This is a genomic window from Pantoea sp. EKM101V (assembly GCF_011800325.1).
GTDB classification, from domain to species: domain Bacteria; phylum Pseudomonadota; class Gammaproteobacteria; order Enterobacterales; family Enterobacteriaceae; genus Pantoea; species Pantoea anthophila.
Window position 1 is genome coordinate 1 of record NZ_JAALFP010000013.1, and the last position, 56541, is coordinate 56541.

General features: G+C 58.0%; 55 protein-coding genes (1 of these 55 only partly in view). 40 read left to right on the plus strand and 15 right to left on the minus strand.

All coding sequences use genetic code 11. From position 1 onward, the window contains the following. Positions 1-423: 423 nt before the first annotated feature. A complete protein-coding gene (gene queG / locus HFD92_RS17860; protein WP_167429412.1) occupies positions 424-1563 on the minus strand; it encodes a tRNA epoxyqueuosine(34) reductase QueG in 1140 nt (379 codons plus the stop codon). On the opposite strand from queG, the gene nnr reads away from it, so the two are divergent. From nnr to HFD92_RS17935, 15 genes are all read left to right on the plus strand, one after another. Further along, on the plus strand, positions 1562-3082 hold the full coding sequence (nnr, locus tag HFD92_RS17865) for a bifunctional ADP-dependent NAD(P)H-hydrate dehydratase/NAD(P)H-hydrate epimerase (RefSeq protein WP_167429413.1): 1521 nt from the start codon (positions 1562-1564) through the stop codon (positions 3080-3082). The two genes, queG and nnr, sit on opposite strands and share 2 nt — an antisense overlap. After that, positions 3079-3555 (plus strand): tRNA (adenosine(37)-N6)-threonylcarbamoyltransferase complex ATPase subunit type 1 TsaE, encoded by a 477-nt coding sequence (tsaE, locus tag HFD92_RS17870; RefSeq protein ID WP_009087471.1) that lies wholly within the window; start codon positions 3079-3081, stop codon positions 3553-3555. The genes nnr and tsaE overlap by 4 nt, the downstream gene beginning before the upstream one ends. After that, complete coding sequence (gene amiB / locus HFD92_RS17875; protein WP_167429414.1) at positions 3552-5213, plus strand: N-acetylmuramoyl-L-alanine amidase AmiB; 1662 nt, start codon at positions 3552-3554, stop codon at positions 5211-5213. Before tsaE ends, amiB begins: the two co-directional genes overlap by 4 nt. Positions 5214-5261: 48 nt before the next feature. After that, the gene (gene mutL, locus HFD92_RS17880; RefSeq protein ID WP_167429415.1) at positions 5262-7118 is read left to right on the plus strand and encodes a DNA mismatch repair endonuclease MutL; all 1857 of its coding nucleotides are present in this window, start codon (positions 5262-5264) and stop codon (positions 7116-7118) included. Further along, positions 7111-8061 carry a tRNA (adenosine(37)-N6)-dimethylallyltransferase MiaA gene (gene miaA, locus HFD92_RS17885; protein ID WP_046102612.1) on the plus strand — a complete coding sequence of 317 codons (951 nt, stop codon included), beginning with the start codon at positions 7111-7113 and terminating at the stop codon, positions 8059-8061. The genes mutL and miaA overlap by 8 nt, the downstream gene beginning before the upstream one ends. A gap of 104 nt (positions 8062-8165) precedes the next feature. Beyond that, positions 8166-8477: an RNA chaperone Hfq gene (gene hfq / locus HFD92_RS17890; protein WP_009087468.1), complete on the plus strand. Its 312-nt coding sequence runs from the start codon at positions 8166-8168 to the stop codon at positions 8475-8477. Positions 8478-8550: 73 nt separating this feature from the next. After that, positions 8551-9831 (plus strand): ribosome rescue GTPase HflX, encoded by a 1281-nt coding sequence (gene hflX / locus HFD92_RS17895; RefSeq protein WP_046102611.1) that lies wholly within the window; start codon positions 8551-8553, stop codon positions 9829-9831. A 92-nt stretch (positions 9832-9923) separates the two neighbouring features. Continuing rightward, entirely contained in the window at positions 9924-11162 is a 1239-nt protein-coding gene (hflK, locus tag HFD92_RS17900; protein WP_009087466.1) for an FtsH protease activity modulator HflK, read from the plus strand. 3 nt (positions 11163-11165) lie between these two features. Next, on the plus strand, positions 11166-12170 hold the full coding sequence (gene hflC / locus HFD92_RS17905; RefSeq protein WP_009087465.1) for a protease modulator HflC: 1005 nt from the start codon (positions 11166-11168) through the stop codon (positions 12168-12170). Between the two features lie 56 nt (positions 12171-12226). Continuing rightward, positions 12227-12427 carry a DUF2065 domain-containing protein gene (locus HFD92_RS17910; RefSeq protein WP_009087464.1) on the plus strand — a complete coding sequence of 67 codons (201 nt, stop codon included), beginning with the start codon at positions 12227-12229 and terminating at the stop codon, positions 12425-12427. A 166-nt stretch (positions 12428-12593) separates the two neighbouring features. Further along, positions 12594-13892 carry an adenylosuccinate synthase gene (locus HFD92_RS17915; RefSeq protein ID WP_009087463.1) on the plus strand — a complete coding sequence of 433 codons (1299 nt, stop codon included), beginning with the start codon at positions 12594-12596 and terminating at the stop codon, positions 13890-13892. Between the two features lie 218 nt (positions 13893-14110). Further along, the gene (gene nsrR / locus HFD92_RS17920) at positions 14111-14554 is read left to right on the plus strand and encodes a nitric oxide-sensing transcriptional repressor NsrR (protein ID WP_046102609.1); all 444 of its coding nucleotides are present in this window, start codon (positions 14111-14113) and stop codon (positions 14552-14554) included. A 16-nt stretch (positions 14555-14570) separates the two neighbouring features. Beyond that, positions 14571-17063 carry a ribonuclease R gene (gene rnr / locus HFD92_RS17925; RefSeq protein ID WP_046102608.1) on the plus strand — a complete coding sequence of 831 codons (2493 nt, stop codon included), beginning with the start codon at positions 14571-14573 and terminating at the stop codon, positions 17061-17063. Between the two features lie 71 nt (positions 17064-17134). Further along, the gene (gene rlmB / locus HFD92_RS17930; RefSeq protein ID WP_009087460.1) at positions 17135-17869 is read left to right on the plus strand and encodes a 23S rRNA (guanosine(2251)-2'-O)-methyltransferase RlmB; all 735 of its coding nucleotides are present in this window, start codon (positions 17135-17137) and stop codon (positions 17867-17869) included. Positions 17870-17964: 95 nt separating this feature from the next. Then, entirely contained in the window at positions 17965-19593 is a 1629-nt protein-coding gene (locus tag HFD92_RS17935; RefSeq protein WP_167429416.1) for an isovaleryl-CoA dehydrogenase, read from the plus strand. Here HFD92_RS17935 and bsmA read toward each other — a convergent pair. Both bsmA and HFD92_RS17945 read right to left on the minus strand, forming a co-directional pair. Continuing rightward, positions 19567-19893 (minus strand): biofilm peroxide resistance protein BsmA, encoded by a 327-nt coding sequence (bsmA, locus tag HFD92_RS17940; protein WP_009087458.1) that lies wholly within the window; start codon positions 19891-19893, stop codon positions 19567-19569. The genes HFD92_RS17935 and bsmA overlap by 27 nt on opposite strands. A gap of 56 nt (positions 19894-19949) precedes the next feature. Beyond that, positions 19950-21881, minus strand: a complete 1932-nt coding sequence (locus tag HFD92_RS17945; protein ID WP_167429417.1) for a methyl-accepting chemotaxis protein — start codon at positions 21879-21881, stop codon at positions 19950-19952. Positions 21882-22039: 158 nt separating this feature from the next. On the opposite strand from HFD92_RS17945, the gene yjfP reads away from it, so the two are divergent. Next, entirely contained in the window at positions 22040-22789 is a 750-nt protein-coding gene (gene yjfP, locus HFD92_RS17950) for an esterase (RefSeq protein WP_167429418.1), read from the plus strand. A gap of 41 nt (positions 22790-22830) precedes the next feature. Here yjfP and HFD92_RS17955 read toward each other — a convergent pair whose 3' ends face one another. Beyond that, positions 22831-23037: a hypothetical protein gene (locus HFD92_RS17955; protein WP_140029567.1), complete on the minus strand. Its 207-nt coding sequence runs from the start codon at positions 23035-23037 to the stop codon at positions 22831-22833. Positions 23038-23441: 404 nt separating this feature from the next. On the opposite strand from HFD92_RS17955, the gene rpsF reads away from it, so the two are divergent. Genes rpsF through rplI form a run of 4 tightly spaced genes read left to right on the plus strand, consistent with a single transcriptional unit; the run spans position 23442 to position 24882 of the window. After that, entirely contained in the window at positions 23442-23837 is a 396-nt protein-coding gene (rpsF, locus tag HFD92_RS17960; RefSeq protein ID WP_009087450.1) for a 30S ribosomal protein S6, read from the plus strand. A gap of 6 nt (positions 23838-23843) precedes the next feature. Next, the gene (gene priB / locus HFD92_RS17965) at positions 23844-24161 is read left to right on the plus strand and encodes a primosomal replication protein N (RefSeq protein WP_009087448.1); all 318 of its coding nucleotides are present in this window, start codon (positions 23844-23846) and stop codon (positions 24159-24161) included. A gap of 4 nt (positions 24162-24165) precedes the next feature. Further along, on the plus strand, positions 24166-24393 hold the full coding sequence (gene rpsR / locus HFD92_RS17970; protein WP_002210155.1) for a 30S ribosomal protein S18: 228 nt from the start codon (positions 24166-24168) through the stop codon (positions 24391-24393). A gap of 39 nt (positions 24394-24432) precedes the next feature. Continuing rightward, a complete protein-coding gene (gene rplI / locus HFD92_RS17975) occupies positions 24433-24882 on the plus strand; it encodes a 50S ribosomal protein L9 (protein ID WP_058956512.1) in 450 nt (149 codons plus the stop codon). A gap of 68 nt (positions 24883-24950) precedes the next feature. Here the strand turns inward: rplI and HFD92_RS17980 are convergent, their stop codons facing one another. Further along, complete coding sequence (locus HFD92_RS17980) at positions 24951-25622, minus strand: LysM-like peptidoglycan-binding domain-containing protein (protein WP_150030241.1); 672 nt, start codon at positions 25620-25622, stop codon at positions 24951-24953. A gap of 220 nt (positions 25623-25842) precedes the next feature. Here HFD92_RS17980 and fklB point away from each other — a divergent pair, with 220 nt between their 5' ends. Then, positions 25843-26463: an FKBP-type peptidyl-prolyl cis-trans isomerase gene (gene fklB / locus HFD92_RS17985; protein ID WP_009087442.1), complete on the plus strand. Its 621-nt coding sequence runs from the start codon at positions 25843-25845 to the stop codon at positions 26461-26463. A 44-nt stretch (positions 26464-26507) separates the two neighbouring features. Here fklB and HFD92_RS17990 read toward each other — a convergent pair whose 3' ends face one another. Beyond that, positions 26508-28451 carry a bifunctional 2',3'-cyclic-nucleotide 2'-phosphodiesterase/3'-nucleotidase gene (locus HFD92_RS17990; RefSeq protein WP_167429419.1) on the minus strand — a complete coding sequence of 648 codons (1944 nt, stop codon included), beginning with the start codon at positions 28449-28451 and terminating at the stop codon, positions 26508-26510. A gap of 292 nt (positions 28452-28743) precedes the next feature. On the opposite strand from HFD92_RS17990, the gene cysQ reads away from it, so the two are divergent. Next, entirely contained in the window at positions 28744-29487 is a 744-nt protein-coding gene (gene cysQ / locus HFD92_RS17995) for a 3'(2'),5'-bisphosphate nucleotidase CysQ (RefSeq protein WP_167429420.1), read from the plus strand. A 60-nt stretch (positions 29488-29547) separates the two neighbouring features. Here cysQ and HFD92_RS18000 read toward each other — a convergent pair whose 3' ends face one another. Next, positions 29548-30108 (minus strand): YtfJ family protein, encoded by a 561-nt coding sequence (locus HFD92_RS18000; RefSeq protein ID WP_009087436.1) that lies wholly within the window; start codon positions 30106-30108, stop codon positions 29548-29550. A gap of 315 nt (positions 30109-30423) precedes the next feature. Between HFD92_RS18000 and HFD92_RS18005 the strand changes: the two genes are divergently transcribed. Then, positions 30424-30630, plus strand: a complete 207-nt coding sequence (locus tag HFD92_RS18005; RefSeq protein WP_003855513.1) for a DUF1107 domain-containing protein — start codon at positions 30424-30426, stop codon at positions 30628-30630. A 50-nt stretch (positions 30631-30680) separates the two neighbouring features. Here the strand turns inward: HFD92_RS18005 and HFD92_RS18010 are convergent, their stop codons facing one another. Next, positions 30681-32009 (minus strand): hemolysin family protein, encoded by a 1329-nt coding sequence (locus HFD92_RS18010; protein ID WP_009087434.1) that lies wholly within the window; start codon positions 32007-32009, stop codon positions 30681-30683. Between the two features lie 516 nt (positions 32010-32525). Here HFD92_RS18010 and HFD92_RS18015 point away from each other — a divergent pair. The 3 genes from HFD92_RS18015 to HFD92_RS18025 are packed head-to-tail and all read left to right on the plus strand — an operon-like array spanning position 32526 to position 38361. Then, on the plus strand, positions 32526-34241 hold the full coding sequence (locus tag HFD92_RS18015) for an autotransporter assembly complex family protein (protein ID WP_181161960.1): 1716 nt from the start codon (positions 32526-32528) through the stop codon (positions 34239-34241). Next, a complete protein-coding gene (locus tag HFD92_RS18020) occupies positions 34238-38005 on the plus strand; it encodes a translocation/assembly module TamB domain-containing protein (RefSeq protein WP_167429421.1) in 3768 nt (1255 codons plus the stop codon). The genes HFD92_RS18015 and HFD92_RS18020 overlap by 4 nt, the downstream gene beginning before the upstream one ends. 2 nt (positions 38006-38007) lie before the next feature. Further along, a complete protein-coding gene (locus HFD92_RS18025) occupies positions 38008-38361 on the plus strand; it encodes a gamma-glutamylcyclotransferase (protein ID WP_009087429.1) in 354 nt (117 codons plus the stop codon). Positions 38362-38420: 59 nt separating this feature from the next. Here the strand turns inward: HFD92_RS18025 and ppa are convergent, their stop codons facing one another. The 3 genes from ppa to HFD92_RS18040 all read right to left on the minus strand — a co-directional run bounded on the left by ppa (position 38421) and on the right by HFD92_RS18040 (position 39971). Beyond that, positions 38421-38951, minus strand: a complete 531-nt coding sequence (ppa, locus tag HFD92_RS18030) for an inorganic diphosphatase (protein ID WP_009087427.1) — start codon at positions 38949-38951, stop codon at positions 38421-38423. Between the two features lie 100 nt (positions 38952-39051). Next, the gene (locus HFD92_RS18035) at positions 39052-39501 is read right to left on the minus strand and encodes a DUF441 domain-containing protein (RefSeq protein WP_046102597.1); all 450 of its coding nucleotides are present in this window, start codon (positions 39499-39501) and stop codon (positions 39052-39054) included. 59 nt (positions 39502-39560) lie between these two features. Continuing rightward, positions 39561-39971, minus strand: coding sequence for a lysozyme inhibitor LprI family protein (locus HFD92_RS18040; RefSeq protein WP_167429422.1), 411 nt, complete (start codon positions 39969-39971; stop codon positions 39561-39563). 171 nt (positions 39972-40142) lie between these two features. On the opposite strand from HFD92_RS18040, the gene HFD92_RS18045 reads away from it, so the two are divergent. Continuing rightward, entirely contained in the window at positions 40143-41702 is a 1560-nt protein-coding gene (locus tag HFD92_RS18045) for a methyl-accepting chemotaxis protein (protein WP_009087420.1), read from the plus strand. 46 nt (positions 41703-41748) lie between these two features. On the opposite strand, the gene fbp is transcribed toward HFD92_RS18045, so the two are convergent. Continuing rightward, complete coding sequence (fbp, locus tag HFD92_RS18050) at positions 41749-42756, minus strand: class 1 fructose-bisphosphatase (RefSeq protein WP_009087416.1); 1008 nt, start codon at positions 42754-42756, stop codon at positions 41749-41751. Between the two features lie 168 nt (positions 42757-42924). Here fbp and mpl point away from each other — a divergent pair, with 168 nt between their 5' ends. Continuing rightward, entirely contained in the window at positions 42925-44277 is a 1353-nt protein-coding gene (gene mpl / locus HFD92_RS18055) for a UDP-N-acetylmuramate:L-alanyl-gamma-D-glutamyl-meso-diaminopimelate ligase (RefSeq protein WP_009087414.1), read from the plus strand. A gap of 91 nt (positions 44278-44368) precedes the next feature. On the opposite strand, the gene yjgA is transcribed toward mpl, so the two are convergent. Beyond that, positions 44369-44911, minus strand: a complete 543-nt coding sequence (gene yjgA / locus HFD92_RS18060) for a ribosome biogenesis factor YjgA (RefSeq protein ID WP_009087413.1) — start codon at positions 44909-44911, stop codon at positions 44369-44371. A 115-nt stretch (positions 44912-45026) separates the two neighbouring features. On the opposite strand from yjgA, the gene pmbA reads away from it, so the two are divergent. From pmbA to HFD92_RS18115, 11 genes are all read left to right on the plus strand, one after another. Next, positions 45027-46367, plus strand: a complete 1341-nt coding sequence (gene pmbA / locus HFD92_RS18065; protein WP_009087411.1) for a metalloprotease PmbA — start codon at positions 45027-45029, stop codon at positions 46365-46367. A gap of 63 nt (positions 46368-46430) precedes the next feature. Further along, positions 46431-46817: a cytochrome b562 gene (cybC, locus tag HFD92_RS18070; protein ID WP_046102594.1), complete on the plus strand. Its 387-nt coding sequence runs from the start codon at positions 46431-46433 to the stop codon at positions 46815-46817. Between the two features lie 294 nt (positions 46818-47111). After that, positions 47112-47447 carry a glycine dehydrogenase gene (locus HFD92_RS18075; RefSeq protein WP_009087405.1) on the plus strand — a complete coding sequence of 112 codons (336 nt, stop codon included), beginning with the start codon at positions 47112-47114 and terminating at the stop codon, positions 47445-47447. 13 nt (positions 47448-47460) lie between these two features. After that, the gene (locus HFD92_RS18080; RefSeq protein WP_009087404.1) at positions 47461-47817 is read left to right on the plus strand and encodes an SFCGS family glycine-rich protein; all 357 of its coding nucleotides are present in this window, start codon (positions 47461-47463) and stop codon (positions 47815-47817) included. A gap of 2 nt (positions 47818-47819) precedes the next feature. Then, complete coding sequence (locus HFD92_RS18085) at positions 47820-48119, plus strand: DUF4312 family protein (protein WP_009087401.1); 300 nt, start codon at positions 47820-47822, stop codon at positions 48117-48119. 134 nt (positions 48120-48253) lie between these two features. Then, positions 48254-49030 (plus strand): DUF4311 domain-containing protein, encoded by a 777-nt coding sequence (locus HFD92_RS18090; RefSeq protein WP_009087399.1) that lies wholly within the window; start codon positions 48254-48256, stop codon positions 49028-49030. A gap of 11 nt (positions 49031-49041) precedes the next feature. Then, on the plus strand, positions 49042-49683 hold the full coding sequence (locus HFD92_RS18095; protein ID WP_009087397.1) for a DUF4310 family protein: 642 nt from the start codon (positions 49042-49044) through the stop codon (positions 49681-49683). Positions 49684-49726: 43 nt separating this feature from the next. Beyond that, positions 49727-50857 (plus strand): amidohydrolase/deacetylase family metallohydrolase, encoded by a 1131-nt coding sequence (locus HFD92_RS18100; RefSeq protein ID WP_046102593.1) that lies wholly within the window; start codon positions 49727-49729, stop codon positions 50855-50857. Continuing rightward, positions 50841-51962: a DgaE family pyridoxal phosphate-dependent ammonia lyase gene (locus HFD92_RS18105; protein WP_167429423.1), complete on the plus strand. Its 1122-nt coding sequence runs from the start codon at positions 50841-50843 to the stop codon at positions 51960-51962. The genes HFD92_RS18100 and HFD92_RS18105 overlap by 17 nt, the downstream gene beginning before the upstream one ends. Further along, positions 51959-52699, plus strand: a complete 741-nt coding sequence (locus HFD92_RS18110; RefSeq protein WP_009087391.1) for a KDGP aldolase family protein — start codon at positions 51959-51961, stop codon at positions 52697-52699. The genes HFD92_RS18105 and HFD92_RS18110 overlap by 4 nt, the downstream gene beginning before the upstream one ends. 122 nt (positions 52700-52821) lie before the next feature. Next, the gene (locus HFD92_RS18115) at positions 52822-54732 is read left to right on the plus strand and encodes a transcription antiterminator (protein WP_009087389.1); all 1911 of its coding nucleotides are present in this window, start codon (positions 52822-52824) and stop codon (positions 54730-54732) included. Positions 54733-54750: 18 nt separating this feature from the next. Here the strand turns inward: HFD92_RS18115 and HFD92_RS18120 are convergent, their stop codons facing one another. Next, a complete protein-coding gene (locus HFD92_RS18120; protein ID WP_009087386.1) occupies positions 54751-55650 on the minus strand; it encodes a LysR family transcriptional regulator in 900 nt (299 codons plus the stop codon). A 129-nt stretch (positions 55651-55779) separates the two neighbouring features. On the opposite strand from HFD92_RS18120, the gene HFD92_RS18125 reads away from it, so the two are divergent. Next, the gene (locus tag HFD92_RS18125) at positions 55780-56484 is read left to right on the plus strand and encodes a pirin family protein (protein ID WP_046102590.1); all 705 of its coding nucleotides are present in this window, start codon (positions 55780-55782) and stop codon (positions 56482-56484) included. A gap of 52 nt (positions 56485-56536) precedes the next feature. Here HFD92_RS18125 and dolP read toward each other — a convergent pair whose 3' ends face one another. After that, positions 56537-56541: the 3' end of a division/outer membrane stress-associated lipid-binding lipoprotein gene (gene dolP, locus HFD92_RS18130; protein ID WP_009087383.1), read on the minus strand. Its footprint extends 568 nt past the window's final position; the window shows 5 of its 573 coding nt (coding positions 569-573); the start codon falls outside the window, past its right edge; it ends in the stop codon at positions 56537-56539.

Sequence of the window (56541 nt, forward strand, 5' to 3'; positions counted from 1 at the left end):
GGAATAGCTCAGTTGGTAGAGCACGACCTTGCCAAGGTCGGGGTCGCGAGTTCGAGTCTCGTTTCCCGCTCCAGATTTAACATCAACCTCATTGTGATCAGTTATCCGACGGTTTAGCGTCGTCTGATTTTGATTGTCAGCCTAAGGTTATCCACAGCACGGCACCCCATCGTCTGCGCCTTTTACGGCGATCTGTAAAATGTTTCTGAACAGAGTTATCCACAGCTTTATCGTTAAAACGAAGCGGTAGACTCATTATTAAATAAACACAACTTTTTCTTAAGTTGTTGATATTTATGATTATGAGGATATTTCAATTTGTTATTCCAGCGTGAAACGCCCGTTATTGCAGTTGAATGACAACAGCTTTTTATTTTTATTCACAGCGTGTGGAAAACGATAAACTGCCGGCTGGCTGGTTAATCACGCATCACGGGGTAAACCTTTTTCAATGGCACGCACCAGACGTTTCTGCTGAGCAGGCTGTACGTCCACGACGAGTTGCTGGCGTTTCTGCTGCTGACAGGCGACCGCCCACAGAATATGTTCATCCAGCAGTTCACTCTCTCCGAGCCGCTGTTCCAGTACTGGCACAATATCCGCTGACCAGGGCGCATTACCCAGCGCCACCGCAATATTACGCAGCCAGCGCAAATGACCAATCCGTCGAATCGCCGAGCCTTCGGTGATACGCAAAAACTTCGCCTCATCCCACTGAAACAGATCGATAAGCTCCGGTGCATGCAGGGCCGCGCGGGGAGAGAAGTCACTTTCATCGCTGAGTTGCCCGTAACGATTCCACGGACAGATCAACTGGCAGTCATCACAGCCATAAATCCGGTTGCCCATCAGCGGGCGAAACGCTTCCGGGATCGCCCCTTCCAGCTCGATAGTAAGATAGGAAATACAGCGCCGGGCATCCACGACGTAAGGCTCAACGATAGCGCTGGTCGGGCAGATGGTCATGCAGGCGACACAGCGGCCACACTGCTCCTGCTGCGGCGTATCAATCGGCAGGGGGATATCGATCAGCAGCTCGCCGAGGAAAAACCACGAGCCAGCTTCACGATTCAGAATCAGCGAATGTTTGCCGGTCCAGCCCAGTCCTGCTTTAGCTGCCAGCGGTCGCTCAAGCAGCGGGGCCGAGTCCACAAAGGGCCGGAAGTTAAGCTTGCTGCAATGCTGCTGGATCATTTCTCCGAGCTTTTTCAGGCGATTGCGCAATACTTTGTGGTAATCGCGGCCTAATGCATAACGGCTGACATAGCCCAGTCGGGGATTTTTCAGCGTGCTGGCAAAGGCGGCTTTGGCCGGAAGGTAGTTCATGCGAACGCTGATGACGCGCAGCGTGCCGGGAAGCAGTTCATGCGGACGCGCCCGCATCATGCCATGTCGCGCCATCCACTCCATCTCGCCATGATACTGCTTCTCCAGCCACGCCTGCAGGCGCGGCTCTTCCGCACTGAGATCGGTATCGGTGATGCCGACCTGCTGAAAGCCGAGATCTAATCCCCACTGTTTAATCTGTTGTGCGAACTGATGAAGATCGAGAGGGTATGACATGAGTGACCAGCATTCGAAGAGAAACGACCGCAGTTTACCATATTCTGTCTGGCCTGCGCAGGCGGTGGCGCAGCTTGAGCAGCAGGGAGCCGATGCCCTTGGCATTACCCTCTATGAACTGATGCTGCGCGCCGGGCAGGCCGCCTATGAGCATCTGAACCGGCACTGGCCTGACGCCCGCCACTGGCTGATTTTGTGCGGCCACGGTAACAATGGCGGGGATGGCTATGTGCTGGCCCGCATGGGGCAGGCGGCGGGTAAAACCATCACGCTGCTGGCGTATGACAGTGAAAAAGCGTTACCGGAAGAGGCGCAGCGCGCCCGGGACGCCTGGCTGGATGCGGGCGGCGAGATCCATGCGGCTGGTGCGGCATGGCCAGAGCAGGTGGATGTGATTGTCGATGCGCTGCTGGGCACCGGCACACAGCGCGCGCCTGCGGAACCCTATGCCACGCTGATTCAGCAGGCAAACGCCCACGCGGCACCGATCCTCGCCATCGACATGCCGTCCGGCTTATCCGCGCGAAACGGCACGACGCCCGGTGAGGTGATTAACGCCACGCATACCCTGAGCGTCGTGGCGCTGAAGCCAGGCCAGCTTACCGGCAAAGCCCGCGACGTTATCGGCGCGCTCTATTATGCCGACCTTGGCCTGGCGACGTTTCTCGCGGGAGAAACCGCGCCGATGGCGCGTTATGATGCCAGCGCACTGACCCGCTGGCTCAAGCCGCGCAAACCCACCTCGCATAAAGGCAACCATGGCCGTCTGCTGGTCGTCGGAGGCGATGCCGGAACGGCCGGGGCAGTGCGCATGACGGCTGAGGCCGCGTTGCGCACCGGCAGTGGATTGGTGCGAGTACTCACTCACAAAGATAACATTATCCCGATCCTGACAGCCCGCCCCGAAGTGATGGTCGATGAACTGACCGATGAACGTCTGAAAGAGGCGCTGGAGTGGGCCGATGTCATCGCGGTCGGGCCTGGTTTAGGACAGCGCGAGTGGGGTAAGCAGGCGCTGAAAGCAGTGGCAGGCAGTGAAAAGCCGATGCTTTGGGACGCAGATGCACTTAACCTGCTGGCAATCAGTGCGGAGAAACGTCAGAATCGCATCATTACGCCGCATCCTGGCGAAGCGGCACGTTTGCTGAATATCGAGACCAGTGAAATTGAGAGTGACCGCTTACATGCAGCGCAGAGACTGGCGCAGCAATATGGTGGCGTAGTGGTACTGAAAGGTGCCGGTACGATTATTGCCAGCGAGCAGGGCGAAATGGCCTTTGCTGATGTGGGCAATGCCGGTATGGCCTCCGGCGGTATGGGCGACCTGTTGAGTGGCATCATCGCCTCGCTGATGGGTCAGCAACTGCCGCTGTTCGGGGCGGCCTGCGCTGGCTGTGTGGCGCATGGTGCCGCAGCCGATGCGGTGGCGGCACAACGCGGCACGCGCGGTATGCTGGCAACAGATTTACTGGATCTACTGTGGCAGTTTGTTAATCCTGAGATGAATAAAGAAGCATGAAGACCTGTGTTATCTCTTTGCCCGATGAGGCGGCTACGCTCAGTTTGGGCGCTCAGCTGGCGCGCGCCTGTGGCAGCGCGGCAGTGATTTATCTCTATGGCGATCTGGGGGCGGGTAAAACCACCTTCAGCCGCGGCTTTCTTCAGGCGCTCGGCCATCAGGGCAACGTTAAAAGCCCCACTTACACGCTGGTGGAGCCTTATGCGCTGGGTGATCGCACCCTTTATCATTTTGACCTCTACCGCCTGGCCGATCCCGAAGAGCTGGAGTTCATGGGGATCCGCGACTATTTCAGCGGCGAGGCAATCTGTCTGGTCGAATGGCCGCAGCAGGGCGCTGGTTTTCTGCCGTCGCCCGATGTCACACTGACGCTGCGCTATGTGGGTGAGGCGCGGGAAGCGGAGCTGACGGCACAATCGGCAGCCGGGCAGCAATGGATTGAACACGTTGATCAGGGCAGGGATCAGGCATGATGTCACGGATGAAAATCGCGCTGGTGACACTGCTGCTGCTGGTCTGTACGCCGCTGTTTGCCGCCACGTTGTCCGATATTAAAGTGGCTAACGGCGACAGCCAGGCCACCATTACCCTGAACTTTGCCGGACAGCCTGTTTACGGCTTCTTCCCGCTGCGCAATCCCGATCGTGTGGTGCTTGATGTGCGCCAGAGCGGCGTGGTTCAGGGACTGCCGCTGAACTTCAGCGGGGAAAATATCGTAAAGCGGATTCGGACCAGTACCCCGAAAGATAAACAGAGCGTGCGGCTGGTGTTTGAGCTGACGCAGGCGGGGAAAACCCGTGCGGTTACCCAGCGCAATGGCAACAGCTACAGCGTGGTCTTCACGATTACCGGTAAAGCGCCGGCGGTGACGCGCAGCGCACCCGCTCCGGTGACGGCCCCGTCGCGAGCGCCTGTCCAGAGTGCCGCTGCCAATCCGTTTAACGCCAATCCGGTTACCTCAGTGAGCAGTTCTGCCAGTACGGTACGCCCTGGCGCGACGGTCAGCCACAATGACACGGTGATTGTGGCGATTGACGCCGGGCATGGCGGTCAGGACCCGGGCGCCATCGGACAGCGCGGGCTGCAGGAGAAGAACGTCACTATCGCGATTGCACGTAAACTGCGGGTGCTGCTGAACAACGATCCGATGTTTAAAGGCGTTCTGACCCGCGATGGCGACTATTTTATCTCAGTGATGGGCCGTTCTGACGTGGCGCGTAAAGCCAATGCGAACGTGCTGGTGTCAATCCATGCGGATGCAGCGCCGAGCCATGCAGCTACCGGTGCATCGGTCTGGGTCTTATCCAACCGCCGTGCCAATAACGAGATGGCTAACTGGCTGGAGCAGAAAGAGAAACAGTCTGAGCTGCTGGGCGGCGCAGGCGACCTGCTGGCTAACAGCCAGGCGGATCCCTACCTCAGCCAGGCGGTGCTGGACCTGCAGTTTGGTCACTCGCAGCGCGTCGGATATGACATCGCGCAGAAAGTGTTGCAGCAGCTGCGCGGCGTCACCTCGCTGCATAAACGGCTGCCTGAACATGCCAGCCTGGGCGTGCTGCGTTCACCTGACATTCCTTCTCTGCTGGTGGAAACCGGCTTCATCAGTAATTCCTCGGAGGAGCGACTGCTTGGCAGTAGCGCACACCAGGATAAGATTGCGCAGTCGATCTACAAAGGTCTGCGCACTTATTTCCTGGCGCACCCGCTGCAATCCATCCCAAAGGAGGAAAACCGGCCGCTGGGCTCGTCGCCGGCGGTTAGCGTCGCCAGCAACCCGGCGACCGGGGTGACGCAATATACGGGGGCAACGCAGCGTCATACGGTGACGCGCGGTGAGACGCTTTCCGGTATTGCCGCGAAGTATGGCGTCAGCATGACGACGCTGCGTGAGCTGAATACGCTGAAGCGGGATGTGGTCTGGGTCGGACAGCGGCTGAAGGTGCCCGCCACTGCCACGGCCAGCCGCACGACCCGCGCCCGGGGTGTTGTGCGGCACAAAGTGGTCGTCGGGGATTCCCTGACCGGTATCGCCGCACACTATGGCGTCAGTCCGAAAGCGATAATGCAGACCAACAATCTGAAGTCGACCAACGTAATGTTGGGGCAGAACCTGAAAATCCCTGCATCCTGATTGTTCGCCCGGCCACGCGCCGGGCTGTCAGCCAAAAGGATATCCACCATGCCGATACAAATTTTACCGCCTCAGCTGGCAAACCAGATTGCGGCGGGGGAAGTGGTTGAGCGTCCTGCATCGGTTGTAAAAGAGCTGGTGGAAAACAGCCTTGATGCTGGCGCAACGCGCATTGACGTTGATATTGAAAAAGGGGGCGCAAAGCTTATCCGCATCCGTGACAACGGTTGCGGCATCGTGAAAAGCGAACTCTCGATGGCGCTCGCCCGGCACGCTACCAGTAAAATTGCCTCGCTGGATGACCTGGAGGCGATCATGAGTCTGGGGTTCCGGGGCGAAGCGCTGGCCAGTATCAGTTCGGTCTCCCGCCTGACCTTAACCTCGCGTACTGCCGATCAGACCGAAGCCTGGCAGGCTTATGCCGAAGGGCGTGAGATGGCGGTGACGGTCAAGCCGGCTGCGCACCCCTGCGGCACCACGCTGGAAGTGCTGGACCTGTTTTATAACACCCCCGCGCGGCGCAGATTCATGCGCACCGAGAAAACCGAATTTGGTCACATTGACGAGGTGATTCGTCGTATTGCGCTGGCGCGGTTTGATGTCGCCTTTTCGCTCAGCCACAACGGCAAAATGATGCGTCAGTATCGGGCCGTCAGCGAGGAGAGTCAGCGCGAACGGCGGCTGGCCGCCATCTGCGGCACCACCTTTATGCAGCATGCGCTGCGCATCGACTGGCAACATGACGATCTTTCGCTGCGCGGCTGGGTCGCCGATCCGGCCGGGTCGCGTCAGGTCAGCGAGCTGCAATATTGCTACGTCAATGGCCGCATGATGCGTGACAGGCTGATCAACCACGCTATCCGCCAGGCTTTTCAGGACCAGCTGCAGGATGAGCAGCAACCCGCTTACGTGCTCTATCTGGAGATCGATCCGCATCAGGTGGATGTCAACGTCCATCCGGCCAAACACGAAGTACGGTTTCATCAGTCACGTCTGGTGCATGACTTTATTTATCAGGGCGTGGTCAGCGCGCTTCAGGCGGTTGCCGCACCAGCGCTGCCCGCGCTGAAAGCAGAAGAACCGGCCCCACGCTGGCAGCCGGAGAATCGTCAGGCCGCCGGGGGCAACCATTTTGCCCAGCCTGCGACCTCCGCCAGTGAGAACCGACCGGCCGCGCCCGCCCGTGAGCCAGCCCCCGCATGGCAAAACAAAGAGAACGTCTATCGTCAGCGTGAAGGCGCGGTTTATCAGCAGCTGCTGAAAACGCCTGCCGCCAGTGCGGCGGCGCCTGAAGCCCGCGAACCGGCTGCGCGGCGTCAGCCGGAGAAAGCCACGCCGCTGGCGGCCCATGCGCAGAGTTTTGGCCGGGTGCTGACCGTCCTGCAGAACCACTATGCGCTGCTGGAACAGGACCAGAAACTGTTCCTGATGGCGCTGCCGGTCGCGGCGCGCTGGCTGAAGCAGGCGCAGCTCGAACCGGGCGAAGAGGGGCTTAAACCGCAGCCCCTTCTGATTCCGGTGCGCCTGAAAATGGCGCGGGAGGAGTGTCAGGCCGCCAAAGAAAACAGCAGTCTGCTCAGTCAGATGGGTATCGAACTGCAGCCTGACGGTGACCACGTGACCCTGCGTGCGGTGCCTTTACCGTTACGAACACAAAATTTACAAATCTTGATTCCTGAACTGTTAGGCTATCTCGCCCGGCAGCAGGAGAACTCTGCGACGCAGCTGGCCCAGTGGCTGGCACGGCGTCAGGATGCAGCGTCCTCCGACTGGAATCACTCACAGGCGATCAACCTGCTGGCAGAGCTCGAACGGCTTTGCCCACAGCTACTGAAATCGCCACCTTCAGGCTTGTTACAGCCCTTAGAGATTGAGAGCGCGATTAACGCGTTGAAGCATGAGTGAACTGAACCAGGCTGGCCGGCCAAAGGCGATTTTTTTGATGGGACCCACTGCATCGGGTAAAACCGCATTAGCCATTGAACTGCGCAGGCAGTTACCGGTGGAACTAATCAGCGTCGATTCTGCCTTAATCTATCGTCAGATGGATATTGGTACGGCAAAACCGTCGGCTGAGGAGTTAGCAGTGGCCCCCCATCGTCTGCTCGACATCCGCGATCCCGCAGAAGCCTATTCGGCTGCGGAGTTCCGGCGCGATGCTTTAGCAGAAATGGCGGATATCGTTCAGGCTGGACGAATTCCGTTGCTTGTTGGTGGAACCATGCTCTACTTCAAGGCGTTACTTGAAGGATTGTCGCCGTTGCCCTCGGCCGATCCCGACGTTCGTCAGCAGATAGAGCAAACGGCGCGTGAAAAAGGCTGGGAAGCTTTGCACCGCCAGCTGTGTGAGATCGACCCGGTTGCTGGTAGTCGTATTCATCCGAATGATCCGCAGAGACTTTCGCGAGCACTGGAAGTTTTTTTTATTTCGGGTAAAACTTTAACGGAACTGACAAAAACCTCCGGTGAAGCGTTACCCTACGACGTGCATCAGTTTGCCATCGCCCCCGCGAGCCGTGAACTGTTGCACCAGCGCATCGCGTTACGTTTTGAGCAGATGTTGGCGTCAGGATTTGAAGCGGAGGCTCGGGCCCTGTTTGCACGAGGTGATTTGCATACGGACATGCCTTCCATTCGTTGTGTTGGCTATCGTCAGATGTGGTCTTATTTATCAGGCGAAATCGATTACAGCGAGATGGTTTATCGGGGAATTTGCGCAACCCGGCAGCTCGCTAAGAGACAGATGACCTGGTTACGTGGCTGGGAAAACGTTCACTGGCTTGACAGTGACGAGCCCCGGCTGGCGCGTGATACGGTGTTACAGGTTCTTAGTGCGAAGCATGGGTGATTGTGTACAATTGATGAGTTATCGTGCGCAAATTTTTACGCAGTTTTTTTCAGAACCATAGGTTCTACGAGCAACAAACAACAAGCATATAAGGAAAAGATAGAATGGCTAAGGGGCAATCATTACAAGACCCGTTTTTGAACGCACTGCGTCGTGAACGTGTTCCGGTTTCGATTTATCTGGTTAACGGTATTAAGCTGCAGGGTCAGATTGAGTCATTTGATCAGTTCGTCATTTTGTTGAAAAACACGGTAAGTCAGATGGTTTATAAACACGCCATTTCTACCGTTGTTCCTTCACGCCCGGTTTCTCACCATAGCAATAATACCGGTGGCGGCAGCAACAATTACCATCATGGTGGCAGCAACACATCTGCGCAGCCACAGCCACAACAAGACGGTGATAACGCAGAGTAACGCGTCGCCGTACAGCCAGGATCGGAGAACAGAGGTTTTCCGTCCTGGTCTTTTATTTTAGCGAGGTTATAGCTTGTTTGACCGTTATGATGCCGGTGAGCAGGCCGTACTGGTACACATCTGGTTCTCCCAAGACAAAGAAGTAGAAGATCTGCAGGAGTTCGAAACCCTGGTCTCTTCTGCTGGCGTTGAGGCGCTGCAAGTGGTAACTGGCAGCCGTAAAGCGCCACACCCCAAGTATTTTGTCGGTGAAGGAAAAGCCGTTGAAATTGCCGATGCGGTAAAAACAACAGGAGCATCGGTCGTCTTATTCGATCATGCCCTTACGCCCGCTCAGGAAAGAAACCTCGAGCGCCTGTGCGAATGCCGGGTCATTGATCGCACCGGTTTAATTCTGGATATCTTTGCCCAACGGGCACGCACCCACGAAGGTAAATTGCAGGTCGAGCTGGCACAGCTTCGCCATCTCGCCACACGTCTGGTGCGCGGCTGGACCCACCTTGAACGCCAGAAGGGCGGGATTGGTTTGCGGGGTCCGGGTGAAACCCAGTTAGAAACAGACCGCCGTCTGTTACGCGGACGCATCAGCCAGATTCTGTCTCGCCTTGAGCGGGTTGAAAAGCAGCGCGAACAGGGGCGTCAGTCACGTGCCAAAGCGGATGTGCCGACCGTTTCGCTGGTGGGGTATACCAACGCCGGCAAATCGACCCTCTTTAATGCCATGACCTCGGCCAACGTCTTTGCCGCAGACCAGCTGTTTGCGACGCTCGACCCTACGCTGCGCCGTCTGAATGTGGCTGATGTCGGGGAAGTCGTGCTGGCGGACACGGTCGGGTTTATTCGCCATCTTCCTCACGACCTGGTTGCCGCGTTTAAAGCCACGCTGCAGGAGACACGCCAGGCGACGCTGCTGCTGCACGTGGTTGATGGCGCCGATCTTCGCGTCACCGATAACATGGCCGCCGTCGATGCCGTCCTCGAAGAGATTGAGGCGGATGAGATCCCGACGTTACTGGTGATGAATAAAATCGATATGCTCGACGGATTTGAGCCGCGTATCGATCGCAACGAAGAGAATCTGCCGATTCGTGTCTGGCTCTCTGCCCAGACCGGTGCAGGCCTTCCGTTGCTCTGGCAGGCGCTCTCTGAGCGGCTGTCCGGGGAGATTGCTCAGCATGCATTACGTCTGCCACCGGAAGCGGGGCGACTTCGCAGTCGCTTCTATCAGTTGCAGGCGATTGAGAAAGAGTGGAATGAAGAAGACGGCAGTGTAGGATTGCAGATACGTATGCCCATTATTGAATGGATGCGTTTATGTAAGCAGGAACCGTCGCTGACCAGTTACATTGTTTGATATTGCCAAAACGCATTTACCTTAACATTAGACGATTGTCGCATCCGAAAAATGAAGGGTAAAAACCGTAATTACAATAAATGGAGTAGAACATGGCGTGGAATCAGCCCGGAAATAACGGACAGGACCGCGACCCGTGGGGAAGCAGCAATAATCAAGGCGGCAACTCTGGGGGGAATAAGGGAGGACGGGAATCCGGGCCTCCTGATCTGGATGATATCTTCCGTAAACTGAGCAAGAAGCTTGGCGGACTGGGCGGTGGCAAACAGAGCGATAACGGTCAGCGCGGCTCCGGCAGCGGTGGCAAACTGGCTGGCATCGTCGCGGTAGCGGCGGTCGTCATCTGGGCTGCAAGCGGTTTCTACACCATCAAAGAAGCGGAACGGGGCGTGGTCACGCGTTTCGGTAAGTTCAGTCACCTGGTCGAACCGGGTCTGAACTGGAAGCCGACCTTCATCGATCAGGTTCGTGCGGTCAACGTCGAGTCGGTGCGTGAACTGGCGGCGTCTGGCGTCATGCTGACCTCCGACGAAAACGTGGTGCGCGTAGAGATGAACGTGCAGTACCGCGTGACCGATCCGGAACGCTATCTTTATGCGGTCACCAGCGCCGACGACAGCCTGCGTCAGGCGACAGACAGCGCGCTGCGTGGCGTAATTGGTCGTTCTACCATGGATCGCATCCTCACCGAAGGCCGTACCGTGGTGCGTAGCGATACCCAGCGTGAAATTGACGAGACGATTCGCCCGTACAACATGGGCATCGCGGTACTGGACGTCAACTTCCAGGCGGCCCGTCCGCCAGAAGAGGTGAAATCTGCGTTTGATGACGCTATCGCCGCGCGTGAAAACCGCGAGCAGTACGTCCGTGAAGCGGAAGCCTACGCTAATGAAGTTCAGCCTCGTGCGAATGGTCAGGCGCAACGTATTCTGGAAGAGGCGCGCGCTTACAAAGAGCGAACCGTTCTGGAAGCGCAGGGTGAAGTGGCGCGTTTCGCCAAGATTCTGCCGGAGTATAAAGCGGCGCCAGAGATTACCAAGGAGCGTCTCTATATTGAGACCATGGAGCGCGTACTGAGCCATACCCGCAAAGTTCTGGTTAACGATCGCGGTAATAATCTGATGATGCTGCCGCTGGACCAGCTGATGCGTGGCGGTCAGGCTGCATCCGGCCAGCACGGTCAGAAGGGCGGAACCAGCTCGTCACTGCCTGCGCTCTCCGATCGCAATGCCAGCCGCAATGACACGTCGTCATACAGTCCGGACAACATCATGGATCAGCGCCGGGCGAATGCTCAGCGCAGCGACAGCCAGCGCGAAGGGAGAGAGTAATCGATGCGTAAGCCAATAATATTTTTAATTATCGTCGTGCTGGTGGCGCTCTATGCGTCGCTGTTTGTGGTGCAGGAAGGCGAGCGCGGCATCGTGCTGCGCTTCGGTAAAGTCCTGCGCGACGGCGAAAACAAGCCGCAGGTGTTTGAGCCGGGTCTGCATTTCAAGATCCCATTCCTGGAAACGGTTAAGACGCTGGATGCACGTATCCAGACCATGGACAATCAGGCCGATCGCTTCGTCACCAAAGAGAAGAAAGATCTGATCGTGGACTCCTACATCAAGTGGCGTATCAGCGACTTCAGTCGTTACTACCTGGCCACCGGTGGCGGGGATGTCTCTCAGGCGGAAGTGCTGCTGAAACGTAAGTTCAGTGACCGCCTGCGTTCTGAAATGGGCCGTCTGGATGTGAAAGATATCGTTACGGATTCCCGCGGTCGCCTGACCACGGACGTACGTGACGCGCTGAACACCGGTTCTGTCGGCAGCGATGATGAAGTGGCGACGCCAGCGGCGGATGACGCGATTGCCAGCGCAGCGGCCCGTGTTGAGCGTGAAACCAACAGCAATGAGCCCGCTCCGAATCCGAACAGTATGGCCGCGTTAGGTATTCAGGTCGTTGATGTGCGCATCAAGCAGATCAACCTGCCGACCGAAGTGTCTGATGCGATCTTCAACCGTATGCGCGCTGAGCGTGAAGCGGTTGCACGCAGCCAGCGTTCACAGGGTCAGGAAGAGGCGGAAAAACTGCGCGCCCAGGCGGACTATCAGGTCACGCGTACGCTGGCCGAAGCGCAGCGTGAAGCGCTGATCACCCGCGGTGATGGTGATGCGGAAACGGCCCGGTTGTTTGCCGATGCGTTCAGCAAAGATCCTGACTTCTACGCCTTTATTCGTAGCCTGCGCGCTTACGAAAACAGCTTCAGCGAAAATCAGGACGTGATGGTGTTAAGCCCGGATAGCGACTTCTTCCGATATATGAAGGCGCCCTCTAACGCGACACGCTAAGAACTGATATAACCTACAGGCCGACAATGTTGTCGGCCTTTTTTTTGGGTATCAGAATGAAAACAAGCATCTGGATGGCACTGGCGCTGGTGTTAGTGCTCGAAGGGTTGGGGCCGATGTTTATGCCACGCCTCTGGCGACGCATGATCCTGTCGATGACCCGCTTACCGGATCGTCTGCTGCACCGTTTCGGTGGCGGACTGGTGGTGGCCGGCATGGTCATTTACTGCATGCTGAGTCTGCACGGCAACGTCTGAAACCGTGGCTGAAACCGGCTAAATTGTGCCTTTTTGCGCCAGAATCCCCAACATGTTGTAGTGATCAAAACTCAGGCAAAAAAGCGCGCAATCGTATGCTAAAAGTGCTGAAAACAGCGGGATCAGATGGTAGAATCCTTTTTTAAGCAATCGGTGATTTTGAGAAATGGGTAAGAACGTCGTCGTACTGGGCACCCAATGGGGTGACGAAGGTAAAGGTAAGATTGTAGACCTTCTGACTGAACGCGCGAATTACGTTGTGCGTTATCAAGGCGGCCACAATGCGGGCCACACGCTTGTCATCAACGGTGAAAAAACCGTCCTCCACCTGATCCCTTCTGGCATTCTGCGCGATAACGTGACCAGCATCATTGGTAACGGTGTTGTGCTCTCTCCTGAAGCCTTAATGAAGGAGATGAAAGGTCTGGAAGCGCGCGGGATTCCGGTACGTGAACGTCTGCTGATTTCTGAAGCCTGTCCGCTGATCCTGCAATATCATGTTGCGATGGACATGGCGCGTGAACGTGCGCGCGGTGCCAAAGCGATTGGTACCACCGGCCGTGGCATCGGACCGGCTTATGAAGATAAAGTGGCGCGTCGCGCACTGCGCGTCAGCGACCTGTTCAACAAAGAAACCTTTGCTGCCAAGCTGAAGGAAGTGGTCGATTTCTACAACTTCCAGCTGGTGGAGTACTACAAAGAGCCAGCCGTCGATTTCGACAAAGTGCTGAGCGATGTGATGGAAGTCGCTGACATCCTGACTGGCATGGTGGTTGACGTCTCTGAACTGCTGGACAGCGCGCGTAAGCGTGGCGATCTGATCATGTTTGAAGGCGCGCAGGGTACCCTGCTGGATATCGACCACGGGACCTATCCTTACGTGACCTCGTCCAACACCACCGCAGGTGGCGTGGCGACCGGTTCAGGTATCGGCCCGCGTTATGTCGACTACGTGCTGGGTATTGTGAAAGCGTACTCCACCCGCGTAGGTGCAGGCCCGTTCCCGACCGAGCTGTTCGATGAAACCGGTGAGTTCCTGTGTGCACAGGGCAACGAGTTTGGTGCGACCACCGGACGTCGTCGTCGTACCGGCTGGCTGGATGCGGTGGCCGTTCGCCGTGCAGTTCAGATCAACTCCCTGTCAGGTTTCTGCATGACCAAGCTGGACGTGCTGGATGGCCTGAAAGAGGTGAAAATCTGTGTCGCTTATCGTATGCCGGATGGCCGCGAAGTGACCTCTACGCCGCTGGCAGCAGAGAACTGGGAAGGCATTGAGCCGATCTACGAAACGCTGCCAGGCTGGAGCGAGACAACGTTTGGCGTTAAGACGCTGGAAGGTTTACCTCAGGCGGCGCGTGATTACATCAAGCGCGTTGAAGAGGTAACGGGTGTGCCGATTGATATTATTTCAACCGGTCCCGATCGCAGTGAAACAATGATTCTGCGCGATCCGTTCGACGCATAATGATTGAGGCCGGACGCTGTCCGGCCCTTGTTTTTCCACTCTCTGATGCCACTTATCTTCCCTTCGCTTGTCAAACCCGGTGCTGACTGAAAAAAACGCACGGCCAATCACACTCTGGTTTATCATCGTAGTTAATCGAATGGCGATCCGATTTAATCCCGACACCCATTGTAAGGCGAACAATGTCATGCCACGCCTGAAGGTTCACTGAGGTTACTGTGCAGCTCACGAGTTTTACTGATTATGGCTTACGGGCCCTGATTTATCTGGCCTCGTTACCCGAAGGCCAGCAGACCAATATTACTGCGGTAACCGACACGTACGGTTTGTCGCGTAACCATATGGTCAAAATCATTAATCAGCTGAGCCGGGCGGGCTATGTCGCTGCAACACGGGGTAAAAATGGCGGTATTCGTCTGGGTATGCCGCCGCGTCAGATTGTGATTGGTGAAGTGGTCCGCAGGATGGAGCCGCTACAATTAGTCGATTGTCCCTCCTGCTCCATTTCGCCCGCCTGCCGTCTTAAACAGGCGCTGCATGATGCAGTACAGCGATTTTTGCAGGAGCTGGATAACTATACGCTGGCCGATTTGGTCGAAGGCAATACGCCACTTTATGAAATCATACTGTCCAAATCGCCGGCGGATATAAATATTAAATGACATCGGAGGAACCGTTATGTCAAAAGATCCTTTTCAGGATAGAGAAGCTGAAAAATACGAAAACCCTATTCCAAGCCGTGAATTTATCCTGGCTTTATTAGAAAAACGTGAAAAACCGGCCAGCCGTGAAGAGCTGGCTGAAGAGATGAATCTGCACGATGAAGAGCAGCTTGAGGCGCTGCGTCGCCGCCTTCGCGCCATGGAGCGTGATGGTCAGCTGGTCTTCACCCGCCGTCAGTGTTATGCCCTGCCAGAACGCCTCGATCTCCTGCGCGGTAAAGTTATCGGCCATCGTGATGGCTACGGCTTCCTGCGGGCGGAAGGTCAGAAAGATGACCTCTATCTTTCCGCTGAACAGATGAAATTCTGCATGCACGGTGACGTGATCCTGGCGCAGCCACTGGGTGCCGATCGCAAAGGCCGTCGCGAAGCGCGCGTGGTCCGGGTGCAGGAACCCCGCAATAATCAGATCGTTGGCCGCTACTTTACCGATGCCGGTGCCGGCTTCGTGGTGCCGGATGACAGTCGCCTGAGTTTCGATATTCTCATCCCGCCAGAAGAGACGATGCAGGCCCGTATGGGTTCCGTGGTGGTGGTGGAGCTGGTGCAGCGCCCGAACCGTCGCAGCAAAGCGATCGGTAAAGTGATTGAAATCCTCGGCGAAGATATGGGCACCAGCCTGGCCGTGGACATGGCGCTGCGCACCCATGAAATTCCGCACACCTGGCCGCCGCAGGTAGAAGCCCAGATCAGCCAGCTGAAAGAAGAGGTGCCGGAAGAGGCGAAAAAAGGTCGCGTCGATCTGCGCAAACTGCCGCTGGTCACCATTGATGGTGAAGATGCCCGTGACTTCGATGATGCCGTCTACTGTGAGAAAAAGCGCGGGGGTGGCTGGCGTCTGTGGGTAGCGATTGCCGATGTGAGCTACTACGTTCGTCCGGGCACGCCACTGGATGATGAGGCGCATCAGCGCGGCACCTCGGTCTACTTCCCGTCACAGGTGGTGCCGATGCTGCCGGAAGTGCTGTCGAATGGCCTCTGTTCGCTTAACCCGCAGGTGGATCGCCTGTGTATGGTGTGCGAGATGACCATTTCGACCAAGGGTAAACTGACCGGCTTCAAACATTATGAAGCGGTGATGAACTCCCATGCGCGTCTGACCTATAACAAGGTCTGGAATATCCTGCAGGGCGACAAAGAGCTGCGTCAGCAGTACGCGCCGCTGGTTAAAGATCTTGAAGAGCTACATAACCTCTATCAGGCGCTGGATGCTGCCCGCGAAGAGCGCGGCGGTATCTCGTTTGAGACGGAAGAGGCGAAGTTTATTTTCAACGCCGAGCGCCGTATTGAGCGGGTGGAACGCGTCTCCCGTAATGACGCCCACAAGCTGATCGAAGAGTGCATGATCCTGGCGAACATCGCCTCGGCACGCTTTGTGGAGAAAAATCAGGAACCGGCGCTGTTCCGCGACCACGATCGTCCGACCGATGAGAGCATCAAGAGCTTCCGTACCGTGCTCAATGAGCTGGGACTGAGCCTGCCAGGCGGCAACAAACCGCAGCCTGTTGACTATGCGGCGCTGCTGAAGCAGGTGGCCGATCGTCCGGATGCGGAAATGCTGCAGACCATGCTGCTGCGTTCCATGAAGCAGGCGGTGTACGATCCGGAGAACCGCGGCCACTTCGGTCTGGCCCTCTCCTCCTATGCTCACTTTACCTCGCCGATCCGTCGCTACCCGGATCTGACGCTGCACCGCGCCATCAAATATCTGCTGGCAAAAGAGCAGGATGAAGGCAAAGGGCTGGTTCAGCGCGCCATTAAGTACCTGATGCCGAAAGATCGCAGCGTCGCCAAAGATCTGACGACCGCGACCGGTGGCTATCACTATGACATGCCGCAGATGCTGCAACTGGGCCTGCATTGCTCCCTGACCGAGCGCCGCGCAGATGAAGCGACGCGCGACGTGGCGGACTGGCTCAAGTGTGACTTTATGCAGGATCAGGTCGGTAACGTGTTCAACGGCGTCATCTCCAGCGTCACCGGATTTGGCTTCTTTGTGCGCTTAAACGATCTCTTTATTGATGGTCTGGTGCATGTCTCCTCACTCGACAATGACTACTACCGTTTTGACCCGGTGGGTCAGCGTCTGATTGGTGAATCGGGCGGGCGCACCTATCGCCTGGGTGACACCGTGGAAGTGCGGGTAGAAGCCGTGCATATGGACGAGCGTAAAATCGACTTTGCCCTGATCTCCAGTCAGCGGCAGGTGCGTGGCGAAGGAAAAACCGCGCGCGACCGCGCAAAACGCGACGATAAAGCGCCAGCGAAGCGCCGTCGCGATGCGAGCCGTAAGTCTAACTTCGAGCCGGACGCCGCCTTCCGGGGAGGCAAAGGCAAATCTGCCGGGGCAAATAGCGAGAAAAAAAGTAAAAACGTCTCGGAAAAAACCCGTAAAATCGCCGCCGCCACAAAGGCGAAGCGCGCCAGAAGAAAGACCGAGTCTGACTGAGGCGCGTCACCGCCTTTTCTCTCCGGAGAAAGGGCGGTCATTCTTTTCATTTCCAACCACTGAGCAGATTGATGAGCGAAATTATTTTTGGTATCCATGCCGTGCAGGCGCTGCTGGAACGTGCTCCACAACGTTTTCAGGAAGTCTTTATCCTCAAAGGCCGCGACGATCGTCGCCTGCAACCCGTGGTCGCCGCGCTGGAAGCTCAGGGGATCGTCATTCAGCTGGCGGAGCGTAAATGGCTCGACAGTCAGGTCGAAGGCGGGGTGCATCAGGGCATTGTGGCACGGGTAAAACCCGGCCGTCAGTATCAGGAGGGCGATCTGCCGGATCTGCTGCAGAGCCTGGACAAACCGTTCCTGCTGGTGCTGGATGGCGTCACCGACCCGCACAATCTGGGCGCCTGTCTGCGCAGCGCGGATGCGGCCGGTGTGCACGCGATTATCGTGCCGAAAGATCGTTCTGCCCCTCTGAACGCCACCGCCAAAAAAGTGGCCAGCGGCGCGGCGGAAAATGTGCCGTTGATCCGCGTCACCAACCTGGCGCGTACGCTGCGTCTGCTGCAGGAGTACAACATCTGGGTTGTCGGCACCGCAGGTGAAGCTGACCATACCGTCTTCCAGAGCAAAATGACTGGCCCGATGGCGCTGGTGATGGGCGCAGAGGGTGAGGGCATGCGTCGCCTGACCCGTGAACATTGCGATGAGCTGATCAGCATTCCGATGGCCGGCAGCGTTTCGTCGCTCAACGTCTCGGTGGCCACCGGCGTCTGCCTGTTTGAAGCGGTGCGCCAGCGCAACGCCTGATCCCCGATGTGATCCTCGCCACAAATTAGTTTCTGTACCAGGCATAACCCCGCGTCCTTCGCATACTTACGGAGTGACATCCGCGAGGAGTGGTTATGACCTGGACAACACACACCGTTTTTAATCAGCCCCATCCTCTCAGCAACAGTAATCTGTTTCTTTCCGATACGCCGCTCAGCGAAGCCCTTTCCCGTGAGGGGGCCGGATGGGATCGGGAATGGCTGACCTCCGTTGGCTCACAGCTCGGCGGGGCCGAGTCGCTGGAGCTTGGCCGGCTTGCCAATACTGAACCCCCTGAGCTGCAGCGCTATGACGCCCGTGGCGTGCGGCTGGATGAGGTCCGTTTTCACCCCGCCTGGCACCTGCTGATGCAGGGCGTCTGCGCCAGCCGCCTGCACAACCTCAGCTGGCAGCCTGCGGTTCGGGAACAGGCGAGCGTGGCGCGCGCCGCGCGCTTTATCCTGCATGCACAGGTTGAAGCGGGCACGCTCTGCCCGATGACCATGACACACGCTGCCATTCCGCTGCTGCAGACCTGGCTGCCCGCCGCATTTGAGGGCTGGCTCGATCCGCTGCTCAGCGACCGCTACGATACCCATGCGCAGCCCGGCGACCAGAAACGCGGCCTGCTGATCGGCATGGGAATGACAGAGAAGCAGGGGGGCAGCGATCTGCTTACCAGCACCACCTTTGCAGAACCGCTTGAGGCGCGCGGCCCCGGCGAAGCCTGGCGGCTGACTGGCCATAAATGGTTTTTCTCCGTGCCGCAGAGTGATGCGCATCTGGTGCTGGCGCAGACGCCCGCCGGATTAAGCTGCTTCTTCCTGCCGCGACTGCTGCCCGACGGCACCCGCAACGCCATTCAGCTTGAACGGCTCAAAGAGAAGCTGGGCAATCGCTCGAACGCCAGTTGCGAAGTGGAGTTTCGCGAGGCGACGGGCTGGCTGCTGGGAGAAGAGGGTGAAGGGGTGCGGCTGATCCTGAAGATGGCCGGGATGACGCGCTTCGACTGCTCACTCGGCAGTCACGGGCAGATGCGGCGGGCCTTCTCGGTGGCACTCTGGCATGCTCACCAGCGTCAGGTGCAGGGGAAAAATCTGGTGGATCTGCCGCTGATGCGTCAGGTGCTGGCTCAGCAGGCGCTGCAGCTGGAGGGACAGACTGCGCTGCTGATGCGCCTGGCGCGCGCCTGGTCCCAGCCGGCGAAATCGCATGAGGTCACCTTTGCCCGCTTATTTACCCCGGCCGCTAAGTATCAGATCTGCAAAGCGGGCGCGCCGTTTGTAGCGGAGTCGATGGAGGTGCTGGGCGGGATTGGCTACTGCGAAGCGAGTGAGCTGCCGCGTCTCTATCGTGACATGCCGGTCAACAGTATCTGGGAGGGGTCGGGCAACGTGATGTGTCTGGACGTCCTGCGCGTGCTCGCCCGCCAGGCGGAGGTGACTGAGATGCTGAATCAGGAGTTTGAGGCGGTAAAAGGAAGTAACCGGCATTTTGATGCGCGCTGGCGTCAGCTGCGGCTGAGACTCAGCCGCATCCCTGAAGAGCAGGCGCGCGAGGTCACCCGCACGCTGCTGCTGCTGGCGACGGGCGCTCAGCTGCTGAAATATGCCGAGCCGCCGCTGGCCGATGCCTGGTGCCAGCAGTGGCTCGACCCGCGCGGTTCACGTCCGCTGGAAGCCGCAATGACCGATCGTTTACTGGCCCGCGCCTGTGGCCGGTGACGCACCATAAAGAATCGCACTGGCGTACCACAAGCCAGGCATCACCGTTTCACTCAGCGCCACGATCTGATAGTAAACCGCTCCGGCCTGATTGGCCCGGGCGGCCACCGCCCGCTGGGCGTCATCCGGCGAGCCATGCACATTCACGGTGATATTACCCAGCTTCGGTAAGCCGCCACTCTGCGACCGTGAAATCTCCTGTGCCTGCTGCGTTGGGGCAGGCGGCGCTTCTGGCGTTGTCTGAAGGGCGGAACAGCCTGCCAGAAGCAGGCTCAGGATCAGTAAGTAAGCGGAACGCATAGCAAAACCCCTTTTCAGGACGAGACAGTAAGTGTATGTCATCGTCCTGAAGGCGGTCAGGCTTTAAGGCTGAATACGCTGACCAGTTGGGTGAGATGATGACCTTTATCACTCAGCGTCTGCGCACTGTTTTCCGCCTGCGCCACCAGCTCGCTGTTCTGATGGGTCGCCTGACTGATCTGATTCATCGCCAGATTAACCTGACCAATGCCCGCCGCCTGCTGCTGCGCCGCCACGTTGATCTCGCCCATCAGCGCCTGCACCTGCTCGATGTGCGTCACAATGTCAGTCATCGCATCGCGCGTCTGTTCAGAGAGCTGATGTCCCTGTGCCACGTTGCCGATGGAGGTGGCAATCAGCCCATCGATCTCTTTGGCCGCCTGCGCCGACCGCTGTGCCAGTGCCCGCACTTCTGCCGCGACCACGGCAAAACCGCGACCCTGTTCACCGGCTCGCGCCGCTTCAACGGCGGCATTCAGCGCCAGGATGTTGGTCTGGAAGGCAATCGACTCAATCACATGGGTAATGTCCGCAATGCTTTGTGACGACACTTTAATCGCTGACATGGTGTTCACCGAGCGCTCCACCGTCTGGCTGCCGTGGCTGACGATTCCGCTGGCTTCCGCCACCAGGGACATCGCCTGACGCAGGCTGTCGGCGGTGTGTTCTACCGTTGCGCCAAACTGCTCCATGCTGGCGGAGGTCTGCTCGACGCTGCTGGCCTGACGTCCAATCTGCTCGCTGATATTATGGCTGCTGACGGCGATGGTATCCGTACCGTCACTGATCTCCTGTGCGGCAACGCGCACCTGGCTGACGATTTTTTCCAGACCGTTTCCAATACCGTTAATTGCCACGATCAGCTGGCCCACCTCATCAGAGCGGGTGGTCTTCAGGTTGACCTGCAGATTACCGGCGGCATACTGCTCCGCCAGATGGATCACCTGCTGCAGCGGATGGGTAATGGCCCGGCGGCTGTACCAGACAAACCCCAGCGCAAAGATCACCACCAGAATCAGTCCGGTCATCAGGAACAGGTTACGGCTGTGGGTAATCGGAGCCAGCAGGCTGGCACGGTTAACTTCGCCGGTGATCACCCAGTTCCAGCCCGGCAACTGCTGCCAGGCCAGGATTTTCTGCTCACCGTCAATTTCCACCTGCTGCATGCCCTGTGGCTGCGTCAATAGCGGCTGCAGGATAGCGCTATCCCAGCCGGGCTGTTTTCCTTCGTTGTGCTGGTCAAACAGATAGTTGCCCTGCGTCTTACCGGGCGTGCCGTTGAGCACAAAGAAATGACCGCTGTCACCCAGCCGGCGAGCCAGGATTTTTTCGCGCATCAGCGCATACTGCTTGTCAATGCCAACGCCGACGAAGAGGATGGCAACGACCCTGCCACTCTCATCCTTTACCGGCTGGTACTGCGTGATATAGCGGTGGCCGAACAGCGTGGCCAGTCCCTGATATGCCCTGCCTTCGTGAACGCTTTTCCAGGCGGCGCCGGTGCGATCAAGCTGAGTACCGATAGCCCGACTGCCATCCTCCTTTTTCAGCGAGGTGGAGATGCGGATAAAATCATCGCCATCGCGCACAAAAATCGTCGCCACCGCCGCGGTGCGGTCAGTGAAATCGTCGACGGCGACCTGATCGAGGTTCAGCGTTTTTAATCCGGCGCGCAGCACGGGCGTTGAAAATGCGCCCACCTGAATTCTGGCGCTGTCATCAAGGCTGAAACGCCTGGGTAAAAAGCTGATAAACAGATTGGTATAGTGGCTCACCTCTTCGGTGAGGGTGGCGTTGAACATGGAGGCCATTTCATTAATGCCCTGCACCTGATTGTGCACGTCATCGATGGCGAGATTTTCCAGCTGGCGTGAGGCGTTGTGGCTTTGAGTCAGGGTGAGTACCAGCAACAGCAGCGCAACGCTGAGAGACGTCAGTACAGACAGCTTAACTCCAAGACTCAGGCCGCTGAGAGAGAGACGCTTCATAAATTACCTTTGAACAAGTTATGGGGGTACACCATCAACGGCAGGGAGGGGGAAAAGTTTAGGGCGAAATCCGGTCGCTAAGCGCAGCGGCACGTTTCGTTAAATCATCCTCAGCACGTACACTGGAGCGGCACGCTTTCACCCCATCAGGAGAGACGATGATCGAACTCACGACAGAAACGCTGGCCGGTATTGAATGCCTGCACGCCACGCCTGCCGGACAGCGCCAGGCACCGCTGCCCACGGTGCTGTTTTATCACGGCTTTACCTCGTCAAAAGAGGTCTACGCCTACTTTGCAGTGGCGCTGGCGCAGGCAGGTTTTCGCGCGGTGATGCCCGATGCGGCGCGACACGGCGCGCGCTATGACGGTGATGCCGGGACACGCCTGGACCGCTTCTGGGAGATCCTGAAGCAGAACATTGATGAGCTGCCGCAGCTGGAAGCGGCGCTGCGAAATGAAAATCTGATCGCCGGTTCGCGTTTTGCGGTGGCGGGGGCCTCAATGGGCGGCATGACCGCCCTGGGGGCCATGGCGCGCTATCCACAGATTCACAGCGTCGCCTGCATGATGGGATCGGGTTATTTTATGCAGCTCAGTCACTCACTGTTTCCGCCCCAGCTTCCCGATACCCCCGATCGTCAGGCGAGATTTGCTGCCCGCATGGCGCCTCTGGCGGAGTATGACCCCAGCAACCGGCTCATGGCGCTGGCAGACCGGCCGCTGCTGCTGTGGCATGGCGAGGCGGATGAGGTGGTGCCCTGGGCGGAAACCGAGCGGCTGGAGAGGGCGCTGCGTGACAATGGCCTGGATCAGCATCTGACGTCGCTGTCGGAAAAGGGGATTGGGCATAAGATCACCCCCTCCGCCCTGACGGCGCTGGTCAGCTTCTTTCGTCATCAGCTGTAAAAGATGAACGGGCGGAGCATGATGCCGCCGCCCGTGACGCGTTACCAGCGCGCAGCCGATTTCTCAGCTGGACTGGCAGGCGCGCTGACCGGGTTTCGTTCCGGCCTGTCCAGCCGGTTAACATAGACATAACCGGATGCCGCTTCGCTGCTGTGACTTCTTATCTGCTGCGCACAGTCAGCATGGCTGGCAAGGGCGGGTGGAGACAGGAAGAGACCCAGGAAAGTGGCGATGACGAACGTTTTCATGCCCGACTCCTCACTTCAGGGAAGACACTCTGTGTGACGCCAGCGACCCTGTCGTGACGTCTGCTTTAATTTTAGCCACTGCCCCTGCGAACGCCAGATCGTCCCGCTGAACCTCTCTGTCAGCGTTTTTGAACGATCCCGCGTTAACCCGCTGTTTTTACACTGTTCCCTGCCTGACCCACCGACTCCGCGTCCCCAGCCGCATTTTATTGAAATGTGCGCTTGAGTTTAGCCACGGTCGCCAGTATGATTACGCGTCAATTTTTCAGCCGCATTCTCAGGCTGTGTCCCACAAAGGCTCGTTACGGCGAACGGTTGTGGGACACAGCCTATAACGTTCCTTGCTTCCATGGGCCGCGGCTGACCCCGACAGGAGGCTGAATAATCCGTAAGGAGCAATTTCGATGCGTCATTACGAAATCGTATTTATGGTTCATCCTGACCAGAGCGAACAGGTTCCTGGCATGATCGAGCGTTACACTGGTGCTATCACTGGTGCACAGGGCACGATTCACCGTCTGGAAGACTGGGGCCGCCGTCAGCTGGCTTACCCGATCAACAAACTGCACAAAGCTCACTACGTTCTGATGAACGTTGAAGCGCCGCAGGAAGCGATCGATGAGCTGGAAACGAACTTCCGCTTCAACGACGCCGTTATCCGTAGCATGGTTATGCGCGTTAAACACGCGGTAACTGAAGCATCACCGATGGTTAAAGCGAAAGATGAGCGTCGTGATCGTCGCGAAGATTTTGCTAACGAATCCGCTGATGAGTCAGATGCTGGGGATTCTGAAGAGTAATCCATCGTGACGGTTAATCGACTGCGCTTGTCCGGCACTGTGTGCAGGACGCCGGTTCGAAAAATTAGCCCGTCAGGAATTCCTCACTGTCAGTTTGTGCTAGAGCACCGCTCAGTGCAGGAGGAGGCCGGGTTTCACCGGCAAGCCTGGTGTCGTATGCCGGTGATTATCAGCGGCAGCACCCATCAGGTGATTACTCAACATATAACGGTCGGCACGCAACTCACACTGGACGGTTTCATTAGTTGCCATCAGGCACGTAATGGCCAGAGCAAAGTGGTGTTCCATGCCGAGCAGATTGAATTGATAGATTCTGGAGACTAGCCTAATGGCACGTTATTTCCGTCGTCGCAAGTTCTGCCGTTTCACCGCGGAAGGCGTTGTTGAGATCGATTACAAAGACATCGCAACGTTGAAAAACTACATTACCGAAAGCGGTAAAATTGTCCCGAGCCGTATCACCGGTACTCGTGCAAAATACCAGCGTCAGTTGGCTCGCTGCATCAAGCGCGCGCGTTATCTGTCTCTGCTGCCGTACACTGATCGTCATCAGTAATCGGCAACTGTCCATTAACGACTTTAAGAGGATAAGGTAATGCAAGTTATTCTGCTTGATAAAGTAGCAAACCTGGGCAGCCTGGGTGATCAGGTTAACGTTAAAGCGGGCTACGCTCGTAACTTCCTGGTTCCACAGGGCAAAGCTGTTCCTGCTACAAAGAAAAACGTTGAGTATTTCGAAGCACGCCGTGCTGAACTGGAAGCCAAACTGGCTGACGTTCAGTCTGCAGCGACTGCACGCGCTGAGAAAATCAATGCACTGGGCACCGTGACCATCACGTCTAAAGCAGGCGATGAAGGTAAGCTGTTCGGTTCAATCGGTACCCGCGACATCGCTGATGCAGTTACTGCTGCTGGCGTTGACGTAGCGAAGAGCGAAGTTCGTCTGCCGAACGGCGTTCTGCGTACTACCGGTGAGCATGAAGTAGACTTCCAGGTCCACAGCGATGTATTCGCTAAACTGACCGTGAAGGTTGTTGCTGGTTAATTTTATTAACTGAGCACGACAAAATCGCCGGCCCTGCGCCGGCGTTTTTGTTTTTATGCCTTGCTCAGCTACTGCGCGCGGATAAAGCTGCCGTCTGTCTGACGGGTAAACAGCACCGGGCCCTCTGCGCCCTCCACCGTCAGTCCCGTTACCACACCCTGTGCATCCTGTCGGATTTTGACCTGCTGACCACTTTTCAGTGAGCTGAGGGGCTGATCGTTGCCTTCCACCCGCGCCATCGCAAACACATCATTGACCGGCAGGCTGTTGTCACGAAACAGCTGCGCCAGCGTCTGGCCGGACGCGATGGTCAGACTGCGCCACGCGCCCTGAGAATCTGCTTTTGGCGTCTGCTGTGATGAGGAGGCCTGCCCGGAGCGGGTGTTATCGTAGATATCCGCCTGCATCGGCACCTCTTTCTCGGCGGAAGGCGTAACCGGCTGCTCGACCGGATAGCGCGGCGTCGTGGCAGGCCAGAGAAACGCCACCAGCATAACCAGCAGCGCCGCCACAATGCCGCGACGGTGCGGTGCGGGCAGCGGTGCCATCCAGCGGATGTCGTCGGTAAAATGCCAGATTCGCTGAAGCCATGTCGGCAGGCGGGATGACGTCTCAGAAGCCATGCGGGGTTCCTCCTCTCCGGCAGGCTGCGCTGGCCTGCGTGCGGCCAGCCAGGTCTGCAGCCGGGATATCATATGTGTTGCGCGCGTCCGGCGGCGTCGTGGGGCGATCTGGCCCATAGTTGCTCTCTTCTTCGTGTGCCACAGACGGGGGGTATTCCGTCGATAGTTATAGTATGGGCAATACTGGCGCGAAGTGCCTGCCAGCATTGATAAATCTGACGGCTCTATTGTTTCTCTTTCGCCGGGAAAAGTCATCTGCGATGCAGGGCATTTTACGCCAGCGGCCTGCGCTGCTATGCTGCCGGTTCGAATTTATCCGAGAGTGAAAGGAACGAAGATGACTACCCCTTCTTTCGACAGCGTCGAAGCACAAGCAAGTTACGGTATTGGTTTACAGGTTGGCCAGCAGTTGCTGGAATCTGGTCTGCAGGGGCTGCAGCCAGAAGCACTGCTCGCGGGCCTGCGCGACGCGCTGGAAGGGAACTCGCCTGCCGTACCGGTTGATGTCGTTCATCGCGCACTGCGTGAGGTTCATGAACGCGCTGAAGGCGTGCGTCGTGAGCGCACCGAAGCCATGGCAGCAGAAGGTCAGGCGTTCCTGCAGGAACATGCGCAGCGTGAAGGCGTGAACAGCACCGAATCTGGTCTGCAGTTCAGCGTGATTACTCAGGGCGAAGGTCCTATCCCATCGCGTCAGGATCGCGTACGCGTGCACTACACCGGCAAACTGATCGACGGCAGCGTGTTCGACAGCTCGGTGGCGCGTGGCGAACCGGCAGAGTTCCCGGTGAGCGGTGTGATCCCAGGCTGGATCGAAGCCCTGACCCTGATGCCGGTTGGCTCAAAATGGGAACTGGTGATCCCACAGAACCTCGCGTATGGCGAGCGCGGTGCGGGTGCCTCCATCCCACCGTTCAGCACCCTGATTTTCGAAGTGGAACTGCTGGAAATTCTGTAATTGCCGGACGCTGCAACCGCCCGGTTGCAGCGTTTTATCCTGCCTTACTTCTGCTGTAAATTCACCTGCCACAACGCGAAGCCAGTCGCATCGGTCCCTTTGGGCTGAAGCGGATATTGCGCATGCTGCTTAATAAACCCGGTGGCTTTCTCCCCCGGTGCCGTCTCAAACCGGATGTCCAGCGGCGTGGATGTGTTAATCGGGGCCAGCCGCCAGTTATTGTCCGCTTTTGGCTGGACTTCCCCGTGCGCCTTAGTCTCTGCACTGATATAGGCTGCCACCACCGAACGGTTCTCATCCGGCGAGGCAAAGGCGACATACTTATCGCCGGTGCCGGCAAATTTGCCGCCATAAGCACGATAGTTGTTCGTCGCCACCAGGAAGGTCGCCTGCGGGTCGATCGGCTTACCCTGCCAGCTCAGCTGACGGATACGGGAGGCATCAGGATGGATCAGCTGGCACTCGCTGTCGTAGCGCTCTGGCTGGGTGACATCGATCTGATAGGTGACCCCGTCGATCACATCGAAGTTATAGGTGCGGAAATCCCAGTTAATCAGCGACTGGGTTTTCGTACTGTGCGGATCGATCTGGTTAAACTGGCCTGCAGAGCACTCCAGCCACTCTTTAACCTGCGCCCCGCTGACCTTCATGACCACCAGCGTGTTGGGGTAGAGATAAAGATCGGCGGCGTTGCGGAAGGTCAGCGGCCCTTTCTCCACTTCGACATAGCTGGCCGGATCGTTTTTACGCCCGCCCGCCTTGAAAGGCGCCGCCGCTGAGAGTACCGGCAGACGGCCCAGATCGGGATCGCCCTGAATGAAGTGCTCGACATAGGCGCGCTGTGCGTTGTTGACGATCTGCACGGTGGGATCGTCCTGTACCAGCGACAGGTAGCTGTACATCACGTCGGCGGACTTGCCGATGGGTTTCGCCACAAAGGCGCGCGTGGCGCGGTGATCCTCAGCCAGGACCTTCACCAGCGCGGGATCTTCGGCGGCGAGAGACTTTTTCGCTGCGGTGTCATAGATCGGGCGCGCCTCAGCTTTGCCGCTCGTGACCTGCCACTTGCCGTTGTCATTGTTCAGCACCAGGTCGACCACGCCCAGGTGATCGCCCCACATGCCGGGCATTACTGCAGGCACACCATTCAGGGTGCCGTTCTTAATGTCTGCGCCTTTAATCGCGGCGAAATCTTTACCAGGGAAGACGGCGTGGGCATGGCCAAACAGGATGGCGTTGATGCCTTCAACCTGGCTGAGATAGTAAACCGAATTCTCCGCCAGGGTGTGATACGGCTCGCTGCTCAGGCCGGAGTGCGGAATCGCGATGACCAGATCCGCGCCCTGCGCACGCATCTCCGGCACATAGCGGCGCGCCGTTTCCGTGATGTCATCGACCCGCACCTTGCCCTGCAGATTGGCTTTATCCCACACCATGATCTGCGGCGGCACAAAGCCGATATAGCCAATCTTCAGGGTCCGGGTTTTGCCTTCACGATCAACCAGCGTGGTGGATTTGATGAGGTAAGGCGTAAACAGCGGCTTGCCACTCTTCACGTCAATGACGTTGGCATTGACGTAGGGAAAGCGGGCACCGGCCAGCGCTTTCTTCAGGTAGGGCAGGCCATAATTAAATTCATGATTGCCAAGGTTGCCGACGCTGTAATCCAGGGTGTTGAGCGCCTTGTAGACCGGGTGGATCTCCCCCTCACGCAATCCCTTTGCCGCCATGTAGTCGCCCAGCGGACTGCCCTGAATGATATCGCCGTTGTCGACCAGCAGGCTGTTTTTCACCTCCTGACGCGCGGCGTGGATCAGCGTGGCGGTGCGCACCAGGCCAAACTTTTCGGTTGGGGTATCTTTGTAGTAGTCGAAATCCATCATGTTGCTATGAAGATCGGTGGTTTCCAGTATGCGTAGATCGACCGTTGCGGCCTGTGCGGCGGCGGAAACGCCAAGTGCCAGTAAGACTATGCCGGGCTTAAACATGCCTGCTCCTGCTGCAAAATAATTGGGGATCTCAAAATAATGTAAAAGCCTGCCGGTGGGTCATTTTAAATCGTGATGGATATAACGTTTTGGCGCATCGGAGGCGGCACCGGATTCCGGCGGGCGCGCAAAGTGGCGCAGGCGTGGCGATAAACGGGTAACTATGATATTGATATATCTATAAATTGGCGCGCTGGTCAGCCTGTAAATGGGCAGATCAGGCGAAACTGCTAAAATGTCACTGTCTGACGGAAAGCTGATCCTGCAGCAGAAAGACACAACGAGGTGAAAAATGTTAGAGCAAATCTGCCAACTGGCACGCGAAGCAGGCGACGCGATTATGCAGGTCTATAACGGTGCCGCGCCGCTTGACGTTTCTCACAAATCGGATGATTCGCCGGTGACCGCCGCGGATATCGCTGCGCACGAGGTGATCCTCTCTGGCCTGCAGCAGTTAACCCCCGATCTGCCGGTGCTGTCAGAAGAAGATCCGCCCGCCTGGACAGAGCGTCAGCACTGGCAGCGCTACTGGCTGGTCGATCCCCTGGATGGCACCAAAGAGTTCATCAAACGCAACGGCGAATTTACGGTCAACATTGCGCTGATTGAGGCGGGCAAGCCGATTCTGGGCGTGGTTTATGCCCCCGCGCTGGGTGTGATGTACTCTGCGGCGGAGGGAAAGGCGTGGAAAGAGGAGGGCGGTCATCGTGAACAGATTCATGTGCGTGACGCACGACCTCCGCTGGTGGTGGTGAGCCGTTCTCATGGCGACGATGAGGAGATGAAAGAGTACCTGAAGCAGCTGGGCGAGCATCAGACCGTTGCAACCGGCTCCTCGCTGAAATTCTGCCTGGTAGCGGAAGGGAAAGCTCAGCTCTATCCCCGTTTCGGACCCACCAATATCTGGGACACCGGTGCAGGTCATGCGGTGGCGATGGCCGCAGGCGCGCATGTGCATGACTGGCAGGGTAAAACCCTGGATTACGCGCCGCGCGAATCTTTCCTGAACCCCGGCTTCCGCGTGTCGCTGTTTTAACGCGGGCTGAGCGTCTGCCTTCTGATGCCCCGGCGAGCTTCGCGCCCGCCGGGGCGTCTGCTATTTCGCCTTCAGCAGTGAGGTGACCAGAGCAATCACTCTTGTCACTTCATCCTGCGTCAGCGGGCCATCCTTCACAAATTTCACCGTACCCTGTCTATCCAGCACGACGATGGCGGAGCTGCCCGGCTGCAGCTGCCAGGCGTGCTGCACATTGCCCTTGCTGTCGACGATAAACTGCGACCAGGGATACTGCTGCTTATTGGTTTCAATGCTGCTGCGCACAAACATGCCGGTGCCGGGGATCGCATCATCGGTGTTAACGATGGTAGTGGTCTGATAGCGGTCATGCGGCAGCTTCGCGGCCTTAATCGCCTCTATCAGCGCGGCGTTCATCTCTTTGGCGGAGGAGCGCCCGGCAATGTGCTGGATCACGCGAACTTTTCCACTCAGCTGCGCGCTATTCCAGTTTTTATAGCTAAACTTCTCCTGCTGCAGTATCAGCTCGCCTTTGTCGTTGACGCCCGTGGCGGGCACGCGGGAATCGAGCCTGAGGTCGTGGGCCATGACGCCCGCCGGTATGAGTAATGACAGCGCCACGGCTGCCAGAATATTTCGCATCGCACTTTCCTTAAGTGATCAGACCAGTCAGTCATTTTACTGCAATAGTAAGCAGGGATGATGCGCCTGTCGTGGAAAGGTGTCAGGTTTGTTATGCCCGCCACAATTCCTTAACCAACGAAGGTTTATACTGTGTCATATGAGAGTCATAACAGACTGTTCTGTAATGATGTGTCAACTCAGTAAAAAAATTCATTTTTCGGAACACCAGTAGTGTTCGGTGTTCTATAGTTATCGCGAATTCGCGCTTCATGGGCTGGTACCTACTTTGGAAACGGCGAAGCGTGCTTTAAAAATGTACAGGAGTCAGTCAGTATGAAAATCTTCCAGCGCTATAATCCGCTGCAAATAGCGAAATATGTCAAAACGCTGTTCAAAGGAAGGTTGTATATCAAGGACGTTGGCGCGTTCGAGTTCGATAAAGGGAAAGTGTTAATCCCGCGCGTCAAAGACAAACAGCACCTGAGCGTGATGTCAGAAATTAACCGCCAGGTCGTTCGTCTCAAGCTTGAGTTCAACTAATCAAAAGGGCGCCGATGGCGCCCTGAGTGTTTTATAAGCCAGACCCTTCGCTATCCCTGCTCGTCTTCGCTTTTTGTCATGCTCAGCACCGGCGGTCGTTCATCGATGCGGGTGACCAGCAGCTGGTCGATGCGGTAGCTGTCAATATCCACCACCTCGAACTTGTAGCCGGCAAACTTCACAAAGTCGGTTCGCTTCGGGATCTTACGCAGCATATACATCATAAAGCCGCCGATGGTTTCGTAGTTGCCTGACTGCGGGAAATCGTCGATGTCCAGCACGCGCATCACGTCATCAATCGGCGTGCCGCCTTCAACCAGCCACGAGTTCTCATCACGCGCGACGATCTGCTCTTCCATGCCCTGACCGACCAGATCTCCCATCAGCGTGGTCATCACGTCGTTCAGGGTAATGATGCCCACCACCAGCGCATATTCGTTCATGATTACCGCAAAATCTTCACCGGCGGTTTTGAAACTTTCCAGCGCTTCAGAGAGGGTCAGCGTATCCGGCACAATCAGCGCAGAACGAATCTGCAGGCCGCTGTTCAGCGCCATACTCTGGTTGCCCAGCACGCGCAGCAGCAGCTCTTTGGAGTCGACATAGCCGACGATATGGTCGATATCCCCGCTGCAGACTAAAAACTTAGAGTGCGGATGTTCGGCGATTTTGCTCTTGAGGCTGGCCTCATCTTCATGCAGATCAAACCAGACGATGTTCTCACGCGAGGTCATGGAGGAGGGAACGGTTCGCGACTCCAGCTCAAACACGTTTTCAATCAGCTCATGCTCCTGCTTACGCAGCACGCCCGCCAGCGCACCGGCTTCCACCACCGCGTAGATATCATCGGAGGTGATGTCATCTTTACGCACCATTGGCAGCTTGAAGAGGCGGAAGAAGACGTTAGCCAGACCGTTAAACAGCCAGACCAGCGGACGCATCACCAGCAGGCAAAAACGCATCGGGTTGATGATGCGCAGCGCGATGGTTTCGGGGGCGACCATTCCAACCCGCTTTGGGGTTAAGTCGGCGAACAGGATAAACAGGCTGGTCACGATGGTGAAGGAGCAGATAAAGCTGAGCTGCTCGGCCAGTTCCGGCGGGACGAAGCGGCTGAAAAGGCCGCTGAAGACCGGTGAAAAGGCAGCGTCACCGACGATACCGCCAAGGATGGCGACGGCGTTAAGGCCAATCTGGACGACGGTAAAAAACATACCCGGCGTTTCCTGCATTTTCAGGACGCGCTGCGCGTTAACATTGCCTTCATCGGCGAGCAGTTTCAGTTTGATCTTGCGGGCGGCTGCCAGCGAGATCTCCGACAGAGAGAAAAAAGCACTGACGACAATCAGTAAAAGAATGACAAGTAAGCTATCTAACATAAGTGATCCAAAGGGTTATCCACTTGTCATTTTTGGCCTGGGCAGCGTGAGCAAGCGCGAACGGGGCGGTTACTCGTTAAACAGGGCTATCCGTGCCAAAAATGTCTGCGCCAGTTCGACAGGCTGAACGCTGCCGGGGCAGAAATGAAAACAGGCGGGATGCCTGTGGCTGCAGATTATAGCAGGAGCGCTTATCAGCCCGCCAGAGGGCAAACCGCCGGTTCGGGCGGCATTCACGGTCCGGGCGGTCAGTAGCCCGCTCAGATTTCTCTGAGTGACTCCATCAGGCGGGATCATTCCCCGTCGCAGGAGTTGTATCGACCTCCTCATTTACCGACAATAGCCCGGATATTTGACTTAGATGTTACTGCTACGCCGCCATTTGGCATAAAGTGCGGCTATGATAGGGGTGTTGCCGTTGCGGTAGTGCGGGCAAAGATGATTAATAAGCGCCCCGCGGAAAAGGGGCCGGCATGATTAACAGGAGTACAGGTGCCACGATTTCATATTTATTGCATGGCTGGCCTGCTGCTTGCTGCGCCTGCCCTTGAGGCGGCGACTGTGCGATTACAGGTAGACGGCTTAACCGGGGATCTGCAGCGAAATGTCAGAGCACGCCTCTCCACCATCGGCAGCGATGAAGTCTCCAATGATGGTCGCTTTCGTGCCCGCGTCTCTGTCGCGATAAAAGAAGGCCTGCGCGCGCTGGGTTATTACGAACCTGAGATCGACTTTGAATCCCGTCCTGCCCCCGCGCAGGGGGGACGGCCGGTGCTGATTGCGCACGTGAAACCGGGTCCGCCGGTTAAAATCGGCGGCAGCACCATCGTGCTGGAAGGGGATGCCCGCAATGATGCCGACTACAAAGAGTGGATAGCCCAGGGGCGTCCCAAAGTCGGCACGCAGCTTAACCACGGGCAGTACGATCGCTTTAAAAGCGGCTTCTCGAATCTCGCGCTGCGCAACGGCTACTTCGATGGCACCTTTAAAAAAAGCCAGCTGGGGGTGTCGGTCGAGCGGCATGAAGCGTTCTGGGATATCGACTACGACAGCGGCGAGCGTTACCGTTTTGGCGACGTGACGTTTCAGGGCTCGCAGATTCGCGAAGCGTACCTGCAGAACCTGGTGCCGTTTGAAAAGGGCGACTACTACAGCTCGCGCGATCTGGCTGAACTGAACCGTCGCCTCTCCGCCACCGGCTGGTTTAACTCCGTGGTCGTTGCACCGGAGTTCAGCAAAGGCCGGAAAACAAAAGTGCTGCCGCTGAATGCCGTGATGTCGCCGCGCACCGAAAACACCATCGAAACCGGGGTCGGCTACTCCACCGACGTCGGCCCGCGCCTGAAAGGCACCTGGAAAAAGCCGTGGGTTAATGACAGAGGCCACAGCCTGGCGGCCAGCGCCTACATTTCCGCGCCGGAACAGCAGGTCGATCTCAGCTACAAAGTGCCCCTGCTGAAAAGCCCGCTGGAGCAGTACTACACCTTCTCCGGCGGCCTGAAGCGCACCGACCTCAATGACACCAAAGCCGACACCACGACGCTGGCGATGTCGCGCAACTGGGACAGCAGCAGCGGCTGGCAGAAAGCGGTCAACCTGCGCTGGAGCCTGGATCACTTTACTCAGGGCAGCGTGACCAATACCACCATGCTGCTCTATCCCGGCGTCAGCGTGAACCGCACCCGCTCGCGTGGTGGCCTGATGCCGACCTGGGGCGACTCTCAGCGCTACTCAGCGGATGTGTCCGATACCACCTGGGGTTCAGACGTTGACTTCCTGATTCTGCAGGCGCAGAACGTCTGGATCCGTACCCTCGGCGACAGCCACCGCTTTGTGGCGCGCGGCAATCTTGGCTGGATCGAAACCAACGACTTTGAAAAAGTCCCGCCGGATCTGCGCTTCTTTGCCGGTGGTGACCGCAGTATTCGTGGCTACAAATATAAGAACATCTCACCGCGTGATGAGGATGGCAAACTCACCGGTGCGTCAAAACTGGCCACCGGCTCGCTGGAGTATCAGTACAACGTCAGCGGCAAATGGTGGGGAGCGGTATTTGTCGACTCCGGTGAAGCGGTCAACGACATCAAACAGAGTAACGTGAAAACCGGTGCGGGCGTCGGCGTGCGCTGGTCGTCACCGGTGGGTCCCATCAAATTAGACATCGCCAGACCTATCGGGGATGACGATGCACATGGACTGCAATTTTATATAGGACTGGGGCCAGAACTATGAAGCTGTGGAAAAAGGTCCTCATCGGCATCCTGATCTTTCTGGTGCTGCTGCTGGGTGGGGTGGCATTTTTAATCGGCACCACGCCGGGGCTGCATCTGGTGCTGAATGGCGCGTCGCGCTGGGTACCGGGCCTGTCAATCAAACAGGTCGAGGGCGGCTGGCGTAACCTGACCCTGAGCGGTCTGCGTTACGAAATGCCTGGCGTCAGTGTGGATGCCGGGCAGATTCATCTGGCGGTGAACCTTAACTGCCTGCTGCATTCGTCGGTCTGCGTGAATGATATCTCCCTGCGTGATATCAGCGTGGTGGTCGACAGTAAAAAGATGACGCCTGCCGCGCCAGCGCCGGAAGAGGAGAGCGGCTCGACCAACCTCAGCACGCCCTATCCGATTACGCTGCGCCATCTTGGCCTGCACAATATCAATGTCAAAGTGGATGACACCGCGATTTCGCTGCTCGACTTTACCACCGGTCTGCAGTGGCAGGATCGTGCGCTGACGCTCAATCCTACCCATATTCAAAGCCTGCTGATTGCGCTGCCGAAAGCAGCCAAAGTCGTGAACGAACAGGTGGTGGAGCCGAAAGTTCAGCAGCCGCATCCGGCTGAGAAACCGCTGGGTGAAACGCTGCAGGCGATGTTTGCACAACCGCTGCTGCCTGCGCTGCCCGATTTCCGTCTGCCGCTGGATATTGACATTCAGCAGATCCTGGGAGAACAGCTGCGCGTCACCGGCGACACCGATATTTCGGTCAGCCGCCTGCTGATGAAAGCGAAAACTGCCGACCGGCAGATGCAGCTGACCACGCTGGAGGTTGACTCTGACCTCGGCAATCTCAGAGGCAGCGGGCAGGCGACGCTGGCCGATAACTGGCCGGTCGATTTTGCCCTGAACGGCACGGTCAACACCGACCCGGTCAAAGGCGAAAAGATTGCGCTGAAACTTAACGGCGCGATGCGTGACGAGCTGAAGCTGGCGCTGAACCTCTCCGGCCCGGTGGATGCGCAGCTCAGCGCCGCGACCCAGCTGGCGGTGGCGGGGCTGCCGCTGTCGCTGCAGCTGACCAGCCCGAAACTGCGCTGGCCGCTGACAGGCCCGGTCGCCTATCAGGCCGATAATCTGGACTATCAGTTCAAAGGCAAAGCCACCGACTATGTGATGTCACTGCAGACCGCCGTGAAGGGGGAGTCGGTGCCACCGGCGACCGTCTCACTGACCGGTAAAGGCAACGTTGAGCAGTTCAGTCTCGATCGCCTGCGCGTGGCTGCGCTGCAGGGCAACATCGACCTCACTGCGCTGGTGGACTGGAGCAAGGCGATCAGCTGGCGCAGCGAACTGACGCTGGCGGGGATCAATACGGCTAAACAGTATCCCGACTGGCCGGCGCGGCTGGATGGCAAAATCACCACCCGCGGCAGTCTCTATGGCGGCAGCTGGCAGCTGAGCGTGCCGCAGCTGCAGCTGAAAGGGAATGTGAAACAGAACGCCGTCACCGCAGATGGCTCCCTGACCGGCAACAGCTACAACCAGTGGACGGTGCCGGGCATTAAGCTGGCACTGGGACGCAACCAGCTGGATGTCAAAGGGTCGCTGGGCGACCGTCTGGATCTGGATGCCAGCATCAATGCGCCGCAGCTCGACAATGCGCTTCCCGGTCTGGGCGGCGTCGTCAACGGGGCCATCAAAGCGCGCGGCACCCTGAAGGCACCGCAGCTGCTGGCCGATCTCAATGGCCGGGGCCTGCGCTGGCAGCAGATGCGGATTAATCGCGTGACGCTCAAGGGCGACGTGCGCTCTGACGAACAGGTGGCGGGCAAACTGCAGCTGCGCGTCGAACAGCTGCAGCAGGATGCGCTGAACATCAGCCTGCTGACCCTGAATGCTGACGGCAATGAGCAGCAGCATCAGCTGAAACTCAACGTGCAGGGCAAACCGGTCTCCGGCCAGCTGGCGCTCAACGGCAGCTTTGATCGCCAGACGCAGCGCTGGCGAGGGTCACTGAACGACACCCACTTCGATACGCCGGTAGGCGAATGGCGGCTGACCCGTGCGATGGCCATCGACTATCTCAACAGCCGTCAGACGGCGACCATCGGACCGCACTGCTGGCAGAACCCCAATGCCCGCCTCTGCGTGCCGGAACCGGTTGAAGCGGGCCCGGAAGGTCATGCCCATGTGGTGCTGAACCGCTTTGACCTGGCGATGGTGAAACCCTTTATGCCGGATGCCACCCAGCTCAGCGGCCTGTTCAGCGGCGACGTGCGCGTCAACTGGACGGCTGACGGGGCGCTGCCGACCGGAACGGTCGCGCTGAAAGGTAACGGCGTCAAGGTGGTGCAGGATGTGCAGGGCAATAACCTGCCGATCGCCTTTGATACGCTGAACCTCAATGCCGCACTGCGAAACGGTCGCGCGCAGCTCGACTGGCTGATCCGCATTGCCGGTAACGGGCAGCTGGATGGCAACGTGCAGATCGACGATCCGCAAAGCCGCCGCACGCTGGGCGGTAACGTCAACATCCGCAACGTCTCACTGGCGATGCTCAACCCGGCGCTGATGCAGGGCGAGAAGATCAAAGGTAGCCTCAACAGCAGCCTGCGTCTTGGCGGCAGCGTGCAGCAGCCGCAGGTCTATGGCCAGCTTGGTCTGACCGGGGTGGATGTGGATGGCAACTTTATGCCGGTTGACCTCACGGCCGCCAGCCTCAACCTGGTGTTCAATGGCATGAGCTCCACCCTGAACGGGCTGGTGCAGACCAGCCAGGGCAACATCAACCTCAGCGGTAATGCGGACTGGAGCCAGCTCGACAACTGGCGCGCCCGCGTCGCCGCCCAAGGCAGCCGGGTTCGCGTCACGGTGCCGCCGATGGTGCGCATGGATGTCTCGCCGGATCTGGTCTTTGAAGCGACGCCTGCCGCCTTTAACCTCGATGGACGGGTCGATATTCCGTGGGCGCGCATCACGGTGCAGGAAGTGCCGGAGAGCGCCACGGGCGTTTCGTCGGATGAGGTGATGCTGGATAAACAGCTGAAGCCGATTGCGCCACAGACCGCGGCGATTCCGATTAACAGTAACCTGGTGATCCACGTCGGCAACGATGTGCGCCTCTCCGCCTTTGGTCTGAAAGCGCGACTGAATGGCGACCTGAAGCTGGTGCAGGATCGGTCGGGCCTCGGCTTAAACGGTCAGATCAACATCCCGTCCGGCCGCTTCCACGCTTACGGTCAGGATCTGATCGTGCGTAAAGGTGAACTGCAGTTCGCCGGCCCGCCGGATCAGCCCTACATCAACCTGGAGGCGATTCGTAACCCGGATGCCACCGAAGATGGCGTTACCGCGGGTCTGCGCGTCACCGGCCTGGCGGATGAGCCGAAAGCGGAGGTCTTCTCCGATCCGACGATGTCGCAGCAGGAGGCGCTTTCTTACCTGCTGCGCGGTCAGGGACTCGGCAAAGATGGCGACAGTAATGCCCTGACTTCTGCGCTTGTGGGCTTAGGGGTTGCACAAAGTGGGCAGGTTGTGGGTAAAATCGGGGAGACTTTCGGTGTCAGTAATCTGGCTCTTGATACTGCGGGTGTTGGCGACAGCCAGCAGGTGCAGGTCAGCGGCTATGTACTGCCGGGTCTGCAGGTAAAATACGGTGTTGGCATATTTGATTCACTGGCGACGTTAACCTTGCGTTACCGCCTGATGCCCAAACTCTATCTGGAAGCCGTGTCCGGTGTGGATCAGGCTCTCGATTTGCTCTATCAGTTTGAGTTTTAGCAATGCGAATAATTGTCTACGGCAGTTTACGGCGCAAACAGGGAAACAGTCACTGGATGACGAATGCGCAGTGGCTGGGTGATCACCAGATTGAAGGCTTTGAGCTTTACAGTCTGGGCCATTATCCCGGCGTTATTGAGGGCAACGGCGCGGTACAGTGTGAAGTGTACCGCATTGATGCCTCAACCCTTGCGGAGCTGGATGCGCTTCGCACCAAAGGGGGAGAGTACAAACGTTTTCTGACTCAGACGCCGTTTGGCAGTGCATGGCTTTATGTCTATCAACGCTCAGTGGCAGGACGCCAGCGCATTACGAGCGGCGACTGGCTGAAGCGCGATGCGGAGCCAGAGGCCTGAACAAAAACACCGTCCTGATGGACGGTGTTTTTTTTTCGACTCACAAACGGGCAGCAGGCTTATTTCTTCTGTGCGCGCTCGAAAGAGGAGATGATTTCGGCTTTCGCGGCTTCGGCGTTGTCCCAGCCATCCACTTTCACCCATTTGCCTTTTTCCAGATCTTTGTAGTGCTCAAAGAAGTGGGTGATCTGCGCACGCAGCAGCTCTGGCAGGTCGTTCACATCTTTGATGTGATCGTACTCTTTAGAGAGTTTGGTGTGCGGCACGGCAACCAGTTTGGCATCTTCGCCAGACTCGTCGGTCATTTTCAGTACGCCAACCGGACGGCAGCGGATCACGGAGCCCGGTACCAGTGGGTACGGGGTCGGAACCAGTACGTCAACCGGGTCACCATCCAGAGAGAGGGTGTGGTTGATATAGCCGTAGTTGCACGGATAGAACATCGCGGTAGACATGAAACGGTCTACAAACAGGGCACCAGACTCTTTATCAACTTCATATTTGATCGGATCAGCATTCGCTGGGATCTCAATGACAACGTAGATATCTTCTGGCAGGTCTTTACCTGCTGGCACCTGGTTCAAACTCATCGGGTATTCCTTCAGTAGTCGTATGTTGAGTGTCGGCTATTATAGCCAACTGACTCTGAAAGTATGCCCTCTTTTTGGCGTTTCGGAATGCGCCCTAAGGCTACTTCGCCGACACAAACAGCGAAACGATTCCTGCGGCTATCAGTGGCCCTACCGGCACGCCACGGAAGAACGCCACGCCAATCACCGTACCAATCAGCAGGCCACCGATAACCGACGGCTGAACGCTCATAAAACTGACGCCACGACCGCCGAGCCAGGCCACAAAAATGCCCACCAGGATAGCCACAATCGACTTCCAGCTGGCAAAGGATTTGATCAGCGCAGCGGCCGGCAGAGAGCCGCTGGCCAGCGGGGCCATCACGGCCACCGTCAGGATAATGATGCCTAAGGTAATGCCCTGTTTTTCCACGTAGGGAAAGAACTGTGCCAGCGGGGTTACTTTGATTGCCAGCAGCACCAGAATCGACAGGGTGACCGCGTTGTTGTGCACGAAATAGCTCAGCACGGCGAGGCCAATCAGAATAAGCGTTGAAGCGTAAGCGGCCATGGTTTCTCCCTGAAGGTCAGTGAACGCGCCAGCCTCAGCCAGCGCAAAATCGGGTCAGATCAGCAGTCGTCGGGGTTAGCGCAACTGCCCCTTGCCATCGCCTGCAGCATCTGCGCCTGATTGCGCACCAGGCTCAGACGCTGGGCGCTCAGCGCCACACTGCCCAGAGAGCCCTGTGAACTGAGCTGGCTGTAGCCCGCCTCAAGCCAGCTGTCCCGATAGCTCAGCCAGGCGCGCTGAGCAGCACGCAGTTTATCCCGGGGTTCGCCGTTGAGGGTTTTCATCAGCCTGCCGTACTCCTTATTCATCGCCTGATCCCAGGCCTGAGTGGCGGCAGCGTAACACTGGTTCATGTCCAGCGTGGTCCGGGCGTTATTCAGGCAGCGGTCGAGCGAGGCATCTGACGGCAGATCCCCCGCTATCGTTATCGTGCTGGTCAGCAGCAGCGTCAGAAACAGGCCTGCTTTCATCGTGTTTCTCCGGGTCGGGGGTAAGCGGCGATTAGCTTGATTGATGTTTCCGTGATGATCAAGCTGTTAACACTCAATCAGGGTTAAAGTTTCGGTCCGTTACTGCCGATATCTGTTCCGTTTTAGGGCCGCTGGACATTTCGCCTATTCTCATAAACGGAAACGATCAAGATGAAACAGTTATCACTTCGCACGGGGTTGCTGGCACTGCTGGCATTTATGACACTGCTGCTGTTGGCGGTGAGTTTTATGGGTATTGTGGCAATTAACAAAGGGAACCGCTCGCTGGATGTTATCAACCGCATTCAGGGGATCGAGCTGAACAGTCTTTATCAGAGCAATGCAGATTTAATGCGGGCCCGCGCGAACGCGGCGCTGGCGGTACGAAAAATTGAAATCGGCATGCTGGAAGAGGGCGCCGCCGTCACCCGACTGTCGCAGGCGGATGTCGACTCCTCCCAGCAACAGCTCAAGCGCTTTATCGATGCCGGAACGGTAACGGCACACGGTAAAATGCTGGCGGATGCGATTTCAGCCAGCTACAAGGCCTATCTCGACCAGGGCATCAAGCCGATGATGAGCGCCCTGGACAAGCAATACACCGACGAGTATTACCAGCTGCTGGAAGGCAACCTGGCGACGCTGGCGGCCAGCTACAACAAGGCGGTCACGGACTTCAGCCAGTTCGCCGATCAGGTCACGGCGGCGCAGCTGGTGCAGGCGGCCCATAACGAAACCAAAATGAAAATCCTGATCGCCGTGGCGGTGGCCTTAACCCTGCTGCTGCTGGTGCTCGCCTGGCAACTGCTGCGCCGGATGCTGCTGCAGCCGCTGGATAGCGCGATTGTGCATCTTGAGCAGATCGCAGCGGGCGATCTCTCTCAGGTGCTGCCGCCGTCCAGCAACAACGAGCTGGGACGCCTTAACCATGCACTGACCGGGATGCAGCAGTCGCTGCGTCACTCCGTCAGTCAGGTGCGTGAGGCGAGTATGCAGATCGACCTCGGCAGCCGTGAACTGGCCGCCGGCAACGTCAACCTGTCACAGCGTACGGAAGAGTCTGCCGCTTCGCTTGAGCAGACGGCGGCCAGCATGGAGCAGCTGACGGCAACGGTGCGGCTTAACGCCAGCAACGCTCAGCAGGCCCATCAGCTGGCAAATGCGGTCTCCGATACCGCCGACCGCGGCGCGGAGGTGGTCTGCTATGTGATGGAAAAAATGCATGAGATTACCGACAGCGCCAATCGCATCGGCGATATTCTCAGCGTGATCGACGGCATCGCGTTCCAGACCAACATCCTGGCACTCAACGCTGCCGTTGAAGCGGCACGTGCGGGCGAGCAGGGCCGTGGCTTTGCGGTGGTGGCGAATGAAGTGCGTACGCTGGCGCAGCGCAGTGCTAATGCAGCTAAAGAGATCCGCACGCTGATCAGCGATTCACAATCGCGGGTCAAAGAGGGCAGTGAGATGGCGACGCGTGCCGGGGAAACCATGGATGAGATTTCCGGTGAGGTGATGCGCGTGACCTCGCTGATGAAGGAGATCTCCATGGCGTCTGACGAGCAGAGTCGTGGCATCGAGCAGGTGAATCTGGCGGTCACGCAGATGGATGTGGCGGCGCAGCAGAATGCGGCGCTGGTGGAGCAGGCGAAGGCCGCGACCGAGTCGCTGGAAGCGCAGTCCGATCAGCTTCAGGCAACCATGGCGCAGTTCAGACTGCAGCCAGCGTGATAAAAAAAAGGGCGCGATGATCGCGCCCTTTTTTATCTCTGCCGGATTAGCCCTGACGGCAATCCGGGAACTCAGCCAGGAAACGCTCAACGTCGTTGACCATCGCCTCATTGCCGCAGTAGAACGGGCAGCGCTGATGCAGCGTGACCGGTGGAATGTCCAGAATACGTCTCTGACCGTCGCTGGCTTTACCGCCTGCCTGCTCCGCCAGGAACGCCATCGGGTTGCACTCATAGAGCAGACGCAGCTTGCCCTGCGGATGGCTGGCGGTGCTGGGATAGAGGTAGATGCCCCCTTTCAGCAGGTTGCGATGGAAATCCGCGACCAGCGATCCGATGTAACGTGAGGTGTAAGGACGGTGCGTTGGCAGATCCTCTTCCTGACAGAACTTCAGATATTTCTTCACGCCCTGCGGGAAACGAATGTAGTTACCTTCGTTGATGGAGTAGGTGTAACCGGTCTCCGGGTAGGTCATACGTTCATGGCTGAGGCAGAAGACACCCAGCGACGGATCGTAGGTAAAGGCATGCACGCCTGCACCGGTGGTGTAAACCATCATGGTAGAGGAGCCGTAAACCACATAACCAGCCGCGACCTGTTTGTTGCCGGGCTGCATGAAATCCGCTTCAACCACCGGGGTGCCCGGTTCGCTGACGCGATGATAGATAGAGAAAATGGTGCCGACAGAGACGTTAACGTCGATGTTAGACGACCCATCCAGCGGGTCCATTAACACCACATACTTGCCGTTCTCCTCACCTTCGAAGATGACGAACTCGTCTTCTTCCTCAGACGCGATACCGGCGACGATGCCACGCGCTTTCAGTGCGGCCTTCAGTTTTTCGTTGGCAAACAGATCGAGCTTCATCTGCTGTTCACCCTGAACATTTTCCACACCACTGGCACCGAGGATATCCACCAGACCGGCTTTATTGATGTCGCGGTGGATAATTTTGGCACCCAGCTTGATAGCTGAGATCAGCGCCGTCAGTTCCCCTGTGGCGTGCGGAAAGTCGTGCTGCTTCTCGACGATAAATTCGCCCAACGTTTTCATAACACATTCCCTGAATCTGCGATGGAGTGGCAGCACGCGTAACAGTCTGCCAACGGATGCGTACGCAGTTTAGCCGATTGAACTTCAAAAACCATAGTCCTAATCCGTTTCTTCCGTCTGCGAGCAGGGTTACACTGTGCGCCGAACTTTAGAGTAATGGATCACGTTATGCGCATTCACATCCTCGGGATTTGTGGCACTTTTATGGGCGGTCTGGCCGTGCTGGCCCGTTCACTTGGTCATCAGGTGACCGGTTCAGACGCCAACGTTTACCCGCCAATGAGCACGTTGCTCGAACAGCAAGGCATTGAATTAACAGAAGGTTACGATGCGAGCCAGCTCGACCCGGCCCCTGACCTGGTGATTATCGGTAATGCGATGACGCGCGGTAATCCCTGTGTGGAAGCGGTGCTGGAACGCAACATTCCTTACCTCTCCGGCCCACAGTGGCTGCACGATTTCGTGTTACGCGACCGCTGGGTGCTGGCGGTGGCGGGAACCCACGGGAAAACCACCACAGCCGGCATGGCAGCGTGGATTCTCGAGGCCTGCGGCCTGGAACCCGGCTTCATTATTGGTGGGGTGCCAGGAAACTTCGATGTCTCGGCAAAATTAGGAAAAAGTCCATTCTTCGTCATTGAGGCGGATGAGTATGACTGCGCCTTTTTCGACAAGCGTTCCAAGTTTGTCCATTACTGCCCGCGAACCCTGATCCTCAACAACCTTGAGTTCGATCACGCCGATATCTTTGACGACCTGCGGGCGATCCAGAAGCAGTTCCACCATCTGGTCCGGATCGTGCCGGGCCAGGGCAAGATCCTGCTGCCGGAGCATGACGCCAACATCAGGCAGGTGATGGCGATGGGCTGCTGGAGCGAGCAGGAGAGCGTGGGCGACCACGGGCGCTGGCAGGCGAAGAAGCTGACGCCCGATGCCTCGCACTGGGAAATCTGGCTCGACGGCGAGAAGGTCGGCGAGGTGAACTGGGCGCTGGTCGGCGAACACAATATGCATAACGGGTTGATGGCGATCGCCGCGGCGCGTCATGTGGGTGTGAAACCGGAAGATGCAGGCCAGGCGCTGAACAGTTTTATCAATGCGCGTCGCCGGCTGGAGCTGCGTGGCGAAGTGAACAGCATCAAAGTGTATGATGACTTTGCGCACCATCCGACCGCGATTCTGGCAACGCTGGCGGCCCTGCGCAGCAAGGTTGGTGGCAGAGCGCGCATTCTGGCTGTTCTGGAGCCGCGCTCGAATACCATGAAGATGGGCGTCAGCAAAAACGATCTGGCGCCGTCACTGGCGCGGGCGGATGAGGTCTTTCTGTTCCAGCCGCACCACATTCCGTGGCAGGTTTCTGACGTCGCCGAAGCGTGCATTCCGCCTGCGCACTGGAGCGCAGATATCGATACGCTGGTCGAGATGGTGGCGAAAGCCGCACAGCCAGGCGACTCGATTCTGGTGATGAGCAACGGCGGGTTTGGCGGCATTCACCAGAAGCTGCTGGACAGACTGGCCTGAGATGACGGGCGCCCGTAACGGGCGCTCATTTTCCGGTGACGTTCTGACGTGCTTCCTGCTACCGGCCACAACAGACCGGCTATCCGGGCTATCAGGCTTCGGCCAGTTCGCGCAGGTACTGGAAAATCTGACGGGCTGACTTCGGCGGCTTGTTGCCCGCTTTCTCTTTCTGCGCGTTGCGGATCATACTGCGCAGCTGCTGACGGTCGGCGTCAGGATAGAGTGCAATCACGTCGCTGATCGCCTCATCGCCCTGTTCAATCAGACGATCGCGCAGCATTTCCAGTTTATGGAACAGCGCAACCTGCTGGTTGTGGCGGTTCTTGAGCTTGTCCAGCGCAACGCGGATCGGCTCGACATCAATACTGCGCAGCAGTTTACCGATCAGCTGCAGCTGACGGCGACGGCCCTCTTTCTTAATACGCTGCGCCAGTTCGATCTCGGTGCGCAGACGCTCATCCAGCGGGATCTTATCCAGCGAGTTTTTACCCAGTTCTACCAGTTCGGCGCCCAGGCGTTTTAACTCTTCGGCATCGCGTTTAATTTCACTCTTACTGACCCAGATAATCTCTTCATCTTCCTGTTCGTCATTATCTGGCACATCGTCGAGCCACTCATCGGGCTGTCTGGTCATTTCCGGGCTCCCAAAAAAAAGAGGCTAATCCTACCAGTTTATCGGGTGACTGCGAAATTGTTCTCTGACTCTGATAGACTCAAATCATTCACACATAAGATTAGACGGCAGGTCGATGAACGTATCTACTCAGGTTGCAGAACAGCGAAAAGTACTGGAGCAGGCGATTGCGCAGGCACTTGAACTGGCTAAAGCAAGCACTGACAGCGCGGAAGTAGCGGTCAGTAAAACCACCGGCATCGGGGTCAGCACCCGCTATGGCGAAGTGGAAAACGTCGAATTCAACAGCGACGGTGCGCTGGGCATCACCGTCTATCATCAGAACCGTAAAGGCAGCGCCTCATCGACCGACCTCAGCCCGGACGCGATCAAACGTACCGTGCAGGCGGCGATCGATATTGCGCGCTACACCTCGCCCGATCCCTTTGCCGGCCCGGCGGATGCGGCGCTGCTGGCCTATGATGCGCCAGACCTGGATCTCTACCACCCGTGGGAGATCGATGCCGACCGCGCCATTGAACTGGCCGCACAGGCTGAAGAGGCTTCACTGCGCGCAGACAAGCGTATCACCAACACCGAAGGCGGCAGCTTTAACAGTCATGTCGGCATCAAGGTGTTCGGTAACAGCCACGGCATGCTGCAGAGCTACTGCTCAAGCCGTCACTCGCTCTCCAGCTGCGTGATCGCCGAGCAGGATGGCAACATGGAGCGCGACTACGCCTACACCATCGGCCGCGCGTTTGAGGATCTGAAAAGCCCGGAGTGGGTCGGCGCAGAGTGCGCGCGTCGCACGCTCTCCCGTCTTGCCCCACGCAAACTTCCGACCATGAAAGCGCCGGTGATTTTCGCCTCTGAAGTGGCGACCGGCCTGTTTGGTCATCTGGTCGGGGCGATCAGCGGCAGCAGCGTTTACCGGAAATCAACCTTCCTGCTGGATGCGATGGGTCAGCAGATCCTGCCGGAGTGGCTCACCATCAGTGAGCAGCCGCACCTGCTGAAAGGTCTCGCCTCGACGCCATTCGACAGCGAAGGGGTGCGCACCCAGGCGCGCGACATTATCCAGGCGGGCGTCCTGCAGACCTGGCTGTTAACCAGCTACTCCGCCCGTAAACTGGGCCTGACCAGCACCGGTCACGCGGGTGGCATTCACAACTGGCGCATTGCCGGTCAGGGCCACAGCTTTGACGATCTGCTGAAGCAGATGGGCACCGGTCTGGTGGTCACCGAACTGATGGGACAGGGTGTCAGCGCCATCACCGGTGACTACTCGCGCGGTGCGGCCGGTTTCTGGGTCGAAAATGGCGTGATTCAGTATCCGGTCAGTGAAATTACCATCGCCGGTAATCTCAAAGAGATGTGGCGCAATATGGTGACCATCGGCGACGATATCGAAACCCGCAGCAATATTCAGTGCGGTTCAGTCTTACTGCCTGAAATGAAGATAGCGGGACAATAACGACGCATTCCTGAAGCAGCCTGTTGGCTGCTTTTTTTTCGTCACAATAAAAAGGAAGTAATGATGCGTAAGCAGCTAATTGCAATGTTGTCGGCTTCTCTGATGTTCTCCAGCGTCAGCCTCTGTGCGGCGGATCTGGAGCAGGATATGGACACGCTGAATGCGAACCTGAAAATCGTCAAAAAAACGGACGATGCCCGGGAGATGCAGCAGGCATTAACCCGGATGCGTGCGGCAGCGCAGGATGCGAAGCAGTCCACGCCCGATAAGCTGGAAGGTCAGCCTGCTGACAGCGCGCAGATCAAAGATTATCACGCCGGTCTCGACTCGCTGATTGCGCAGATCGACGTGGTCAGCACGCTGGCGAAAGCGAACAACGTGGAGGGCGCAAAGCGCGAAGCCGCGAAGTTTGATGAGATCCGCAATACCAACCATAAGAAATTCCGCTAATCAGACCGCCGGTCAGCCCGACCGGCGGTTTTTTCCATCACTTCTGCTTATCACCGCGCCTTAAAACGTATCGGACCTGCCGTGATGTTGCACAACATCAAGATCCGGCACGGTTAAATTCATTATTTTGCGCACAAAGAGTCATTTTTCGCACGAAGTGTGCACTCTGCGATCTGACGCACAGCCTTCACCTCAATTTCCGCTTGCTGCTGGAAATGTTGCCTCTCCACAGCGGGAGCCGGGACGGTTAATTTATTTTCAACGCGAATTATCCGGTTCAACAGGAGTAACAAGGTGAGCAATAACGGCATCCCGGTGTATGAAGCGCCACCGGAGAAAGTGCAGCAACTGGCAGAACGTGTCATGACGCAAATTGCGGCGATCTATCAGCAGCATGGTATCCAGCCCAACGCGGTTCAGCAGCAGATGCTGGAATCCCACGTCCGGGCCATGGCATCACGCTCTCTGAGTGGCGAGCCGCTGCCGGAAGTGGAAGCGGAGCTGTTTGAGGATATTCCGCCGGAAACCGTCGCGCTGGCGCAGCAGGTGGTGGATCTGTTTGGCAATCTGCCGCGTGAAGAGGCCTGGCTGCTGTCGGTTCACATTGAAGTCGCACGATCCAACAACTGAAGAGGAAAAGAACATGGTGACAGTCGTGATTGGCGATCGTTTAGGGAAAGGGCAGAAAGTGGCCGCAGGAATCGAAAAAGCGGGTGGCCGTGCGGTGGTGGTACCGGGTGTGGCGGCGGACATGAAACTGGGTGACGTCATGAAGGCAGAAAACGCCGACTTCGGCATCTCGTTCTGCGGCAGCGGCGGCGCAGGTGCCATCACCGCGCAGAACAAATATGGCTACAAAGCGAAGCATGGCATGCGCTCTATCGATGAAGGGGTGACCGCCATCAACGAAGGGGCCACCGTACTGGGCTTCGGCTTTATGGACAAAGAAGAGCTGGGTGAGCGGCTGGTGCAGGCCTGGAACAAGAAGCACGGCAGCTGATTATGAAAGAACACTACGTTACCCAGGTGACGGTCGAGGGCAAAGGCGACACCAAAGCGAAAGCCTTCGCCGATGCCCTGAGTCGTGTGCAGAACCAGGTTCTGCGCGCGACACAAAAAATTCTGCTGCGCATTGAACCTCAGGATGTCCGGGTGCTGCGCGCGCAGGAGAGCGTCAGGACCGAGAAGTTTCTCTTCTTCTTTCTGGCGCGCCAGCGGCGGAACTACAGCGTTACGCTGGAGATCACCGTCAGCGTCACCGTTTTCGACACCGAACAGGTGACGTTTACGGCGGCATCATAAAACAGCGCCTGTTAACGTCAGCCTGTCTGTAGCCCGCTCCTCTGCTGTCGCGCACGCGCGTCGGGCAGGCCGGAGTGAGGCGGCGGCGGCTGAAGTCTGACGGGATTAAAAAAACGACAACAAGGTACAACAACATGTTTTTAATCATTTTGTTTAAGTCGTTGATCATTGGCGGGCTGGTGGGCGTCGGCGTCGGCGCGGGTGCCGCACGCATGTTTCATGCGCCAACCACCCAGGGGATGGGCGCCTTTCGTACGCTGGGCGAGCTGAACTCATGCGAAGGCGATCCCGCTTCCCACTTCTCCTTTGGTCTCGGCTTCTTTTTCAACGCCTGGGCATCCTCTGTTGCAGCCGGTTCATTCACCCAGGATGTGGATCACCGCATCATTCCAAACTGGGGTGCGGCGGCACTGATGGTCAAAAACCGCAACGTGGCGGAAACGCTGCACAATCCGAAAAAAATGGCCATCGCCTGCGGCATTATCGGCATGGTCGTGGTCGCCTTCCTCAACTCCACCGCCTCGGCCGTTCCGGCGGCGCTTCAGGTCACGGCCGTTAAAGTGCTGGTGCCGGCGGCTAACCTGCTGGTTAACACCGTCATGCCGGTCATCTTCTGGCTGGCGGCCATCGACGCGGGCAAAAAGTCAGGCTTCTGGGCCACCATTTTTGGCGGTCTGGCACAGCTGATCATGGGCAACGCCGTGCCGGGCCTGGTGCTGGGTATTCTGATCGGCAAAGGGGTCGAAGAGAGCGGCTGGAACCGGGTCACCAAAGTGATGATGACCGCCATCGTCCTGCTGTTTGTGCTGAGCGGCTTCTTCCGCGGTTTCGATATGAAACTGCTGCAGTCCTTCCAGCTTGGCATTCCCGGCTGGCTCGACATGATCCATAACTCCGTCAGCGGCAAATAGGAGGCGATGCAATGAACGAAAATAAAGGCTTCTGGTACGCCGACTGGTCTTTCCCGATCTTTGTTGGCCTGCTCTCCGCCGGCGTGTTTGCCGGAACCCACATGTACTACCTCTATGGCATCGGCGCGTTCAACGAAGTGGCGTTTGTGTCGATGCTGCGCTCTGGCATGGAGACCGGCGTCTACGGCGCGGTCGCCGCCTTTGGTGCCAGCTTCCTGTTCGCCCGCATTATCGAAGGGTCGCTGGTGGGGATTCTGGATATCGGCGGCGCGATTCAGACCGGTGTCGGCCTGGGCGTTCCGGCCCTGCTGTTGGGCGCAGGTATCGTCTTCCCGGTGGCGAACTTTGCCGCCTCGCTGGCGACGGGTCTGGTGATTGGGGTGGCGATTGGCTACGTCATTATCCTGGCGCGTAAATTCACCATCAATCAGAGCGACTCCACCTACGGCGCAGACGTCATGATGGGCGCGGGTAATGCCTCCGGACGCTTCCTTGGCCCGCTGATTATCCTGTCAGCCATGACGGCGTCGATTCCGATTGGTCTGGGTTCACTGCTGGGGGCGCTGCTGTTCTATCTCTGGAACAAGCCGATCACCGGTGGCGCCATCCTCGGCGCCATGATCCTCGGTGCGATTTTCCCGATCGCGCTCTGATCTCACCGGCAGCCCGGTAGCGGGCTGCCGTTAAGGAGAAACCATGTACGACTTGATTATCCGCGCTGCACGACTCAGCGATGAGCAGGTGGTCGACATCGCGGTGCAGGATGGCCGCATCGCCGCCGTTGGCCGGGTGCAGGGCAGCGCACACCAGGAACGCGATCTGGCGGGTCGCTACTACCTCAGCGCAGGCTGGATCGACTCCCACGTTCACTGCTATCCCAAATCCCCCATCTACCATGATGAAGCCGATGCGATAGGCGTGGCCCACGGCGTGACGACGGTAGTCGATGCGGGCAGCACCGGTGCCGATCATATTGATGACTTTTACCAGCTGACCCGCGCGGCGCAGACCCAGGTGTATGCCCTGATCAACATCGCCCGCACCGGTATCGTCACTCAGAACGAACTGGCCGACATGAGGCAGATCGATGGCGAGGCGGTGCAGCAGGCGGTGGCCCGGCTGCCCGATTTTATCGTGGGCCTGAAGGCGCGCATCAGCAGCAGCGTGGTGGGTGAAAACGGTATCCAGCCGCTGATCCGCGCGAAGGCGATTCAGCAGCAGAGCGGCGGGCTGCCGCTGATGGTCCACATTGGCAACAATCCGCCCAATCTTGACCAGATTGCGGATCTGCTCACCACGGGCGACATCATCACCCACTGCTTTAACGGCAAACCCAACCGCATTCTGACGCCGCAGGGCGAACTCAAGGCCGCCGTTAAACAGGCTATCGCGCGCGGCGTGAAGCTCGATGTCGGCCACGGCGGTGCCAGTTTCAGTTTTGAGGTCGCCCGGGTGGCGATAGCGCAGGGCATTCTGCCCGATACCATCAGCTCTGACATTTACTGCCGCAACCGTCTGGCTGGCCCGGTTCACAGCCTGGCCCATGTCATGTCGAAATTCTTCAGCGTCGGCATGACGCTACCGCAGGTGATTGACTGCGTGACGGTCAACGCGGCGGCAGGGCTGCGGCTGCCGCGCAAGGGGCAGCTGAAAGTCGGCTATGACGCCGACCTGACCATTTTTAGCGTCAAAGAGGAAAACCGGCCCTTCATCGATTCAGAAGGTGAAACGGTGACCGGTGAGAAGCATCTGGTCCCGCTGGCGGCAGTCGTCGCGGGTCAGTGGATCGCGACAGAAGAAGGAGCAGCACATGACCTCGGTTTATGAAAAGTATGGCCTGAAGCCGGTGATTAACGCCTCTGGCCGTATGACGATTCTCGGCGTCTCCACGCCGTCGAGCGACGTGATCGACACGGTGAAATATGGCCTCGATCACTACTTCGAAATGAAAGACCTGGTCGATAAAACCGGGGCTTACATCGCCGGTCTGCTGAAAGTGGAGAACGCGGTAGTGGTCTCCTGTGCCTCGGCAGGCATCGCCCAGAGCGTGGCGGCGGTCATCGTAAAAGATAACGAATGGCTGCTGGATAACCTGCATGCTGCGCCGCTCAGCGTCCCGCATCAGATTGTGGTGCCGAAAGGGCATAACGTGAACTACGGCGCACCGGTCGGCAGCATGGTGGCGCTGGGAGGCGGCCAGCTGGTGGAGGCGGGTTACAGCAATGAGTGTTCGCCCGCGCAGCTGGCGGCGGCGATCACCCCACAGACCGCGGCGATCCTCTATGTGAAATCGCATCACTGCGTGCAGAAGAGTCACCTTGATGTGGCGCAGGCTGCCGCCGTTGCGCGCCAGCACGGCGTTCCGCTGATTGTCGATGCGGCCGCAGAAGAGGATCTGCAGTGCTACTACGAAGCGGGCGCTGACCTGGTGATCTACAGCGGTGCAAAAGCGCTGGAAGGCCCGACCAGCGGCCTGGTGATTGGCCGCCACCACTACGTTGAGTGGGTCAAACGCCAGACCAACGGGATTGGCCGTGCGATGAAAGTCGGCAAAGAGGGCATTCTCGGCCTGACCCACGCGATTGAAAACTATCTGACTCAGCCAAAAATCAGCGGCGCGCAGATGGTGGAAAAAATGACACCGTTCATCGGACAGCTGAACCATCTGAATGGCGTCACGGCCCGCGTGGTGTGGGATGCCGCCGGACGTGACATCGCCCGTGCAGAGATCAAATTTGACGAAGCGGCGATCGGGCAGCGCACCGGCGATCTGGTGCAGGCGCTGAAAAACGGCGACGTCGCGATCTATTTCCGTGGCTACAAAGCTAATGAAGGGATCATTGAGGCGGACGTACGCAGCGTCAGCGCCGATCAACTGCACACCATTTTCACCCGTATTCAGACGCTGTTAACCGGAGAGAAAAACGCATGACGCTGACCCCCAACTTTTATCAGGATCGTCTCTGCCTTAACGTACTGGCGGGATCAAAAGAGAATGCGCGCGCCATCTGGCAGGCGGCCGAAGGGCATGTGCTGGTCGGCGTGCTGTCAAAAAACTACGCCAGCAATGACGCTGCTATCGCCGACATGAGCGAGTACGCTGCGCTGATCGACAACGCACTCTCAATTGGTCTGGGCGCGGGCGATCCCCGGCAGTCACAGATGGTGAGTGAGCTGGCGGAGGTGCTGCAACCCCAGCATGTCAATCAGGTCTTCACCGGCGTGGCCACCAGCCGGGCGCTGCTGGGCCAGTCGCAGACCGTCGTCAACGGTCTGATCTCACCCACCGGCACGCCGGGTAAGGTAAAAATCTCGACCGGCCCGCGCAGCGCAACACAGCCTGACGGGATCGTTCCGATCGAAACCGCGATTGCCATGCTGCAGGATATGGGCGGCAGCTCGGTGAAATATTTTCCGATGGGCGGTTTGCAGGCGGTGGATGAGTATCGCGCCGTGGCAGACGCCTGCGCAAAAATGGATTTCTGGCTGGAGCCCACCGGCGGCATCGATCTGGAGAACGTCGGCGAGATCGTGCGCATTGCGCTGGAAGCGGGCGTCAGCAAAGTGATCCCGCACGTCTACAGTTCGATCATCGACAAAGCGAGTGGTGAAACCCGGATCGAGGATGTGCAGCGGTTGCTGGCGATCTGTAAAACGCTGCTGCCCTGAGGATCACGCCGCGCGGCAGGCCGATCGGGTGGCAGGCCGCGCACGCAACATGGACGTTGCGTCACGATCCCCGTAGGCTGAGTTTCCGTTTCCCTGATTTTCTCTGTAAACAGGTAACTGTCGTGAGATTTCCCAATCAGCGCCTTGCGCAACTGTTTGATGCCCTGCAAAACGAAACGCTGCCTCAGGATGAACTGGCGCGGCGTTTTGCCGTCTCGACCCGCACCGTACGCACCGACATCACGGCGCTGAATGCGCTGCTGGCTGAACATGGTGCGCAGTTCGTCCTGAGCCGCGGCGCGGGCTATCAGCTGAAGATTGAGGATGCTCAGCGCTTTCAGCATCTGCAGCAACACAGCGCCTCACCGCTGCGCATCCCGCGCACGTCGCCCGACCGCATTCGTTATCTGCTGACCCGGTTTCTCACCGCGGCTTATTCGCTGAAACTTGAGGAGCTGGCCGAGGAGTGGTTTGTCAGCCGCGCCACCCTGCAGAACGATATGGCGGAAGTGCGCGAGTGGCTGGGACGCTATCACCTGACGATTGAAAGCAAGCCTCACTACGGCATGAAGCTGTTCGGCAGCGAAGTGGCGATCCGAACCTGCCTGACCGATCTGCTGTGGCAAATCGATCAGTCACAGCCGGAGAGTCCGCTGCTGACCATTGAAGCGCTCAACAGCGGTATGCTGGAAACCCTCCAGCCGCTGCTGCAACGCTGCTTTGCTGAACACAATATCCGCCTCAGCGATGAGGGAGAACGCTATCTGCGGATCTACTGTGCGGTGGCGGTGCGCCGTATCAGCGAAGGCTATCCGCTTAACGATCCGGGCGCTGAGGAGATTGGGGATGACGTGCGCGAAGCGGCGCACCAGCTGATTACGCTGATGCGCCCGCTGGTCAGTAAACCGATCTCACCGGCTGAAGAGAACTGGCTGCGGGTCAACATTGCGGCACGGCGCATTCAGGCTATCGCCCCCAGCGCCATCAATGCGGATGACGCCGATGCGCTGGTGGATTACCTGCTCAGCTTCATCAACACCTACTACAACTTTAATCTGCAGAACGATCAGCAACTGCGTGCCGATCTGCTTACCCATATCAAGACCATGATCACCCGGGTGCGCTACCAGATCCATATTCCTAACCCGCTGCTCAGCAACATCAAGCAGCACTACCCCATGGCCTATGATGTCACCTTAGCGGCGGTGACCAGTTGGGGGAAATATACCCCTTACGTCATCAGCGAGAATGAGATTGGCTTTCTGGTGCTGCACATCGGTGTCGGGCTGGAGCGCCACTATGACGTGGGCTATCAGCGTCATCCTCAGGTGCTGCTGGTCTGCGACAGCGGTAACTCGACGCTGCGGATGATTGAGGCGATGCTGCTGCGCAAATACCCGCAGCTGAAGGTGACGGCACGCCTCTCTCAGCGTGAATATGAGGCGCGCAGCCGCATCGATGAGGACTTTGTGATCTCGACCATCCGGCTCAGCGAAAAAGAGAAACCGGTGGTGGTGATGTCACCGTTTCCCACCGGGTTTCAACTGGAGCAGATCGGCAAGCTGGTGCTGGTGGATCGGACCCGTCCCTATATGCTGACGAAATATTTTGATGCTCAGCACTTTCATATCGTCGACAGGCCAATGACCCAGTCTGAACTGTTCCGGCAGTTGTGCGATCAGCTGGAGGCGGAGGGGTTCGTGGATGCTGCTTTCTATCCGTCGGTGGAGGAGCGCGAAGCGATTGTCAGCACCATGCTCGGCGAAGGCATTGCGCTGCCGCACTCGCTGGGGCTGCTGGCGAAGAAAACCGTGGTCTACACCGTGCTGGCCCCGCAGGGCATCGCCTGGGGCGACGACACCGCCTATGTGATTTTCCTGCTGGCGATCAGCAAAAGCGAATATGAAGAGGCGATGGCGATCTACGATCTGTTTGTCACGTTTCTGCGGGAAAGGGCGATGATCCGCCTGCGGGAGAGCACTGACTTCAGCAGTTTCAGAGCGGTGGCGATGGATTGCCTGAGCCGCTCTTAACGCGAGGCTCTGCCGCCGTCAGTTTTTCTTCGCCAGCAGGCGCGGGATCTCACGCAGGCACCAGGCTTTGGCCTCGCCCATGCTGTCCCGCCGCCACGCCATAATAATGTCGACCTCACGGGTATATTCCGGACTCACGACCCGCAGGCGGCCTTCCGCAATATCCTGCTCCACCAGCGGATAGGGCATGGTTCCCACGCCCAGACCCGCCAGCAGCGCACGGCGCTTGTCGTCCATGCTGCTGACGGTCAGGCGCTGCTGCTTATCCAGCAGCTGCACGGTCAGCACCGGGCGCTCACGCGCGGTATCCGCCACCGCAATGCCGCGGTATTTCACCCGCGTCACTTCAGACTGCGGTTCCGGCTCGTTATGGATCGGATGGTCGGCACTGGCGACATAGACGCTCATCATGGTGTAGAGCTTGCGGGTGTTGATCTCGGTTGAGGCGCGGAAGTGCATATCGGGGGCGATGACGATATCGGCCCGTCCCTGTTCCAGCCGCTCCCATGCCCCCGCCAGCACTTCGGTGACCAGCGAAAACTGGGTATTGGCTTTGTCGGCCAGGCGCGTCACCAGCGGAAAGAGGGCGTCGATGGGCACCAGCGCTTCGGTCACGATGGTCAGATGGGTTTCCCAGCCACGCGCCAGCGCTTCGGCATCGGTGGTGAGTTTGTCGGCCGCTTCCAGCAGCACCCGGCCACGCTCCAGCAGCATGCGTCCCACGTTGGTAAATTTGGTGCGGTGGCCGGAGCGGTCAAACAGCACCACATCCAGCTCCTCTTCCAGCTTCTGCATGGTATAGCTGAGTGCAGAGGGCACGCGGCCCAGCTCATCGGCCGCCGCCGCAAAACTACCACGTCGATCAATCGCATCCATTACGCGTAACGATTCAAGGGTTAACGCACGCTCTTTAGCCATCCCGTTTCTCTGTCAGGAAATTTGAACATGCCCGGCAGATTAACTGGCTAACAATCCGGCGTCCAGACTTTTACCATGTGTGCATAGAGTCCGTGACCGATCCTCGTCACCGGATGCCGGAGGTAAATAATGATAACGACACGCAGTGCGTCCGCATGTGGCCAGGCCGACTTTGGCTGGTTGCAGGCCCGCTACAGTTTCTCTTTTGGCCACTATTTTGATCCAAAACTGATGGGCTACGCGTCACTGCGCGTACTGAATCAGGAAGTGCTGGCACCAGGGGCCGCCTTTCAGCCGCGCACCTATCCGCAGGTCGATGTGCTTAACATCGTGCTGCAGGGCGAAGCGGAGTATCGCGACAGCGAAGGCAACACGATCAGCGTGCAGGAAGGGGAGGCGCTGCTGCTCTCAGCCCAGCCGGGGGTCAGTTACACCGAAATCAACCTGAGCAAAGAGCGCCCGCTGACCCGTATGCAGCTGTGGCTGGCCGCCTGCCCGGAGCGTGAGAATCCGCGGATGCAGAAACTGGCCCTGATGGCGGGCCGTACCTCTCAGCTGATCGCCTCGCCGGATGGCGTGGATGAGAGCCTGCAACTGCGTCAGCAGGTGTGGATCCATCAGGTTGAACTGGCGCCGGGCGAGCAGCATGCGCTGCATCTGCAGGGGCCGCGCGCCTATCTGCAGTCGATTCACGGTTCGCTGGAAGCCCGATCGGGTGCGGCGCATCGGGAAGCGCTCGGGTGCGGCGACGGTGCCTTTCTGCAGGAAGAGTCGCTGCTGACGCTGACGGCGAAAACGGCGACCCGGGCACTGGTCATCGACATCCCGGTCTGATCCTCAGGCAATAAAAAAGGCGGCCATGGCCGCCTTTTTTGCCTCTTACGCGTTACT

What these genes read in the sequence shown, in the direction of transcription:
- nnr (WP_167429413.1), top strand. Translation starts at nt 1,562, where the DNA reads ATGAGTGACCAGCATTCGAAGAGAAACGACCGCAGTTTACCATATTCT.
- queG (WP_167429412.1), bottom strand. Translation starts at nt 1,563, where the DNA reads ATGTCATACCCTCTCGATCTTCATCAGTTCGCACAACAGATTAAACAG.
- tsaE (WP_009087471.1), top strand. Translation starts at nt 3,079, where the DNA reads ATGAAGACCTGTGTTATCTCTTTGCCCGATGAGGCGGCTACGCTCAGT.
- amiB (WP_167429414.1), top strand. Translation starts at nt 3,552, where the DNA reads ATGATGTCACGGATGAAAATCGCGCTGGTGACACTGCTGCTGCTGGTC.
- mutL (WP_167429415.1), top strand. Translation starts at nt 5,262, where the DNA reads ATGCCGATACAAATTTTACCGCCTCAGCTGGCAAACCAGATTGCGGCG.
- miaA (WP_046102612.1), top strand. Translation starts at nt 7,111, where the DNA reads ATGAGTGAACTGAACCAGGCTGGCCGGCCAAAGGCGATTTTTTTGATG.
- hfq (WP_009087468.1), top strand. Translation starts at nt 8,166, where the DNA reads ATGGCTAAGGGGCAATCATTACAAGACCCGTTTTTGAACGCACTGCGT.
- hflK (WP_009087466.1), top strand. Translation starts at nt 9,924, where the DNA reads ATGGCGTGGAATCAGCCCGGAAATAACGGACAGGACCGCGACCCGTGG.
- hflC (WP_009087465.1), top strand. Translation starts at nt 11,166, where the DNA reads ATGCGTAAGCCAATAATATTTTTAATTATCGTCGTGCTGGTGGCGCTC.
- HFD92_RS17910 (WP_009087464.1), top strand. Translation starts at nt 12,227, where the DNA reads ATGAAAACAAGCATCTGGATGGCACTGGCGCTGGTGTTAGTGCTCGAA.
- HFD92_RS17915 (WP_009087463.1), top strand. Translation starts at nt 12,594, where the DNA reads ATGGGTAAGAACGTCGTCGTACTGGGCACCCAATGGGGTGACGAAGGT.
- rnr (WP_046102608.1), top strand. Translation starts at nt 14,571, where the DNA reads ATGTCAAAAGATCCTTTTCAGGATAGAGAAGCTGAAAAATACGAAAAC.
- rlmB (WP_009087460.1), top strand. Translation starts at nt 17,135, where the DNA reads ATGAGCGAAATTATTTTTGGTATCCATGCCGTGCAGGCGCTGCTGGAA.
- HFD92_RS17935 (WP_167429416.1), top strand. Translation starts at nt 17,965, where the DNA reads ATGACCTGGACAACACACACCGTTTTTAATCAGCCCCATCCTCTCAGC.
- bsmA (WP_009087458.1), bottom strand. Translation starts at nt 19,893, where the DNA reads ATGCGTTCCGCTTACTTACTGATCCTGAGCCTGCTTCTGGCAGGCTGT.
- HFD92_RS17945 (WP_167429417.1), bottom strand. Translation starts at nt 21,881, where the DNA reads ATGAAGCGTCTCTCTCTCAGCGGCCTGAGTCTTGGAGTTAAGCTGTCT.
- yjfP (WP_167429418.1), top strand. Translation starts at nt 22,040, where the DNA reads ATGATCGAACTCACGACAGAAACGCTGGCCGGTATTGAATGCCTGCAC.
- HFD92_RS17955 (WP_140029567.1), bottom strand. Translation starts at nt 23,037, where the DNA reads ATGAAAACGTTCGTCATCGCCACTTTCCTGGGTCTCTTCCTGTCTCCA.
- rpsF (WP_009087450.1), top strand. Translation starts at nt 23,442, where the DNA reads ATGCGTCATTACGAAATCGTATTTATGGTTCATCCTGACCAGAGCGAA.
- rpsR (WP_002210155.1), top strand. Translation starts at nt 24,166, where the DNA reads ATGGCACGTTATTTCCGTCGTCGCAAGTTCTGCCGTTTCACCGCGGAA.
- rplI (WP_058956512.1), top strand. Translation starts at nt 24,433, where the DNA reads ATGCAAGTTATTCTGCTTGATAAAGTAGCAAACCTGGGCAGCCTGGGT.
- HFD92_RS17980 (WP_150030241.1), bottom strand. Translation starts at nt 25,622, where the DNA reads ATGGGCCAGATCGCCCCACGACGCCGCCGGACGCGCGCAACACATATG.
- fklB (WP_009087442.1), top strand. Translation starts at nt 25,843, where the DNA reads ATGACTACCCCTTCTTTCGACAGCGTCGAAGCACAAGCAAGTTACGGT.
- HFD92_RS17990 (WP_167429419.1), bottom strand. Translation starts at nt 28,451, where the DNA reads ATGTTTAAGCCCGGCATAGTCTTACTGGCACTTGGCGTTTCCGCCGCC.
- cysQ (WP_167429420.1), top strand. Translation starts at nt 28,744, where the DNA reads ATGTTAGAGCAAATCTGCCAACTGGCACGCGAAGCAGGCGACGCGATT.
- HFD92_RS18000 (WP_009087436.1), bottom strand. Translation starts at nt 30,108, where the DNA reads ATGCGAAATATTCTGGCAGCCGTGGCGCTGTCATTACTCATACCGGCG.
- HFD92_RS18005 (WP_003855513.1), top strand. Translation starts at nt 30,424, where the DNA reads ATGAAAATCTTCCAGCGCTATAATCCGCTGCAAATAGCGAAATATGTC.
- HFD92_RS18010 (WP_009087434.1), bottom strand. Translation starts at nt 32,009, where the DNA reads ATGTTAGATAGCTTACTTGTCATTCTTTTACTGATTGTCGTCAGTGCT.
- HFD92_RS18015 (WP_181161960.1), top strand. Translation starts at nt 32,526, where the DNA reads ATGGCTGGCCTGCTGCTTGCTGCGCCTGCCCTTGAGGCGGCGACTGTG.
- HFD92_RS18020 (WP_167429421.1), top strand. Translation starts at nt 34,238, where the DNA reads ATGAAGCTGTGGAAAAAGGTCCTCATCGGCATCCTGATCTTTCTGGTG.
- HFD92_RS18025 (WP_009087429.1), top strand. Translation starts at nt 38,008, where the DNA reads ATGCGAATAATTGTCTACGGCAGTTTACGGCGCAAACAGGGAAACAGT.
- ppa (WP_009087427.1), bottom strand. Translation starts at nt 38,951, where the DNA reads ATGAGTTTGAACCAGGTGCCAGCAGGTAAAGACCTGCCAGAAGATATC.
- HFD92_RS18035 (WP_046102597.1), bottom strand. Translation starts at nt 39,501, where the DNA reads ATGGCCGCTTACGCTTCAACGCTTATTCTGATTGGCCTCGCCGTGCTG.
- HFD92_RS18040 (WP_167429422.1), bottom strand. Translation starts at nt 39,971, where the DNA reads ATGAAAGCAGGCCTGTTTCTGACGCTGCTGCTGACCAGCACGATAACG.
- HFD92_RS18045 (WP_009087420.1), top strand. Translation starts at nt 40,143, where the DNA reads ATGAAACAGTTATCACTTCGCACGGGGTTGCTGGCACTGCTGGCATTT.
- fbp (WP_009087416.1), bottom strand. Translation starts at nt 42,756, where the DNA reads ATGAAAACGTTGGGCGAATTTATCGTCGAGAAGCAGCACGACTTTCCG.
- mpl (WP_009087414.1), top strand. Translation starts at nt 42,925, where the DNA reads ATGCGCATTCACATCCTCGGGATTTGTGGCACTTTTATGGGCGGTCTG.
- yjgA (WP_009087413.1), bottom strand. Translation starts at nt 44,911, where the DNA reads ATGACCAGACAGCCCGATGAGTGGCTCGACGATGTGCCAGATAATGAC.
- pmbA (WP_009087411.1), top strand. Translation starts at nt 45,027, where the DNA reads ATGAACGTATCTACTCAGGTTGCAGAACAGCGAAAAGTACTGGAGCAG.
- cybC (WP_046102594.1), top strand. Translation starts at nt 46,431, where the DNA reads ATGCGTAAGCAGCTAATTGCAATGTTGTCGGCTTCTCTGATGTTCTCC.
- HFD92_RS18080 (WP_009087404.1), top strand. Translation starts at nt 47,461, where the DNA reads ATGGTGACAGTCGTGATTGGCGATCGTTTAGGGAAAGGGCAGAAAGTG.
- HFD92_RS18085 (WP_009087401.1), top strand. Translation starts at nt 47,820, where the DNA reads ATGAAAGAACACTACGTTACCCAGGTGACGGTCGAGGGCAAAGGCGAC.
- HFD92_RS18090 (WP_009087399.1), top strand. Translation starts at nt 48,254, where the DNA reads ATGTTTTTAATCATTTTGTTTAAGTCGTTGATCATTGGCGGGCTGGTG.
- HFD92_RS18095 (WP_009087397.1), top strand. Translation starts at nt 49,042, where the DNA reads ATGAACGAAAATAAAGGCTTCTGGTACGCCGACTGGTCTTTCCCGATC.
- HFD92_RS18100 (WP_046102593.1), top strand. Translation starts at nt 49,727, where the DNA reads ATGTACGACTTGATTATCCGCGCTGCACGACTCAGCGATGAGCAGGTG.
- HFD92_RS18105 (WP_167429423.1), top strand. Translation starts at nt 50,841, where the DNA reads ATGACCTCGGTTTATGAAAAGTATGGCCTGAAGCCGGTGATTAACGCC.
- HFD92_RS18110 (WP_009087391.1), top strand. Translation starts at nt 51,959, where the DNA reads ATGACGCTGACCCCCAACTTTTATCAGGATCGTCTCTGCCTTAACGTA.
- HFD92_RS18120 (WP_009087386.1), bottom strand. Translation starts at nt 55,650, where the DNA reads ATGGCTAAAGAGCGTGCGTTAACCCTTGAATCGTTACGCGTAATGGAT.
- HFD92_RS18125 (WP_046102590.1), top strand. Translation starts at nt 55,780, where the DNA reads ATGATAACGACACGCAGTGCGTCCGCATGTGGCCAGGCCGACTTTGGC.